Origin of the sequence: Cytobacillus kochii (assembly GCF_020171845.1) — a bacterium.
GTDB classification, from domain to species: domain Bacteria; phylum Bacillota; class Bacilli; order Bacillales; family Cytobacillaceae; genus Cytobacillus; species Cytobacillus kochii.
This window is the reverse complement of record NZ_JAIVAM010000010.1, coordinates 115,189-171,881: the sequence shown is the minus strand read 5'-3', so window position 1 is coordinate 171,881 and position 56,693 is coordinate 115,189. Positions and strand designations below refer to the sequence as shown.

Below are 56,693 nucleotides of genomic sequence, written 5' to 3'. Positions count from 1 at the left end.
ATAATACCGATCTGAACGAACAAGCGCTAAATCAAAGCGTTGATTTTCACCCATAAAACTAACAAAGCGTGTTTTTGTATCTTCTAAATCATCATATAAAAAGAATCTTTCGGTCATTTAACGTATAGACCCCTTTCTAACTATCCATGCTACATTTATCATAACAAAATCTTAGCAGACAGGAAATTGATTTTATACTCACATAAGGGAGAACTTTCTTCATTGTTATGAATGAGATACAATAGATAGGAAGTATGGGATGAGAAAGGTGAGGGACATGTATTTTGTTGATCGAGAAAAAATTGAGGAAATCCTCGTTTATTTGGAAAAACAACTATCACTATTAGGGAAACATACAGCACTTCATTCGGATATAGAGAAACTTGCGCTTGAAAGACTGAGCCATATGGTTATTGAGGCGGTCTTAGATGTAGGTAATGCAATGATTGATGGCTTTATTATGAGAGACCCAGGTAGTTATGAAGATATTATTGATATTCTGGAAGATGAAAAAGTCATTGACCATGAAATGGCTATCAGCTATAAAAAGGTTATTGCTTACCGTAAGCCATTAGTGCAAAGTTATACAGGCATTCAACATGATGAATTAAACAAGAGTTTCCAATTAGAAATAGCTCAATTAAAAAAATTCCCTACAGCTGTTAGAGACTATTTAATGAAAGAACTTGGTCCTGTATCAGCTTTTAGAAATTAGGGGGAAAGTAAATGACAAAATATAAAGGTTATTTAATTGATTTAGATGGGACGATGTACAAAGGAAAACAATTAATTCATGAAGCCGTTTCCTTTATTCAAGGGTTAAAAGAAAGAGGCATTCCCTACCTTTTTGTCACAAACAATTCATCTAGAACACCGAAACAAGTTGCTGAAAAACTTCAAAATTTTGGCATTGAGGCGACTGAAGATAAAGTATTTACAACTAGTATGGCAACGGCGAATTATATTTTTCAAAGAAGTCCCGAAGCGTCTATATTTGTGATCGGAGAAGAAGGGATTAGACAGGCATTAGAAGAAAAGGGCTTTCACTTTGCAGGTGAGCACGCCGATTATGTTGTTTCAGGAATCGATCGTGACATCAACTACGAGAAACTTGCAACAGCTTGTTTGGCTGTAAGAAATGGAGCTACCTTTATCTCTACAAACGGTGATATTGCCATTCCAACTGAAAGAGGACTTTTACCTGGCAATGGCTCATTAACCTCAGTCATTAGTGTATCGACGCAAACTATCCCAACTTTTATTGGCAAGCCAGAAGCGATCATTATGGAGCAAGCGTTAAAAGTTTTAGGCACAGATAAAGCTCATACATTGATGGTTGGAGATAACTATGATACAGATATCAAGGCAGGAATGAATGCTGGTTTAGACACATTATTGGTTCATACAGGCGTAACAACGAAGGAACTTTTAAAAGGCTACGACAAGCAACCAACCTTTGTTGTGGATACACTAAATCAGTGGGATTACTTATAAGAAATGAAGAACAGCAGTACGAAAGATGTACTTGCTGTTTTTTATATTGTTGGAATAGATGTTGACTGCGAAGACGATTATAGACAGTCATGCGAGTGAACATGAACGCTTTTTATAACAACAAATTTATCTAAAACTCTGCAGTAATATAAAGGAGGGTAAAATAAAAATAGCAGGCTCACTATAATGTGATGTCCTACTATTTTTCTTCTATCTATTCCACATGATGCGCACGGTGGGCAAGGCGACTAGAAGCCGCAGCAGCAATGGCACCAACAATATCATCTAAAAAAGTATGGCATCTTTCAGAGTTTTTATCATTTAATGGACCTAAGATACCGGGTTTTAATTTATCTACATAACCAAAATTGGTCATTCCGATTGAACCATACACATTTACAATTGATAGCGCTAAAACTTCGTCAACACCATATAATCCTTCATCTGTTTCAATAATGGATTGCAGTGGTTCCATTAATTTCTTTTCTTCTGCAAGCATATCTAATTGAATACCGGTGAGAATGGCGTTTTGTACTTCCCGTTTGGATAATACTCTTTCTACATTGTCGATACATGTTTCTATTTTCAAGTTTTGATGATATTTCTCTTGAAGAAAATACACTAACTCAGCAATATCAACAATCTCTACTCCTCGTTCTTTGAGCCATTTTCTTGCTGTTTTCTCTGTTAAAGTAATTGCTTTTTCTTCACTCATGAGTTCACCTTTTTCTATAATTTTATTCGCTTTATGCTGCTCTTTACTACTATATGATAGTAATGATAGCTTGCGAACTTTCAAACCATCATATCCCCTAAAAATAAATCAACAAGTTTTAGCTATTTTTTCATATATTTGAATAAAATGCATCTATTTAGCTTGATTAAAAGGGGGTTATGACGAATGTTAAGACGTTTACTCAAGGAAAAATATAATATTCAGGCGGAAGAAGAGTTTCGGTTTGATCATTATAATGCTTGTAAATCACAAAATGAAGTGTATATACTAGTCCCTGCTAATCATTTAAAAGAAGAGGCGCTCACTGAACTGGATCAAATTGCAGAGCATTTAAGAATGAGTGGGGATAAGAATATTGCTGGATTTAAAAAAACAACAGAAGGAAAGCCTTATACTGAGTGGGAGGAAGCGAGATATGCAGTTTTAAGTAATCAACGTTTACAGCCAAGAAAAGAAGGACATTTCGGCAGGAAGTTGGCAAAATTCCACTTTCGAGGGAGAACGGTTAATTTTGCAGTGGAACAAACAAGTCGAATCGGTCAATGGAAAACACTGTGGGAAACAAGACTCGATCAAATGGAAAAGGTATGGAATGATATGGTATTTCAATTTGATGGAGAAAGTGAATTTGACCGCCTATTTTTAGAATCATTTCCTTATTACATGGGAATGGCTGAAAATGCGATTCAATATATTGTTGATACGGAATTTGATGATGAACCGATGATGACTGATACTGGCACTGTCTGCCATGAAAGATTTTCTAATCGTACATGGGGAGAACAATATTATGTGAAAAACCCTTTTGATTGGGTATTTGACCATGCCACAAGAGATTTAGCCGAATGGACGAGAGAGAAGTACTTCAAGAATATAAAAACCTATCAACCAGATGTAAGAAAGTTTGTTGAAGAATATGAATCGATCAGTCCATTGTCAAGTTTTTCATGGCGTTTATATTATGCGAGAATGATGTTCCCACTTCATTATTTTGAATGCATCGAAAGCTATTACGGTGCACAAACAGAACAAGAACGAAATATTCTGAAGGAAAAATTAGAAAAGTATTTGCACCAATCGCCAGAATATGAACAATTCATATCGCGTTTTTTTGAAATCGTAAACCATCAGGAAGTGTCTAAACAATGGTATATTCCTATGCCTGAATGGTTGGAATCGAAATAAATAAATTTATATATGTACCCTTCATCAGGAAAAAAGTTGGAAAGTGTGGGGAAATCTGAAATAAGCACACCTTCATTCCAATAATGTAGCAATTAATTAAGATGAGTCTCACCTGAAGCTAAAGATCAACCATTTTATAAGCACGAGCCAAGTTCAAGCTGGATCGTGCTTTCTCACCAAGCAAAATCACTTCCACCAAATGAAAAATTTGCCTATAATGAAAAGAAAATGGGAAGTGGTGAGAGAATGGGTAAGAAATTGTTTATTACAAGGAAACTTCCATATGAGGTCATTGAGCCATTACAAGCAAAATACGATGTTGAGATGTGGGACAAGGAGGATGTAGTAATCCCTCGTCATGTGTTACTCGAAAAGGTGAAAGATGCAGAAGGCTTAATGACAATGTTATCAGAAAAAGTAGATGAGGAATTATTTCAACATGCCCCGAAATTAAAGGTTGTGGCCAATATGGCCGTTGGTTATGACAACATAGATATACAAGCGGCAGAGCGCGCGAATGTAACAATCACTAATACACCTGATGTCCTAACCGAATCAACAGCTGATCTGACTTTTTCATTATTATTAGCTACGGCAAGGAGAATGATTGAAGCGGCAGAATATGTGAAAAATAATCAGTGGAAAAGCTGGAGTCCACTGCTATTAGCTGGACATGACGTCCATAGAAAAAACATTGGAATTGTTGGAATGGGGAGTATTGGTGAGGTGGTTGCTAAACGTGCAAAAGGATTTGATATGCATATCCTTTATTATAATCGAACTAGGAAAAAGAGAGCGGAAGAAGAGCTTCATGCCCAGTATGTTTCATTCGAAGAACTTGTCAGTCAATCTGATTTTATCGTCTGCTTAACGCCTTTAACAAATGAAACAAGAAATCTTTTCACAAAAGAAGTCTTTCAGCAAATGAAACCTTCAGCTATTTTTGTTAATGCCTCACGTGGACCAGTAGTCAATGAAGATGACCTCTACTCTGCCTTAGTAGAGGGTGAAATTGCGGGAGCTGGATTAGATGTGTTCGCAGAAGAACCAATCTCAGGAGATCATCCTCTATTGCAATTAAAACAAGTAGTCGCATTGCCTCATATTGGAAGTGCAACAACTGAAACAAGATATAAAATGATGGAATTATGCGTACAGAACATTGACCGAGTATTTTCAGATGGGACTCCACTTACACCAGTAAAACAATAAACCATCTTTGTAAATTAACCGAGTAGGTTAAAACCCGTGGGCGTTATAGCACACGGGTTTTTGACATTTCATTTATCTTTATGCTCCTTAAAAATAATCCACAAGTACATTTATTTTTCATCATGGTGTTTTTTGAAATGTGAAAAAAAACCAATATATATGAAGAGAGTGTGTATAGATAGCAAACCTTTTAGTAATTGTTTAGAGTAACGAATAAAAACATGTGATTTTATGTTATTATTCGTTATGAATTCACTTTTACTAACATAAATATTTTTGAGGAGGGATTTCATGTTGCCAATTGAAAGAAGAGAAAAAATGATAGATTGGCTAGAGAAAGAAGGATCATTAAAAGTTTCGACAATTAGTAAGAGACTAGGCGTATCAGAAATGACGGTTTATCGAGATATAAAGCCATTATTGAAACAGGATAAAATCATTAAAACATCTAACGGGATTGCACTCATTCCAAGAAATATAACGAAAGAGAACCAATGTACTTATTGTTTGAAACCATTGCAAGCAAGATTATCAGTGCAAATCATCAGAGAGAATGATGTGATTGAGCAAACATGTTGTCCTCATTGTGGATTATTACGTTATGAAGATATTAAGGAAGATGTGACACAAATTATTTGTAGAGACTTCTTAAAAGATACGACGATGAGCGCAAAAGCAGCATTGTATTTAATTAATGCTGACCTTGATTTAAATTGCTGCCACCCTCAAGTGATTTGTTTCAATTCTTATAAACATGCCAAGCAATTCCAACAAGGGTTTGGCGGAGAAATCTTACCGTTTGAAGAAGCGATAAAAGAAATTGTGAAGCAAATGTCTGGTGGCTGTTGTCATTCGAACTAATTTTATGATTATAGAGTAGGAGAATACAAGATGAAAAAGGGATTTTATAATCGTTTTTGGAGATGGCATTTTTTTGCGGGGATTTTTATTGCTCCCTTACTTATTACATTAACTCTTTCAGGAATTGGTTATTTGTTTTTTCCAGAAGTCGAAAATCAATTATATGATGATTTATTCTTTGGAGATAGTGAAAGCAGTGAACAATTAACGATAGACGAAGGAATAGAGAAAGTTGAAAAAGACTTTCATGGCTTTGCTGTTACAAAGATTAGTATCATGGAGGAGCCATATAATACTCGTTTAACTTTAACAGATGAGGCTGGGGAACAAAAGTATGTTTTCCTTGATGAACAAAACCAAATTGTTGGGAGTCAGGATGCAGCCAATACATACTCAAATGTGATGCGTAGCATACATAGCTCCCTATTTGTAGGAGGAACACCGGTCAATTATTTAGTTGAACTAGCGGCCTGTTGGGCCATCTTTCTACTAATCAGTGGGTTGTATATGACTTTTAAAGGGAAGATCTTAACGAGAAAAGCAAATGGTTCTAAGAACTTTCGTAATAAAAAATTACATGCGCTTATAGGTGTAATCATTACCATTCCAATGGTAGTTATTATTTTCACGGGCTTACCGTGGTCTGCGGTTATGGGGAATATAATCTATACAACTGCCAGTAATAATGCACCTGAACTGGAATTAAATCCACCAACATCTGATATTAATGAGATCCCATGGGCGACAAGGCAAGAGGAAACCCCAGCATCTGATGATCCTCATGCCCATCATCACGGAGGATCAGGTCAGAGCGAACATAATGAGTTTATGATTTCAGTAGGGCAACTAATAGATGAAGTGGAAAGTGAAAATATTAGTAAACCTTATTCTATTGTTTACCCTTCTGCTGATGACGGTGTTTATATTGTTTCTAAAGGAAGTAATTCCGGTGTAACGGGTTTGGATGTGAGTCCGTCAGAAGAAATGACTACTTACTTTGACCAATATTCCGGTGAATATATCGCCGCTGTTAATTATGAGGATTATAATCTTTTACAAAAATGGTTTACATGGGGGATTCCATTACATGAAGGACATTTATTTGGCTGGCCAAATAAGGTTTTAAACTTAGTAGTTTGTCTTGCTTTTCTTTTTGTTATTTTTTGGGGTTTTAAAACATGGCTTTCGCGGAAGAAAAAAGACAAGTTTTCTGCACCACCGAAAAATTTTAAAGGGCTATCCATTGGTTTTATAATGTTAATGGTCCTTTTAGGTATACTGATGCCTTTATTTGGTATATCCCTCATTATCGTGGCACTTATTGAATGTATAGTTAGTTTTGTGAAAAAAAATAAAGAATAAGCGATGAAGACATTTTCAGTTTTTATGAAAATGTCTTTTTTTATTTTCAAGAGTCGGATGCTATAAATTTATAAGATAAAGCGTTAATAGAAAAATAGAAAAAACTACTTTCTCCTATTGTCAAAGACAAGAAACAGGTCTATAATGTCTACTATACAAATACAAATGTACTTTCTATAAGAACAATCTGAGGGGGAACGGAAATGGAAGCAATCTCGATCGGTTTATTAGGTTTGGGCACAGTAGGTTCAGGTGTAGTAAAAATCATTGAAAGAAACCAGGATAAGCTTATGCATCAAATTGGATGCCCGGTAAAGGTGAGTAAAATTCTGGTGAGAGAGTTAGATAAAAAGCGAGAGGTAGAAATAAACCCAGAGCTACTTACAGCGAACCCTGATGATATCTTAAAGAACGATAATATAGATGTAGTCATCGAAGTGATGGGTGGACTGGAGAAAACGAAGGATTATCTCCAAGAAGCAATCAATCATCATAAGCATATTGTGACAGCTAATAAGGATTTAATGGCGGTTTATGGGCCGGAATTATTACAATCTGCTTCGGAAAATCAATGTGACTTATTTTATGAAGCAAGTGTAGCTGGTGGTATTCCTATTTTAAGAGGGCTAGTAGATGGTTTAGCATCTGACCGCATTACGAAAATGATGGGCATTGTGAACGGCACGACAAACTTTATTTTGACAAAAATGAGTAAAGAGGGCAGTGCTTACGAAGAGGTTCTAAAAGAGGCACAAGCACTTGGTTATGCAGAAAGTGACCCTACTGCTGATGTAGAAGGATTAGATGCAGCTAGAAAAATGGCCATTCTATCAACATTAGGCTTCTCTATGAATATTGATTTAGATGATGTGAAGGTTAACGGGATTACGGAAATCACGGAAGAAGATTTACAATATGCGAAGCAACTCGGCTATTCAATGAAATTAATTGGGATCGCTCACCGAGAAGGCGAAAAAGTAGAAGTGAGTGTACAACCGACGATGTTAGCAGAAACCCATCCACTTGCGGGTGTGCAAGATGAATATAACGCCGTATATGTGTATGGTGAGGCAGTGGGTGAAACAATGTTTTATGGTCCAGGAGCGGGAAGCTTACCTACAGCAACAGCTGTTGTTTCAGACTTGGTTGCAGTCATGAAGAATATGAGATTAGGAGTTAATGGAAGAAGTGCGGCAGTTCCACAGTTTGAGAAGAAATTAAAAAACGATAATGAAATTTTCGCCAAATACTTCCTGCGCTTACATGTAAGTGATGAAGTCGGTGTTTTCGCTAATATCACAAATATTTTCTCGCAAAGAGGTGTGAGTTTCGAGAAGATTCTACAAGTACCTGTCAAAGAGAAAGAACTAGCTGAAATTGTAGTGGTTACACACCAAGCATCGTTAGAAGACTATGAAAATATTATGCTTCATTTAAGAGACTTAGAGGCAGTAAAAGAGATTAAAAGTTCGTATCGTGTAGAAGGAGGAGCCAAATGATGAGATGGGAAGGCTTATTACAATCATATAAAGAATTTTTACCAATAACTGAAAATACTCCGATGCTTACACTAAATGAAGGCAACACTCCTTTAATTCGGTTAGATAACCTTTCAAGAGATTGGGGAATTGATTTATATGTGAAAACAGAAGGAGCAAACCCAACAGGTTCATTTAAAGACCGCGGTATGGTTATGGCTGTAGCTAAAGCGAAAGAAGCTGGAAGTGAAGCAATTATTTGTGCATCTACAGGTAATACTTCAGCAGCAGCAGCAGCCTATGCAGCGAGATCTGGTCTAAGATGTATTGTCGTGATTCCTGAAGGAAAAATCGCTATGGGAAAATTAGCACAGGCAGTCATGTACGGGGCAGAAGTGGTTTCAATTGAAGGGAATTTTGATCAAGCTTTATCAATGGTTAGAAAAATTAGTGAAACAGAAGCCGTTACATTGGTAAACTCTGTAAACCCTTATCGTCTTGAGGGACAAAAAACAGCAGCATTTGAAATTTGTGATCAGTTAGGTGGGATGGCGCCAGATATTCTTGCCTTACCAGTTGGAAACGCGGGCAATATTAGCGCTTACTGGAAAGGGTTTAAAGAATATCATCAAGCTAAACAAACAGGCCTACCAAAAATGCATGGATTTGAAGCAGAGGGTGCAGCAGCTATTGTTCATAATCGTGTTTTTGAAAACCCTGAAACAGTTGCTACAGCTATCCGTATCGGTAATCCAGCAAGCTGGGATTTAGCTGTGAATGCAGCGAAAGAATCGCAAGGGAAAATTGATGAAGTCAGTGACGAAGAGATTCTTTGTATGTATAGAAAATTAGCTTCATCAGAGGGGATTTTTGCTGAACCGGCATCATGTGCCTCTCTTGCAGGTGTATATAAGCAATTACGTAATGGAGAAATTAAGCATCAAACAAAAGTAGTAGCAGTTTTAACTGGAAATGGATTGAAAGATCCGAATACGGCGATTGATGCGAGTCCTGTTCAACCTGTGAAATTGCCAAATGATGAGCAAGCTGTGGCAGCGCATATAAAGGGAGTTGTCCACGTATGATGGCAGGTGAAGTGCTAGTCATTGAAGTACCTGCTAGTACAGCAAATTTAGGGCCAGGGTTTGATTCCATTGGTTTGGCCCTCAATTTGTATTTGCGACTTGAGGTAACAACCCATGATCAATGGGAAGTCATTCCTCTTTCAGAAGGATTGATGACATTTCCAACAGATGAGCAGAATTACATTATTCAAGTGGCTATGCAAACAGCGAAGAAATACAATCAGGATTGCCCACCTTGTCGATTAACGGTGAGCAGTGATATCCCCATTGCTAGAGGGTTAGGTTCAAGTGCGGCAGCGATTGTGGCTGGAATCGAACTTGCTGATACATTATGTGATTTACGATTAACAAAACAACAAAAGCTCGAATGGGCAACTGAATTAGAAGGACATCCCGATAATGTCGGTGCTTCCCTACTTGGAGGATTGCTAATCGGTAGTCAAGCAGATGATGGTGTAGACGCTTTATCACTATACCACCTTCAAGTTGATTTTGTCGTTTGTATCCCAACATCTGAATTATTAACGAAGAAATCGCGCCAAGTATTGCCAACGGAACTTTCTTATAAACATGCTGTTCACGCAGGGGCAATTGGCAATGTATTTATTGCTTCACTTATTAGTGGGGATTATGAACAAGCAGGTAAAATGATGATGAAAGATCTTTATCATCAACCTTATCGTAAAGAAATTGTACCAGAGCTTGAAGGAGTAGAAAAAGTTGCAATGGCGAATGGAGCACTTGGTGTAGCACTAAGTGGCGCAGGACCGACTATATTATGCTTAGCACGTGATGGGGAAGGACAAAAACTGGCAACGCTCTTGAGTGCAGGTTTGCATGGAATGAAAGTAGTTCCATTGCAAATGGATTTAATCGGTAGTCGTATTTATAAAGAAAATAGTTCAAAAATAAAAAGCGATGTCATGTGACATCGCTTTTTTAATTAAGTAGGCATTAGAAAACTTGTTCTACTTCCACAACACCAGGAACTTCTTCTAAAAGAGCACGTTCAATACCTGCTTTAAGAGTAATTGTAGAACTTGGGCAACTACCACATGCGCCTAAAAGACGTAATTTTACAATCCCGTCTTCTACATCTACTAATTCACAATCTCCTCCATCACGAAGAAGGAACGGTCTTAATTTATCTAGTACTTCTTGGACTTGACCTGTCATTTCTGCTTGTTCTGCCATTTAAAATCGACTCCTTTCATATCTATATTATAATCAAGATAACCATAAAAATCTATGATAAGGAAACATTTACTTATGTCTCTTATTATACTATATTGTAAAATAGAATGAAGAGTGAAATTATTTTTTTTATTGAAAAAGGGGGAAGCATTTCATGGCTGACCAATTAGAGATTATTGTATATGGAGCAGATGTTCTATGTGCAAGCTGTGTGAATTTACCGTCATCTAAAGAGACATACGAATGGCTTGAAGCGGCACTGGCAAGAAAGTTTGAAAACCAAAAATTTAAAGTATCATATGTCGATATATTCAACCCACCATTAGATGAAGAAAAAAAAGCTTTCGCCTCTCGTGTAATTGAAGAAGATATGTTTTATCCCGTAGTTAAAATCAAAGATCAAATTGTTGGAGAAGGTAATCCTAGGTTGAAAGTGATTTATGCGGAGATGGAGAAATACGGATTTACAGCGGTGTAAGTGAAAAAAATGCAACCTCTGACCTCAGATGAATGAGATAGAGGTTGCATTTTTTGTTAAAAAAGCATTTATTCATACATAATCGGTGCACCTGGTCCAAGCTCTATACCAAGTAACATCCACACAATCAACATAAGTGTCCATCCGACTAAGAAGAACATTGAATAAGGAATCATTGTTGATACAAGCGTACCAATTCCCATCTTTTTATCATATTTCTGTGCAAAAGCAATAATAATGGCAAAATACGTCATCAACGGAGAAATGATATTTGTTGATGAATCTGCAATTCTATAGGCCATCTGAGTAAGTTCAGGTGAATAACCTAATTGCATCATAATTGGAACAAATACCGGAGCCATCATTGCCCACTTTGCAGAAGCACTGCCGATAAATATGTTAATAAATGCAGCAATAAGAATAAAGACGATAATTAATGGAATGCCTGTGAGGTTAATGTTTTGTAAGAATTCAGCACCATAAACCCCTAGAACTAATCCTATATTAGATTCATTAAAGTAAGCGACAAATTGTCCCGCTGTAAAAGCTAGTACAATAAACATTCCCATTGACGCCATTGTATCAGAGAGTTGATTTGCCACATCTTTGTCATTTTTAATTTCTCTAGTAACCATGCCATATACTAAACCTGGAATAAAGAAAAGAATCGCAATGATTGGTACTAAAGAACTCATGAATGGAGAGGAGATAATTGGTTGGTCACCAGTACCACGCATTGGAGCGCCTTCTGGTAAAACGAGTAATGCTGCTAAAATAACTCCTACTACAATTGAAACACTTGACCAGATTAACCCCTTCTTTTCGATAGCTGTTAACTTTTCAACTTTTTCCCTGTAGTCGCCTTTATATTCCCCAAGTCGTGGCTCAACAATTTTTTCTGTTACCCATGCTCCTATAACTGTCAATAAAAACACAGAAACAATAATGAACCAATAATTCATGGCAATGCTCATACCTTCTGCATAGACAGGATCTATAATTGCAGCACCTGCAATGGTTAGCTCCCCTAATAATGCATCTGTACCTGAAAGTAAAAGGTTTGCACTAAATCCTCCTGATACCCCGGCAAAGGCTGCAGCTAATCCTGCCAATGGATGTCTACCTACTGCTGCAAAAAGAAGTGCACCAAGTGGCGGTAATACAACATACCCTGCATCGGAAGCGACACTAGACATGATTCCTGCGAATACTAATCCTAGTGTAATAAATCTCTTAGGTACTGATAAGACAAACCCACGTAATAAGGCACTAATGAGTCCCGAGCGCTCAGCAATACCTATTCCTAACATCGTCACTAAAACGACACCCAGAGGGGCAAACCCAATAAAGTTATCTGTCATACTAGAAAATATATATTGGATACCTTCTGCACTTAAAAGGTTAGTAATTTCAACCATTTTTCCTTCTTCGCCCGGATGCTCTACACTAATTCCTAGTTGTGATAGACCAGCAGATAATAGCAAAACAATTAATGACAATATTGCGAATAAAGTGACGGGATGAGGCAATTTGTTACCAATTGTTTCAACACTATCTAATGAACGCTGCAAGTAACCTTTTCTCTTTTTCTTCATTTATATTTTCTCCCTTCCTTCTATTTAGGAAATATTTTGAATATAACCTAACTATTTTGTAAGCGCTTCTTTGCCATTATAAAGGGCAAGTCTATATAAGAAAATAGAAAGTAAAAGAGTAAGAAAACTGTTATTTTTGTAAAAATTCATATCATTATAAAAGAATTTGGTTTTTATGTAAAAAAACAACCATTATAGCAGGAGAATACTGTGGTGATACTTAATCTTGTCCTGAAGAGAATACCTATTGATAAAAGGATATTTTATGAAATGACCCTTATTGGTTGAAACTTTTGAAAGCTAAATGAGTCTAATTTTTAAAAGTGATAGAAAAAAAGTAAAAAAGGAGAAACGGAATGAAAGGTTTTATTGTCATGTTTTTGTTGCTTATGGGATTGAATTCTTTCGTTTATATGCATTTGTCCTCCGCTTCTTCTGAATATGGAGAAAGATCACAAATAGGGTATCTTCTATTAGATAAGCATATGTTAATTGGTGATGAAGATTTTCAACAGGCAGACCTTAATCTTGATGTAAATCATTTAAAAGAAAAGTACGACATTATCTACTATCTATCATATAAAGCATCTCAGCTTCCAGGGGGTATAAAGAACGGCGATAAAGTGAAAGTAAGCTATAGTGAGATATCTCAAACAAAAATTCCTCAAATCGCTGTAAAAGCTATGGAACTGTATACATCATCTTGTGAAAAAAAGAGTGAACTGGTAGGACATATTTATATAGAAGAAAAAATTTTAATAGAAGATGGAAATTTCCATGCCAAAGACATCCATTTAGATATGGATGAATTACAAGCAAAATACCAAATTGTATTATTACATATAGAGTCACCGCTTCTTCTAGAGGGGATTGTTAGTGGTGATCAAGTAGCTATCGGATATAGTCGCATGCTTGAATCTTATCCACCAAAAGCATTGGTCACCTGTATAGAAAAATTGATTTAAAAACTTATAAGTAAAATAACGATGATTTCAGAGGGAATTATGTAACTTTTGCCGAGCTATCTCCGGATAAAATTGGAATAGATGTACGCCAAAATTCAATTTGTGCAGTTATTATTGGTGAAATGGGTTGAAGGTGGACGATCAGACTACAATTGCGCCGGTCCGGATACTCGTGTTGCTGGTTTTTTTGCTACACCATCTAAAACATTAGGTATCGAGAAATCAATCATTATATCAGCTAGTGGTCAACCCACAGAACAATATTATCTATATTTCAGTAGGACGGCGGATGATTATTGGGATTTAATGGGATCAGGTACATTTAAAAGTACCTATTAATAATTGATGGAGAGTAATATATTTTTATTGCTCTCTATTTTATAAGGAGAGTCATATGTTAATAGATTTTGACTTATTATCATACTTAATAGGTTTTGGTTTTTTAGGAGCAATATTGGCTGCATTAAGGGTTAGACTTAATAAATCTAAAATGTACCTTTTTTTCTTTTCAATTTTCTTTTTTTACATTATAAATGTTGTTAAATTTACGCTTTTTCCTATAATAGTTGGAACATCATTTGCAGAGGAAATGAAAGAAACTACCACTATAGCGAGTAATATAAATCTTATACCCTTTAATTATCAATACATAGAACAAACATTATTAAACATTCTTTTGACTGTGCCATTTGGTTTTGGGTTACCTTATGTAAAGAGGAAAATGAACTTTAAAACAATCGTTGGTTGTGGTTTATTATTTACGTTATTAATAGAAACAGCTCAACTTATTATTTCTTTTATTATTGGATATGCTTATAGAATTATAGATATTAATGATGTTTTAGCCAATCTTTTTGGAGTTATAATAGGTTATATTGCATTTCTTTTATTTTCTAAAATGATACTTTGGATTATTGAAAAATACATACCTAAGAATGAGAAGTTGTCTCCATTTCTGTTGTATATTAATAAAGTTTCAAAAAACGAATCATTTAAATTTAAGGACACTGTTTAAAGTTGATCTTTTTAGGTTTTTTCTGGGATTTAACCTCTAGACAAAGAAGTGTTAGAAACATTGGAAAATACGTTGCAATAAATCATTATCCACCCTCATTTAGAGAGATAGGAACTATGGTTGGTATTGCATCTTCCTCAACTATAAGCGAAAACCTAAATAAAATGGACGAGAATGGCTATGTAAGCCGGGGGAGACCAAGAACATTAAAGGTAAATAAGATCGCCTCGTAAAATAGCTGTCTTAATTTTTGCCTCCTTCAACACTTTCTCCCCATAATTCTTCCACTGTGGTATTCGAGACACTTACATGGTGCACTTGGATATGTGCTTATACAAATTATGCCGGTGCTGTTGAAAGTTTTGAAGGAGATTGGTAGTGGGATATAAAAACCCAACAAAAACCCAACAAAAAAGTACAATCTCTTAAAAGAAATTGTACTTCTGTATTTAAAAGGATTGAAAAACCCTCTTAAATCAATAAATTATAAAACTGTAGATAATCAAGAGTTTGATTAACCGTTATGATATTTATACATCCAAAGAATGCCTGATTTAATAAGACGTGCTACTCGTCCTGTAATTGGACGTTCGGCAACTAAACCAAAGCCATGTTTTTTACCTAGTGAACCCATGATTCCTTTTAGTTTTATCACAGGAAGGGTTTCGGGTAGTTCTTCATTTTTCCAACGTTTTAAAAGGACTTGTACAATTTGTTCTGCTTGTCCTTCAGCTAGTTGCGCACTTGGTGCATGAGGAAGGCTTGCGCAGTCACCTACTACATATACATGCTCGTCATCAGGGATATTGTGATACTTGGTTAATACGACTCTACCCTGTTTGTCTTTTTCAACATCCATCGCACGTACAACATGTGTCGGCTGAATACCTGCAGTCCATACAACGACATCACTTTCAATCCGCTCATCATGATTGTATAGAGCGCCTTCTTCGACTTTAGTGATATTAGAGTTGTTAATGACTTGTACGCTTCGAGAGTTAAACCAGTTTTGTACATATTTACTTAGTCTCTCTGGGAAGGCAGATAAGATGCGATTCCCCCGATCAAACAACTTGACCGTTAAATCAGGTCTGCTTTCATTTAGTTCAGATGCTAACTCGATACCACTGAGACCAGCACCAACAATCGAAACAATGGCACCCGCTGGCAAATTATTCAGCGTTTCATATGTTTTTCGTGACTTGGCAATAGATTGAATACTGTGAGTATATACATCTGCCCCAGGAACATTATGGTATTTATCTTCACAACCAAGCCCAACAATAAGATCGTCATATGAAATGGGCTGTTGATCGTTTAAATGGACCATCTTTTCTTTTGTGTCAATTTTTGTAATATCTCCATATTGAATGTTCAAGCGAGGGTGTTCTGGAAAAGCAACACGTACATGTTGATCGGAAATCGTTCCAGCGGCAAGTGCATAGTATTCTGTTTTTAAACAATGATAAGGTACCCGGTCGACGAGAGTAATCGAAACATCATCCGGCAGTTGATTCGGTAAAAGACGAGCAAGCACTCGCATTCCGCCGTATCCTCCCCCAAGAATAACAAGATTTTTCATTTGCTGATATCCCCTTTATTTTGTCCGTTCTCATACAAGAAGATAATCTGATACAATGGAAAAAACATAAGTGTCCAAATTATCTTAAAAAAATAAATATAACCATCCATATTGCATAATCCCATAAAAAGTATAACGAAATTATCTCTAAATCACAACAGAAAACAAAAGGAAACTTATGCAGATAAGACGGAGTAAAAATATTCTGATATTTATAGTTTCTTCAAAAGAAGGAAAAGGAAGCGAATAAGGAGTTAATATTATGAGGAAGATTGTTGTAGAATTTTGTATAACAAATATGGCCAATGGTTCTCACCATGCCTTTGCAAAGTTAAAAAAAGATTATGATTTAGATGTCATTGAATATGGCTGTTTAGGATATTGTGGAAAGTGCCGGCATTTATTATTCGCTTTAGTTGACAATGACATCATTCATGGGGAAAATGCGGAGGAATTGGTTTATAACATTTATCAACATTTAGATGAAGAATAATGTTCCTTTACTCTTTTGTTGCCATATAATAAGGTATAGGTACGTTAATGAAGGCAGTAAATTTGTGAAACACTGTAAAGAAGTATATACTAAGCCTATAATATAAACTTGGAGGGATTATGATGAATCAAGTTGTTGAGATTACAGAAGCGGCAGCCCTTCACATTAAAGAAATGATGAAACAAAATGAAGAAGAGAACGCCAAATTACGTGTAGCAGTAAAGGGCGGTGGCTGTAGCGGATTATCTTACGGAATGGGCTTTGCTCAAGAAGTAGAAGAAGACGACATTCCTTTTGAATTACATGGCCTTGAAATCGTTGTAAGTAAAGAAGATGCACCGATTCTACAAGGGACAAAAATAGACTATAAAGAATCCATGATGGGTGGCGGTTTCACTATCGACAACCCAAATGCGATTGCCAATTGCGGCTGTGGATCTTCTTTTAGAACCGCAACAAAGGTTGGTACGCCAGAAGAGTGCTAGGCGGTATAGTCGATTTTGATGCCGGGATATTATCTCGGTAATCTAAACGATAACTGATGCGCAGGGTTGCCGATTGCCTCGGTAAATCCGCACATATGCATTAGTTGACGACGTGGAAACAACCCTTGTTTGGGCGATTTAGGATTAATAATAACGACCTTTCTTAGCGATGAAAAAAATCGTTAGGGGAGGTCGTTTTTGTTTTGGCGTTAAAGAAACGAAATCGCATCAATAAACTTTCGCAAGATACGAAGAATTTTCCGCAATTAACTTTCGAGCAAGCAATAGATATAGTTGTTTCTGGCAAGCGTGCGGAAGGTGTGCGCGATAGGACAGTACGAGATTATACGAAAATGTGGGGGTATTTTATCGATTGGCTGAATGACAATTATGAGGTCAAAAATGTCGATGAGCTAAATGCCGAGGTATTCCGCAACTACATAAACTTCATGAAATACGATAAACGGAAGTACGACGGCCATAAGTACATTGACGCAAATAAACAAGAAATCGGCTTATCTGATACTACTATTAATATCAATTTGCGTACATTACGGGCGATATTTAATTATCTTCAACGCGAGGAGCTAATCGAAGTTAATCCGATTGAAAGAATTAAGCTGATTCGGCAGGACATTGACTTGACGAACTGTTTAACGAATGAAGAAGTGAAAGAAATATTGCGTCAACCTAATATGCGCGACTATGTGGGTTATAGAGACGCCGTAGCGATAAACTTGCTATTAGATTCGGGTTTACGCGCAAATGAATTGATAGACCTAAGAGCTGGCGATATCGACTTTAAAACGCGATTCATTGCGCTAACAGGTGATAGAAATAAGAACCGTAAGCCTCGCTTAGTACCGATATCAACGCATGTTGTAAAGATGCTATTGCAATTAATCAATGAGAACGTAGCCCATTTCAAGACTGATCGCGTATTCTTATCATGCTACGGCGAGCCATTAGGTCAGAACCAATTTAATAAAAGGCTGAAATATTACGCAGAGAAGGCAGGCATTACTGATAAAAAGGTAACCGCACACGTCTATCGCCATACTTGGGCGAAAAATATGATACTTAACGGATGTGACGCGTTTACTTTACAGAAAATTGGAGGCTGGGCTGATATACGTACAATGCGACGTTATATACAGATGGATACAGAAGAAATGCGTCGTAGTCACGATGATTATTCGCCAATCAATCGCTTAAAAAGAAGATTTTGAACAAAAAAAAAATAGCGCAGGTTGCTACCAACAACCTAACGCCCTGAATTATAAACGATAAATTAAGTATATCGAAAAAAAGCGTTATAGTCAACGCTTATTCAAGTATGCTTAAAAACAGGGTTTGCGCGGAAGGGAAACCCGATGAAACGGAAGAAATCAATAGATATCATTGCTTCGGAAGCTGCATTCGAAACGCTCGCAACCTTCGAAACACTCGAACAGCTTAATCAGAGCGTTCGTAAATACAAAGAAAACTACGAGTTAAATAAAACAGAAATTGCCGTTCTAGATATATTGCATCGATTTAGCGCAAAATATAAAGGCGTTAGTTTCCTATGCAAAAATAAAATCGGTGAGTTGATCAGTAAATCTAGGCGTACAATTATCCGCGTGTGTAAACGTTTAGAAACTCTAGGCATTATACGTCAGCACGAAATGAAGCGTTCAAAAGACATGCAACAAACGTCAAATGCTATCGTTATACAGCCGATTGTCACACAAGAAGAACGAGAAAATGTCACACCATTAAAACAAAACCCTTCTAAAACAAATAATCAAAATACTAAAGTACGTACACCGGCGCCTATAAAGCCATCTTGGATTCCGTCTGCCTTTTACGAATACTTAGCTTATCATTTTGATAGTATACGAGATATTGAGTCTTATTGGAGAATTGTTCATGCGATTACGTATCGTATGTCTAACTTAACAACCGAGGACAAAATCGAGATAGGTATTGAATCGTTTAATGCGCTTAAGTCAAAGCGTCGTAAATTAAATAAGCCTATCGCGTATTTTGTTGGGGCTGTTAAGCGTAAAGCTAGACAACAGTATGTTATTAATTTGTCCGATGAGGGGTTTGTTGTCTCCTAGATGTTTGGGGGATTAATTTTAGAGTTAATCCTTTCAATGACCTTCCCTAACTCTCTGTTTATTTGACGACCAGAAAAGCGCAATACAGTCCACCCATTGTTGCGTAAGAATTTGTCTTTTTTACGGTCATGTGCTTTTTGTGCGGGTGATGAATGGTAGGCTTTTCCGTCACACTCAATTGCGATTTTATAATTAGGTAGAGTTAAATCGATTCTATACCTTCCGCATTTCACTTGAGTATTTACAATAAATCCGTGATCAATTAGTGCCTCAAATAGCCGACCCTCAATGTGGCTTTCGCATTTGATTCTTTCTTGTTGTATCTCATTTAACACCTGAGCGGGCGGTTTAAAAAAGATAAACGCTAATAATCCTATTGCAAGCAGTCCGAAAAATACAATGTATTCAATCATTATAGGTCCTCCAAAAAGGTATCATAATAAGTATTGGCGAATGTATTAGGCGAGGTGAGCCCTATGCCGATACACAATCGATTAAAAGAATTACGCCACGATCATCGAATGAATCAAACAGAATTTGCAGCGTATCTCGAAATTAGTCACGGCCAGTATAATCGTTACGAACGAAACAGTACGCAACCTTCGTTAGAAGTAGCCTTAAAAATAAGCAAAAAGTTAGGTTGTACTGTGAACGATATATTTCTAATTGTAGACAAGCCGTCTGCTACTTAGTCATAAATTATGTAGGGACACGCAATATTACCGCAGTTATTGCATAAGATTCAACATAGCAAAGCTACTTCAGTTTATTCCTTTCAATTGTTCATCTAATGCGAAATTAACAACTTGTTAAAAGGAGAGGATAACAATGTTATTTAGTGGAGGATTATTAATAGCTGCCGGCACGACATTATTAGTTGCGACAGCTGACAGTGCGCTCGAGTCATATGGCTATGGATGGCTTGGCACATTTTTGCGAATAGCACTACCCGTTGCCGGCTTGATTGCAGGCGTCTATTTTATCGAGCATAATGCTTTAATCGGATGGTTGCGATGAGCTGGCGCGCTAAGTTGTCCGTTCGCTACAGGCTCGTTAAAACGTTCAAGGTCGGTGGCTTTTTTCTCGGAGAAATCCATCGTCCGATTCTTCCTAAAATCCACGACATTAAACTTACTACCGATTCCACTATCGCAACTTTTACGATTCCTAACGGACTTGACCCTAAAATGCTAACGAAACATTCCTACGTTTTTAATCAATATTTTGGCGAATACGTTAAGCTAGACGGTGAATACAAGCGTTTTACTCTAACTATTAGTCATCGCAAGTTGCCTTCGAAACTTGATTATATCCTTCCGGATTTATCGCGATATGATGTGCCGATACTTTGCGGTCAAGATGAGACAGGGCGTATGTTGGCATATGATGCCGTCAATGAGCCGAACTGTTTAATTGCTGGTGAACCCGGTGCAGGCAAGTCAACACAGTTACGTTCTATCTTAACTACTCTTATTCAGACTAAAACGCCCGAAGAATTGCATATCTATCTAGGCGATCTAAAAATGAGCGAATTCTTTTTATTCCGTGGAGTTAAACATGTAAAGTCAGTATGTGTTTATTCAGAGCATTTGTCGAGCATGCTGGCGTATCTGCATAAAGAATTGAAACGTCGTGGTGAACTACTTAACGATGCAGGCGTTACGCATATTAACAAGTTGGCAAAGCGACCGCCGTATATACTTGTCGCGATAGATGAACTCGTGATGATAGTGGAAGATAAGCAAATGAGCAAGCAGATTGTTCAATTGGTTGCGTTAGGTCGTGCGCTAGGTATTTACATTATTTTATCGTTACAGCGTCCGTCACATGACGTCCTTGATACCAAGATAAGAGGATTACTAACCGTAAGAATGGGGTTTAGAACAACGGATTTATCTAATTCACGTATTATTGGAACGCCAGGAAGCGAGAAGATAAGCAAGGTAACGCCTGGACGATTCCTATGCAAACGCGACGAAATAACAGAGCTGCAAGCGCCATATTTATCGGAGGAAGCTGCGGAGAAGATATTATCGATATATAAAACGGATGAGTGGGTCGATCGGTTTGCGGATAAAGGTTCGGATGTCCGGACAATTGAACAATTAACGGAAGAAGAGGTGTTTAACGATGTTAACAATGAGAGATAAGGAGATTATAGCGAATATAAATAAATTTCGTGTGATGGACCGCGATAGCGTATCGGAATTGCATTTCGCAAACCTCAAACAGCCGGTAACTGCGGCTAATGCAGTGCTTTTAAGACTTCTTCGAGATGGACATATTCAGCGGTCAACTTCCTTTGTCCCTTACGTCTACTTTAGCGCAGATAATCGAGTCAAAAAGAACAGCGCTAAGATAGGTCATTGGTTAGCGATACTTGATGTCTATAAGCAAATGAGGAGGCATGGCGCTGTTCAATCGTTTACAGTCGAACCGAAACTAGGGGCAAAGGGTGAGGTAGAGCCGGACATTTACGCAACCTTCCGTAAGACGTCTTTTTATATTGAAGTGCAACGTACCCAATATTCCGAGAAGGTAATGAATGCAAAATTAAAACGTTATATAGAACTATATAGTTCGCATCCCTTTCGACATCTAATAATTATTACGGATATTCAATATAAAATCCCGAAGGATATACCTTTCCGCGTATTTCAAGCAAGCAGTTTTGATGATTTTATGTCCTTATTTAACGCTAAGACATCAATAAGCATCAGTGGTAGTGATGGTATTAAAGTAGTGGTTCGCTAAGGTTTCCTGCTGCTCTGCTAAATCTAATTCTAGTCTTAATAAGTGTGTTTATAATTTCATCACCAGCACAAATAACTGTCAGTCGACCTTTCTTTGCATAAATCTTGATTTGGCCTGTAATTCCTTCTTTATAAATGTAATACCATACCCGTCTTTCAACATAAATGTAAATCAAGCCCACTTGACAACCCTCCTATTGAAATCTAGTAATTATATATTTCTACACCTAGTAAATTAGTCCTTTTTATCTAAAATTTTTTGATTTGATTAATAGTAAATAATTCAAGATAAATAAAAATCAACTCTTTAAGTGGGTATTTTTGTAACTTTAAATAGAACGTTTGTTCGTTTATAATTAGTTAAAGCGAAAAATTGGGGGCGACTAACTTTATGATACGCGATAGAGGCCTGCAAAAATGGCACGGATTCTTTATGCCGGAGCATGTAACAGAACTAAATAAGATTCCTGATGAAATGAACAAATGTGAAAAACCACTAATCGACGAATATCAACGGGTAGAGTTTGACGAAAGAATAGCTTATGCCATGGAGTTTAATATGCCGGTCCGCCTTACATTGTGGATCGGCGGTCATCTCAAAGACACGATCGGGCGTGTACATTATTGTGATGTAGTTAAGCAACAATTGCGCATAGAAACACTGATGCATGATTTTGTACGCGTAAATTTATCGGACGTGATTGGCGTTGAGATTATGGATTAACTTTGTTCAAGAACGTAAACAGAGACGATTTACGAAACGAATATTTTTGTGAGATTAACGATAAAAACGCAATTTAAAGACGAAAAACAAAAACGCTTAATACCTTGCGGCTGTAGGGCTGATGCCCTTTTTACTCGTTGAAACAAAGTGTTATGATTATGGAAAATGAAAAAGGGTGTTGAGTATGGCGAGAGGTCAATTTGCTAATAAGCGAAGAATGAATTTTAGGAAACGGAGAGTGAGTGAAAAAGTAAATCTGGAAGAATTAATAATTAAATTTATAGAAGCAAAAGAATTCGAAAATCGATCAATTAAGACAATCAAAACATATAAACAAACATTACATCACTTTTATCTGTGGTTTGAAGAACACGGTAATCAGCGAGTAGAAGAGGCAGTGATTAAGGAGTATCTTATTTTTATGAAGAGTAAAAAGGAAAAGTGGGATGATCATGAACACTTAGCATCTACGGGAATTGGGAAAGGGCTATCAATCAGGACTATTAATAATATTATTCGAAATATGAGGGTGTTTTTTAACTGGACCTACAATAATAGATTAATAAGCTCCAATCCAATGTCTAACGTAAAGAATCTTAAAGAGGAAAATGACACATTTGAGGTTTTCACTGATAGCGATATAGAAAGGTTACTTAAAGAGCCGAATATCCGCATGTTTACTGGTTTTAGGAACTATGTGATGATGCTGGTTCTGATTGACACCGGTGTCCGCATCAGCGAATTGGTAAATATTAAGGTTCAAGACGTGGATTTTAAGCTTAGCCAAATTGTTTTACCGGGGAGGATAACAAAAAATCGATCTCTCAGAGTCTTGCCGATAAGTAAGAAAACGCAAAATGAGTTAGAAAACCTGTTAGATTATATAAACATTAGTGAAGAAGATTACTTATTCCTTAATCAATATGGAGAACAGTTCCATGCCGATAGCTTTGCGAAAACGCTAAGAGACTATGGTAAGAAAGCGGGTATTACCGTTGCAAGATGTAGTCCGCATACCTTCAGGCATTACTTTGCGGTAAAATACTTGCGATCGGGTGGCGATGCGTTTAGTTTAATGCGAATACTTGGGCACTCCGACATGACGATGACTAATAGATACGTGAGATACGCTGATAATGAAATAAATGAAATCCACAAAAGAGCGTCACCAGTTGAAAATATATTCAGAACTAGTAATGTAAATAAAAAAATTAGTAGAAAAAAGTTATTTTAATTACAACAAGTTATTTACATTTAATAAAGAGGAAAAAGCAAATGATTTGCGTAAACACTTATAAAAATAGCCTCCGATTATTTATTTCGGGGGCTTTTCTTCGTTCTTTATTTCTAACAAATCACTAATATCACAATTTAAAGCAGTACATAACTTCTCTAATGTTTCGAACTTTATGCCGTCTGTTTCCTCGTTATATAACTTCGTAATTCCATTTCTGTGTAATCCGGTCATTGATGCGACGTCGGATATCTTTAACTTTTGCTCTCCCATTATTCGCGATAAGTGAATTTTAATCACTCAATCACCTCCCCAATATACATATTATAAATTAATTTAACTTTTTTAACAATATAGTGTTGACAATTAACACTGTAGTGTATATATTTGAATTACAAGTTAAACACTATAGTGTGCAAAACAAACACCACAAATAATAAAATGTTGATTATGGAGGTTATTGGAATGGGCGTATTATTCGCTTATTTATGGTTCGCATGGGCTGGAATTGTATCTGCAGCATTTATCGGATGGGTGGTGAGTGACAATGATTAGGCGTGATGATGTAACTTTCATTGATTCATTTAGTGAACTGGCAATTCAAAATGTCGCCATCATTAGCGAAAGGATCACGGCGGAGAATGAAGGTGCTGGGTCCGTCAGCTTTACAGTAGCAAAGGAATCTATAGAGCAAGAGGTAAACGTCGACAGTGCTCGTGTCTTTGAGTGTTATTTTGGGCGCGACCTAACTGACGGTGAGCTAGAGTGGTTATCTACAGCTAGCTTTATAGAAGTGGTAGAACGATATGCAAAAACAATTGGGGGGGACGTATAATGAAAATCAAACGTAAAACTGTGCGTTTTATTGACTCGGTTGACCCGGAATTTGGCGAACCAGTTATCGAGCCGGAAACTTGTCTATTCGCTGAGGATATAACGGCAGAATATAAAGGTTATGATGAATTAACATTCCGAGTAATGCTTCAACCACTTGCGGAAACTGACTACGATTTGGACCTATGGAAATGTCGAATTTTTAGATGTGGCATTGAAGGCGATCTGAGCGATGAGGATTTAAACTGGCTGCTTAACGCTAAGTTTGTGGATGTTATTCGGAGATATGCACGATGAACAAGCGTGTTGATATCGAGTTTCTTTCCGATAGGTGGACACCCGAGGGTTTTGAATATCGCGAAAAAGGTATCCTTTTTGAAAACGGAAAAGTGTTAGCTGTTGATGATATTGGCGGTATCAACATCTATGAATTAGTGGAATTAAAAGGCGACAAATTGGCGGTTGTCGAGGAAAGCAAAGCGATAGATTATGATCGCGATTTACTTATTAGTTTGATAATTAATGACGGAGGGGATTTACGATGAAGAAAGTTATAGTACAATATGTTTATGGTGGGAAGGTAGATAAAAGGGACAATGAGGCTGGCATCTTATTTCCCAACGGTAAAGTTTTCGTTGCAGGCAACAGCGAAATCGGACTTTATAATGCAATAATTTCGGACAAGCAAGGCGTGGTCACGGTTGACCTGGATAACGGCGGCGAAGAGTATATGCGTCATGACCCAGAAGTGCTTATCGATTTACTGGCAGAAATTTAAATAAAACAACGTTCGTGCGGTTTAGGAGGCCGCATGAGCAGACGGGAGCAGGCTCTCAATGGAGCGGTGATAGTGGCAGATATCGTCGTTGTGTTCTGATTCTCCTTCGTCATAGGGGCTCGACTTTTATAGTCGGGCTTTTTTTGTCGTTGGTCCACAAACAAGTGAAAATGGTCTATTAGTAAAGTGAGAGTTGTTCGGAAATTATATTCCGTATGTATCTCCTTATGAAAGCGAAAAAGTTTTGCGGTTTTTATGTCAGAAATTAAACGATGCTGCATCTTATCTAATAAGAGGTATTATTTACGCAAACAAATCTACACAACGCGATATATAACTTACGCAAATAGGGAGGAATTAAAATGAACGAAATAAAAGGTGGTGGGACTGCGGGGCTATCAGCATTTGACTACACAGAGGTCGATGAAGATACTGCTGAATTTCTACAACAAAAAGAAGAGAATATGAAGGAAATTATATTAGACGCCGGTCAACGACTTGGGAAAGAGTTGAGGGAAGCTCAGGAAAAGCTAGCAGGTAATAATCAATATAACGGAATATTCGAGAAGTGGTACCGGTCTATGGGGTACCGAAAAACCTCCGTATACAATTACATTAATAGTTTTTTGCTAGTTCAACGATTGAACGACCAAACAGAGATAGAAAACTTTCAGAACGCATCAAAAGGATTACAATATGAAATCGCTAAACCTTCCGCAGAATCAACTCCAGCTAAAGCACAAGCTAAAGCGGAGGTGCTTGCGGGGGACATCGATAAACTTAAACGCTACAAAGAACGTGTTAGTGAACTTGAGCGACAAACGGAAGAGGCTAAGGAAGCCCGTAAACAAGCCGAAGCACAAAGAGATGTGGCGTTTAGGGAATCGGACATTCTACGCGACACGCTAGAGTCAATGGACGCGGTGAAGCCGGAGGTCAGGACGGAATATCCTGATTTTTTTGCGTAAAAGTGCGCGGGTTTGGATTTCTGTTTGTACCTACTTATGAATGTCGGAAATAAAAAAACATCCACTTTGCGGATGCTATCCGTTATTTAAAATGAAAGACGAAAAAAGTTTACGGTTTTATGTCAGAAATTATCGTGAATTGCATTATATCAATTAAGGATGCGCGGAAAGAAAAGTTAGCGCGTCTTACTAATTAAGGGAGGAATTTTTGCGCGAAAGTAAAAACTCGCGGGTATTATTACATGAGGAGTGCGCGAAAACCTAATCTCACGCTTATTATTTAGTGAAGGTGCAAATAGTTCGCAGTTTTTATGTTAGAAATTCGAGCTAAAATCGTTATTTAAAGTAAGGAGGAAAGTATTATAAAATTTATTGCGCGAAATTAGGTGTTATAAATGTATCTTTGCTTATACAGGAAAAATGTCCGAAAGTTTAAACGCAGGCGTCATATGGGTGAGGGAAAAACGTCCGAAATCCAAAAAGTCGCTAAGAGTTGGGCGGGATAGAATACGAAAATATTTTGGAATCAGCGGCTTTTATCAAAAAAAATATGAGTAAAAAGCTGTTAGATCACAGTTTATCAGTCGACATGAAAAATTACACTGCGCGGATTTACGTGTTAATGCCTATTATCTTGTATAAGGTTTATAAACTTTAGCAAGAAGTAACGTCCGAAAACCTAATCTCACGCTTATTATTAATTGGGAGGATTTTATTAAAGGTGGTGAAAATATTGAATTAGCTCGTCCGGATTTATAGATAACGGCATTATATTCTTATATAAGGATAAACGCGGTAAGAAAAGTAACCAAATAAGGAAAATTTAGAGAGGAAGATAAAAATGGTAAAACGATATTATGAAGTTGTAAATGTGAAAACAGAGGAAGCGGTTGATTTTCTAATATTAGACAAGTTGCAGTGTCCAGAAAGGGTAGCGATTATCATGGAACTTGGCGAAGACTACGAATTGCGTCGAGTTACTAAAGAGACTAACCTCGTTGAGAAGCTAGACTATTGGTTTAATTATTACCGAAATGAAAATGTCGACGTTGAGCATATTGGTGCTGTCGGCGTCGATAGTGGCATGTTAATGATTTCTGACCCTTCCTATGTGAAGGAGGCGGTAAACGATAAGTGTGAACAAATCTATGAGGCTACTAAGGAGAAGGGAACTGCTCAAATATTAAATGGTTATTCACTGGGACTTAACACGGCATACGGTGACGGTATTTATAATGTGTACGCTAAAAAAGACGAGCATGGAAGAATATTGAAAGTTGAAATCACGTTTGCGTAAGGGAGGCTACATTGTGGATGGTGAAACACTTCGTATAATTAGAACTTCAAATAAACTTACTATACGGGAATTTGCGTCAAAGCTTTGTGTAAGTCATTCGTTAATATCACGAATTGAAGGAGGTGATCGGCGTGTAACGAAGAGGATGAAAAATAAGGTGATGTATACGTTTAATATGACGGAAGAAAAACTTGTAGCGATTAATCTATTAATCAATGAAATTAAAATTTAAGGGGGAGTTATTTTGAAACAAGTTCAAAAACTATTTAATTATAAGGAAAACCCGATTCGTACAGTAGTTTCTGAGGGGAATATTTGGTTTATAGCGAAGGATGTTTGTGACGTCTTAGCCATAGGAAATACATCAATGGCTCTCCGTAGACTAGACGAAGACGAAAAGGGGGTCAATACTATTGAGACCCTTGGCGGGGTACAATCAATGACCACTATAAATGAAGCGGGTCTCTACTCATTAATTCTTTCAAGTAGAAAACCGGAAGCAAAACAATTTAGGCGTTGGGTAACACATGAAGTCCTACCATCAATACGTAAGCATGGGGCGTACATGACGGAAGATGTCCTCGATAATGCGATCGGTAATCCGGATTTCATGATCGGCCTTCTTGAGAACTTGAAGGAAGAGCGCAAGGCAAGGGAGCTACTAGAGCATAAAGTTTCGGAGGACCTTCCAAAGGTAACTTATTACGACACGATTTTATCTTCAAACAATGCGGTTAACATATCTCAAATTGCCGAGGATTACGGTTTGAGTGGTGCAGCATTAAATAAGATGCTCCATGAAGAGGGCGTTCAATATAGACGTGGGGAACAGTGGTTACTATATAGAGATTATAAAAACAAAGGATATACAAAATCAAAAACAATCTCCATAGGAAACGGGAGTGCAAAACACCATACTCAATGGACGCAGAAAGGAAGAGTATTTATCCACCAATTTCTAAATGAGAGAGGAATCCAGCCACTATATGACTGTTTATAAAAAGAAAAATGCCTGATGCGCCAACATCAAGCTTGTTTTTTAAAGCCCTGTTAACGGTGGACTATTTTATATTTATCCAATTTAATTATACACCAGTTCCCTGTTATAAGGCAAGCCGAAGATTAATCGATAGGGGGAATATCGTGAATAATAAACAGAAATTATTTGAAGAAGTACTTTTTGAACTTAAAAATAGTAGCACAGAACATACTCTCGTGCCAAAGCACCCTAAATTGAAAAAAACGATTTTTAGTCTAGTTTTAGCTTTATCTCGTAGGGATAGTTTCGAAGAAAAGGAGCTACTAAACTCAGCTGTCTCAATAGCTTGGGAGGCGTTAGATAGTTTTGTATTAACTGATGATGCGGACTGGAACGAGGTTATAGAAGGAGTTGATAGGTTAAATCTAAACCGTATTGTCAAAGCGATAGTTACCAAAATTGAACACGCACTTCCCGCCGTTGCCAACCCGAATACCCGCCGAATGTATGATCCGGAAACTGGTGGGAAGGTGTTTGTAAGTGTTAATTTTGATTCACTAGACCGCCCATTATACGACAAAACAGGTGAATTTACCGGTTTGTTAGGCGATGACGTGTCCGAATCTTTTTTTTCTCAAGATAATAGTTACGTTAAGAATCCGTTTATTGAGTGGTTTCGCGAGAATAGAAGTGAGTTTTTAACAGATAGACAGAATGATTTTATAGACGGCTTATCAACCGGATTGTTGAAAAAAGACTCCGATTATATAGATGTGAATGACTTCGAGGAATTTGCGGGAATGAAGGCGCATGACCTTGATAGGATGAAGAAACGAATTAAAAAAAGGACACTTGACGCGTGGGAAAAATATAGACAGAAAAGACCGGAGTCAACAAGACGAGGTGCGTTTATTGCCGAACAAATAGCTCAGTGGAGCGAGTTTCTTGCATTGGCAGATTCGGACAAACATCTAGAGAATCAAAACTTATTACTTTCTAATTGGATTTTAAGGCATCAATTTGCAGTAGATTTCATTTATGATGCGTTGGAACATGACGAGGAGCTGACTAAAGGCTTTGTGGCTTTCTTAAAAGGTGAAAGAATTGATATACCCGCATTTGTACTATACGAGATTTATGTTTTGGTAGTTGCGGAAGTTGTGCATTTAAAAAGAAGTCTGAGCGCAGCCGGCAACAATATCACGCGAGACTTTACAAATCATGAAAGAAGAAAAATTAACGCAGAAAGGATTAAGAAATATAAGGAATTTACAAGAGTGCAGCCGTGTTTTTCTTATAACGCAAATGGGGAGCTTGAAAAAATGTACACACCGGACCTTAAGGAATATAAGATACTTGATCTAGACGCATATGGGAATTTAATTAATAAGAATGATTTTTAATTGTGTTTTATGAAATTTAACAGATTTATTCATTGTCAATTATATAATAAACAAAAACAATAGTCAAATGAGAAAAATACCTAATATATGGCGTATTTATAAGTGAGGGGAGCGTTAAAACAGGTATATTTTGACCCGAGTTTAATAACGTTCTCCACTTATATTTCGCGTTTATTTAGAAAGGGGAGAGGCATATATGGCTGAATGGACGAAAGAAAGTTTACGAAAAAAGTTATTCGAATTATTATCCGAAGGTGAGAGAATCAACCCGCAAAGTGTTAGTGAGATTGAGGGATTTTATAGTTCCGCCAAAAAACTTCACGGATCATACGAGGCCTTTTTAATTGAGAACGGTTTGGATCCCAAGGCTTACTTTCATCGAAAGCGACATCTGAATACAATTAAAAGCACAGCAGGACTACTATTTGAAGAAATTCTCGCTGATTTATTAGTAGAGCTAGGACTTGACGTTATTCAAGAAACAAAAAATGGATTCCGTCCAGACTTTATTGTAAGAGCGCCATCTAGCGAGAAGTGGGTAGATGCAAAGTTAACGGAAATGACTGCCTTGCAATCTCCGTCCGTAAATAAATATGTAGATCATTGCGATAAACTGGTCCTTATATACCTTATTGGTGAGGATAAGGATTACAACATTACTAAAAAAGTACGCGTTGTAAACGTAAATAGATTCCTAGAAAGATTAACTGATGAAGAGTCTAAGAAAGTTTATATTAAGCGGTTTAAATTAATTACAAAAATAGCCGAAGCTGCAGACAAAGAAAGAAGGGACTTTGCTGACATAGACGATTATTCGGAGGTAATTTGAATGGAGAACAGATTCTTTTACTGCTACTCACCGCCATTGTACCGTTTTCTTAAACAGGCGGGCATCAAATATGTGTGTACCGGCTTAAACGAGTCGAGTATGCGCCAATTCTGGCAATTTGAGCGAAACGATAAATTAAACGAATTATTAACGGAGTATGCCGGCAACAAGCCAGGCTGATCTCCGTCGTTATTTAGAAGGGGGATAATTTGAATGGAACGGGATTTCTACAGTCACGTTTACGAGGGAGGCTTTGTGAAGTATCCGAATGAATTAGCGCTATATCCGATTACTAGCCACGCGAAAAAATGCGACAGCGAGCCTTGGATGGGCGATAAAACATACGCCGACTATAAGGTGACGCCTACGACATTAGACGTGTATAGAGCACTTTACCAACATCGGAACACGAACGAGAATCATAAACATTACGGCAAAACGTGGGTGTCGCAACGTCATTTGCAAGTCGAGCTGGCTATGTCGGATAAGACCTTGCGTAGTCATATCGAGGTACTAGAAGACGTTGGCCTGATCGATGTTAAACGATTTTACCGACATAATCGCCCGTTCCATGTTTATACGTTTCCAGCACCGTTAAGTATAGCGGAATTCAAGTGCCATTTTCCGTTAGCTTGTGCCGAATATGAGCGTAAAATGATGGCGCTGGACAAGATTCGCGAGGAAGAGAGTGTCATTGAGGAGGACTTCGATTGGTGACCGTAAATATTACGGTTAGGTGACCGTAAAAATTCCAGTCAGCTGACCGTAAATATTACGTAGTACTAAGAACTAAGTTACTAAGAACTAATGTACTAATACTTATAAATACTTGCGCCTAAACGAAAGAGCATGTTTAGACGCCGAGATATAAATATATAAGTTCTTTGCGCGAAGAAAGAGCGAAGCGATAAGGATATATGAAGAACGAAAGCCGTGACCGTAAAAATTCCGGTTACCACCTTCGCAATGCTACCGTCCGTAATTCCGCATATTATATGAAGAAACTCGTCATAAAGTTGCGCAAAAGGTAGCGTTAAGTTTTCTGTACCAGGCGACGCGTTCACGACGGAGAGCTCTTCAAAACTCGAGGGCTGCTCAAACTATTCATTTCATAGTCATAACTTAATAGTATTGACCACGTTTTGGCGATGTGATATTATCAGTATAATAAGCGTAATCAAAACTAATGGTCAAAAGTGAGGTCGTGTTTATGAAGTATGGATATGCTCGGGTGTCGACGGTGAGCCAAGGGTTAGAATCGCAATTACAATCGCTAAAATCAGAAGGATGCGAAGTGATATACTCGGAAAAGTTTACGGGAACAAAAACGGATCGCCCAGAATTCCAAAAGCTACTGCAAATCTTAGTCGAGGGCGATACGCTAGTTGTAACGAAGCTAGATCGTCTAGCACGTAATACTCGCGAAGGAATAGACATTATCGAGGACTTATTCGTAAAGGGCGTAAAGGTGCACGTCCTCAATGTAGGGCTATTAGAGAATACGACAATGGGACGATTCTTTTTACAAACACTGCTCGCCGTAGCCGAAATGGAACGCAATATAATTATAGAACGTACGCAAGAAGGTAAGGCTATCGCTAAGCAGCGCGATGACTTTCGCGAAGGTAGGCCGCGCAAGTTTAGCAAAAAACAAATAGAACACGCGTTAGATTTACTAGACACGTATTCATATACGGAAGTAGAACGCATGACAGGAGTCAGCAAATCGACATTAACGCGAAGAAATAGAGAAAGAAAAGGCAGCCAATAACGGCTGTCTATTTTTATGGGCCGGGGAGGGGTAACCGTATATCTGGCGCCCTGGTTCCGAATCATTTGTTACAAAATTTTAAACTCGAGGGTCAGCCAGACGGACTGGCAGTTGCCCTACTCGGAAAGGAGACGAAATAAATGACGAATCAAAGATTTAATTTCGACGAGTCTCGCTTGAAACGCGGACAAAAAGAAGCGGCGGCTTTGTTGGTCGAATACGACTTCTCGCCGAAAGATGAACGTAAAACTAAACAGGAGATTGCGGACTTAATCGGACTGAGCCGCAAGCAACTCTATATTTGGGAATCATCAGACGAAAACTTTATCGCATATAAAAACTACGTTGCCGCGAAGTATACCGACTCACACTTGCCGGCAGTTTATGCGCAACTAATCAAAGGAATATCAAACGGATCAATGAAGGGCATCGAGCTATTCCTTAAGCGTATCGGCGACCTCAACGATAAGAGCGAAGTTACGATTAATAATGGTGCGAACGAGCTACCGTTTGAGGAACGCAGAAAGCAATTGCTTGAGCGCTTAAAAGACGAAGATTAATAAGGAGGTGCGTTGTTATCGCATATATAGACGGACAGTGGCTCGACAGACCTGCGCGACAACAGCGCATTGACGAGCTTAAAGAAGAGAATGAAATATTACTTAAAATTATAAAAGGGCCTAACGGAACGGATTTCGATATTGATAAGCACGAAGCTAATAGACGTCTATTAACGAAGCTAGGACGCATCCATAAAGCGGAACATGATTTGCTTTACTTTACCTACGAATATTTCAGCGATGAAATGAATCCCGATAATGAAACGAACCTAATTCCTAAAGGTCAAGTTTACTCGGGCGCTGCAGATTTTCACAGGACTCTTTGCTCGCTATTAGACGACATCACCGCAGGCAATCAAACTTCTAATGTCGCTTGGTCAGTCGGAAGGCGTCACGCTAAGACGGCATACTTATCGAACTCTTTTCTATGTCATCAAACGGTATTTAGACATCAAAAATACATCATCGAAGTCTCCGAAACTACAGACGTAGCCGGGGACTTTATTAAATTTACGCAACAAAACTTAAAGTTTAACGAAAAGCTTCGCGAAGATTTCGGTCCTTTATTGCACCCCAAGCCGTCAATGAACGAAGTGGATAACAAATACGAGTTTATAACCTCGAGCGGGACGAAAGTAGAAGCGAAGGGTATGGGTACGCAGATGAGGGGACTTCGCCATCTTACCGAACGACCTGGACTATTCCTTCTCGATGATCTCGAATCAAATGCGAATACTAACACACCTGAACTTCGTCAGAAGAATCTCCACTGGTTCCGTTCTGAAATGTTAGAGGCGTTAGGCTTTGGCGGAATCGCTGTCTATATGGGAACTATCCTCGGATATGATTCACTACTTAATCACGTAATAAATAAACGCAAGGACTTCACTTCTAAAAAGTTTCCAGCCATTTTATCTTGGTCAGAGCGCGAAGATTTATGGGAGCAGTGGCGTGAAATATATAACGCAGATGAGGTTGAGTCAAAAGAAAAAGCAGACGCATTCTACGAAACCAACAAGGAAGAGATGCTTAGAGGAACAGCGGTATTATGGCCACAATTGTACTCGTATAAATACTTTATGGAAAAGCGCGAATCAATGGGAGTTAAGGCCTTTAATCAGGAGTATCTAGGAAACCCCGTTGACGAGGAATCGCAAGTATTTAAAATGGAAGAGCTTAAATTTTTTACTGACGCTGATTTAACCGGAAAGAAGCTCGATTACTTTTGCGGAGTTGACTTTGCGATGGGTAAAGAAAAGGGCGATTATTCAGCGATAGTCACTTTAGCGCGAAATCGTGAAACGGGAGTGTGCTATGTAGTAGACGCATTTATAGAACGCGTTCATCCCGACATACTTCTTAAAACAACGGTTGAAAAAGCGCTTGAATACGAATACACCGCGATAGCAGTAGAAGCCCAGCAGGCGCAAGAATGGTTCGCTGATAAGCTCGTTGAGGCATTGCAAGCGGAAGGCTATCCAGGAATGACGCGTCTTAAGCACGTAAAACAACGTACTCGGAAAGCGTTGCGGATTGAGTCGCTGCTGCCTGACTTACAAAACGGAAAGCTACGGTTTAAAAGAAACCAACGTTTACTATTAGAAATGTTCGAAATGTACCCGAATCACAACCATGATGACGGACCTGACGCATGCCAAATGGCTTTTTCAATCGCTGGGTCTAGTCGTAAAAGAAAAGCCGGAAATGCCGGCTCATATCGATATTAATACGAAAGGAGGCGGACGCCATAGTAATGATTGACAGAAACTTAATGAATCCGTTCGTTTTTCAATCGCCTGCCGAGCTAATGATTGGAAGCGCAGAGTTCCAACGGATTGCAGACGAGATCAAGCTATACAAGCGCTATGAAGGCTCGCTTAACGTATGGAGCGACTATGTTAAACCGTCTGAATTAGACTATACGCCAACGAATCTATCAATGAATTATCCACGAAAGCTTGTCGATACCATAGCGGCATGGCAATTCGAGAAGGAGCCGAAAGTCACTGTTCCGCCAGATGTGCTTGACGACCCTTCGATTATGATGTCGCCTACTTACTCGCCTAGCGAGAAACAGAAAGATGAGAACAGTCGCGCCAAAGCAAAAGAGCGATTACTTCAGTGGGTATGGGACGATAACCGGATGCATGAAAAGTTATTAGCGGCTGCTAAAGATCGCGCAATCTCTAAGACGGGCGTATACGCGCGCTTGCATTACGATAAGAGGCGTGGAGAGATACGTATACTTTGGCACCCAAGTTACGAGGTAATTCCGGTTTATAACGAATGGGATACAGACCAGCTTGATGAAGTACATTTTACCGCATTCTTAGACGAGGACTCTACGAAGCTATGGAAGTTGTCATATTACCTCGTATGGATAGGCGGAGAGGATGACGGTTACTACGATTGTGAGATAGAAGAAACGGTCAGCGACGAGAATGCAGTCATTGCGGAGCAACGCGTTGAACGGACTTCGATGGGACTGGATTTTATTCCGGTCGTTCACATTCCTACGGAGAAGCTTTCCGGAGATTTGCACGGCTTTAGCGAGTTGGAAAAAATGATCGAAGTAGCCGACGAGATTGATCGGAAGCTTAGCGATTATTCTGATGCTCTACGATTCGAAATGTTCGCGATTACCTTGCTGACCGATGTTGAAGAGGACCCGAAGAATCCCTTAAAAGTGAGTCCTAGTGCAAAGTGGAACTTAGGGGATAGCGATAAAGATTCGGGAACGCCGGAAGCTAAGAAGCTCGAAAGCGGATTTAAATTTAAGGAAGCTATCGAAGGCTATCTCGATCGCATGTACGAAGCATTGCACGAAATTAGCGAAGTACCAATCGTCAATACTGCCGACATGAAAACCGGAGGAATTAACGATATGGCTCTTAAGCTATTATTCTCGTCAATTATATCGAAAACGCAACGGTCATGGATTATATGGCAATCGCGTTTACAGACGTTGAACGAGTATGTTTTACGCTACATGAAAGCGCGCCAAGACCATCCGAGATTTAAATACGATACGGAATGGCTGGCACAAGTTGACGAGTATTATTACAGCAAGATTGTTTTCGGATTACCTTTACCGCAGGATCAGGCGGCGCTAGTAACGCAACTTGGCGAAGAAGTAGCATCGCAAATAGAGTCAATTAAAGGCGCGATTACTCGAAGCGGAAAAGAGAATGCAGAAGCAAAGCTTATGGAAATTATCGCAGAGCGCAATCTAATGCGACAAACGCAAGACCCTTATGCAGAAACAAGCGAATAATAGCGTACTGCCCGAACGTTAAGGCGTAAAACTAAACGGTTGTTATTATTCGTAATCTATGAGCGACGGCTCTAAAACGGTTATGGAGGTACGCAATGAATGAATTATTTTTACCGTTAAATTTACAATTATTTTCCGAAGATAAGCCTGAACAAGACGGACAAACAACGGCTGATGAGCCGGCAAACAATACTGAAACATCGTCCGAGAAAACTTTTACGCAAGCTGATATCGACAAGATCATAGCAGATAGGCTAGAACGCGAAAAGAAGAAACAAGCGGAGACGGCCGAGAAGTTGAAGAAACTTGAAGAGTATGAGAAAGCGGAAGAAGAACGTAGAAAAGCGGAAATGTCCGAAGCTGAACGCTTAAAAGCCGACAAGGAAGAAGCTGCTAAGAAAGCGGAAGAGGCGGAGGAAAAGGCTAAGCAGGCGCAAGAGAAGGCAAATCAACGAATTATTAATACGGAAATAAAATCTATCGCTCGTTCACTTAATGCGAATGACCTAAACGATGTGTTAGCGCTATTAGATAAGTCTACACTCGAAGTGGACGAAGAGGGGAACGTAAGTGGCGTTGATGTAGCAGTACAAGCGCTGAAAGAAGCAAAGCCGTGGATGTTTAAGCAAGCTATTGGAGCAGACGCAGCAGGCGGATCGAATCCTGCAAAGAATCCTAGTATAAACGAGATTACTGCGAAAGAGAAAGAGTTAGAAGAAGCGCGGGAAAAGGCGTTAAAGGATAGTCGCTTTATGGGCACTGTGACGAAAATTTATAACGAGTTAATTGCTCTAAAACAACGAAAGTAATTCAGTCGCCAATAAGCGGCTTTTTTAATTACAAAAAAAACAATTCAAAGGGGATATGAAAAATGAATGTAGCAACTACTTATGATTTCCAACAACAAGTTCGTCAAATGCAAGCGAACGTAGATTTAATCTTAACTAAAGCGCCAGTTCTTTTCGGTTTAATCGGTACAGGAGATGCATTGACTCAATCTAAATTTGAATGGCAAAACGATTATTTAAATAGCGTTACTGGGGAAGCAAATGCAGCAGCGGCTGTTGACGCGACTACTATCGAATTAAAAGAAGGTGACGGGGCAAAGTTCACAATTAACGCACTTGTGCAAAACGAATTAGAAGTATTAAAAGTAACTGCGGTTAATGGTGACTCAATCACTGTTCAACGTGGGTACGACGCAACTGAGCCAGAAGCAATCGAAGCAAATGCTGAATTAAAAGTTATTGCTCGCCCACGCCCTGAAGGTGAAGAAGCGTACCGCCATAACGAAATTAATGACAGAGTATTATCCTATAACTATTCACAAATCTTCTCTCGTTTTGCGAAAGTATCTCGTACACAACAACAAGTTAACACATACGGCGTATCGAACGAACTAGATTACCAAGTTAACTTACGTTTACAAGAAATGATTCGCGAAGTTAATAACACTTTGATTTACGGCCGTAAGTATGCGGGTGCTGGCGAATCTAACCCACGTACAACTGGCGGTTTATTTGCATTCGCGCAAGAGCAAGGTTCTGCGAAGTTTGATATGGGTGGCGAAGAAATTAACGCGAAGAAATTAAATGACGCTATTGAGGAGACTTTCAAGCGTGGTGGACGTGTTGACACTATCGTATGTGCGCCGAACGTTGCTCGTCAAATTACGAAGTTAGCTAGTGATACAATCCGTACAACTCGCGGCGAAGGTACTGTCGGACACCAAATCATGTCATTCATGAGTGATTTACCTGGCGGTACAGTTTCAAGCGTTGTAGTTGACCAGAATATGCCGAAAGACCGTGCTTTAATGGTAGATATTAATAACATCAAAGCCCGTTACCTACAAGGATTTTACGATCAAGATGCAACTAATCCTGGTGCTGATAATTTTGCGCGCGTTATCCGAGGTGAACTAGGATTCGAAATCAAGAACGCAAAAGAATCTATCGCAGTATTAACAGGAATCTCTAAAACTATCGCATAATTAAGGGCGCCATGCAGGTGTCTTTTCTTTAAGGAGTTGAAGCTAGTGAAAGTAGCGAAGTTTAAAGCTATCCCAAACTATGAATATAATCGAGACGGAGTTTACGCTTTATTTAACGGAGAAGGTGTACTTGTTACGAATGATGAAAAGGTAATTGCAGCGCTAGAAAAGTCAAAGCCTTTTGTACAGTCGCTAGATAAGAAAGTAGAAGAGGCAGAAGAAAAAGAAGCGCCAGTTAAACCGAAAACTAAGCCTAAAACTAAAGCAAAATAACGGAGGTGATGCCAATGGCGGTGTCAGAACGATTAGCTACGCGTTTAAATAATGTTCCGGGCGTCACTTCGGCTGATATTGTCGATTGGGTTGCCGAAGCTGTTGCTGAATCAGGGATAACGGAAGAAGAAAACGAAAATGCAGTTTTATATCTTGCGCTCTCTATAGGGTACGAAGTAATTGCGTCAAATGCTGCACACTACTTTAAGTATACAGACGGAGAGGAATCGGTTGATAAATCGAATGTCTACGATAACTATATGCAACTAGCGAAAGAGTCTCGAAAACAATATCGAAAATATAAGCGAGGAAATGGAGCTAGCCAATCGCATGTAGGAAGGGCAGACTGCCGATGAATAACCAGGATAAACTCGACGCACAGCTAGAAAAGCTCGCCATGCAATACGGCAAACTTAACGATAAGCAAGTCGCATACGCCATTAAAGAAATCGGACGCATTCGGGGCGACTTAGCGGACTTGCTTGCGGAGTTTGCTGATAAAGACGGCATTATTAAGAAACAGCGGTTATCGCGTTTGCTACGGGAGCTTAATGGCATTGAGAAGTTATTGCGCGAATATGGAACGACTTCAATTGAGGAAATAATTCGCGAAACAGCCGAAAAAGGAACGGCAGGATTTAGCGGCGCTATTGTTGGCGTAGTTGGTACAGGCGCAATTGCCAAGGCGGAGCTTGAGCGCATTAACACGAACGTATTTAATTACGTAGTCAAGCGCTATGGAGACGACGGATTGATTTTATCCGACCGCATTTGGCGACTAAGCGGTGACATGCGCGATGAGCTGTCGAAGGTACTACGTGCGGACATTATTCGCGGTGAATCCGTCAGCGCTATGATCGCTCACATTCGCGAAGTACATGAAAATGAAACTTGGAAGATTAAGCGTTTAGTCGTAACGGAAGGCAATACGGCTTATCGAGTTGCGTCGGCACAAAGCGCGAAAAATAGCGATGTAGTCGAATGGGTTAAGATTACGGACAACGGACACAGGCACCGTCATCACAGTTCGCATCGATGCTATCAATTAGCGCGACAAGACCGCTATGGGCAAGGTGCCGGCATATTTAAGCCGACTGATAGCGGAATATACATGCCGCATCCGGGCTGCTCGAGCTACTTAACGTATGTGCTTGACGAGCGTTATTTGTAGAAAGGAGTTGAACGCGTTGCTCACTCCGGAAGATATAGAATTTATGAAAGAAACGCGAAAAGAAATAGTAAGTCATCGGGAGCATCCGGTGACTCTTTTTTATGTGCTAGAAGGCGAGACTGATCCGATTACGGGCGAGCCAATTGGCGGTGGTCATGGCGAGATTTATACAAACGCAGTTGTAACGGAAATCGCATCGCAATCACAAGTAGACCGATATCTATCTAACGGTATTGAAGTAGAAAAAGGCGATATATGGTTTTCGGTTAATATCGACAGCGTTATCGCAGAATATCCTCATTTAAACATCGTCAATTACGAAGGACGGAACTATACGATTTTAGCGAAAGATAAAAAGGGCATAGGCGAAAGAAATCGCGTCGAAATGGTCGGGAGGTTAGAGACATGAGTAGGCAGCCATTTAACATTTCGGTTAGCGGTTTGAACGAGGTACTAAGTCAGTTGGATGACGCTGAAATTGCTCGCGACATTGGACGTATTACGGAAACTTACGCGAGGAAGATAGCAAATGAGTCCGCAGCTAATGCGCCAGTTGATACCGGCAGACTCAAGAACTCACTTGCGTCAAGTCCGAAAAAGGAATCCGAAACGTCTTGGACGATAGGTTCTGATTTGCCTTATGCGTTACGACAAGAGTACGAACATCGGACGAAGAAAGGCTTTACGCGAAAAGCAGTATGGGATAACAGAACGCCATTTCGCGAAAAAATAGCAGAGCGATTAAGCGAAGGGCGGTGAGTAGTTGCAGTTTAATTTAACGCATTCACTACGTACACACTTAGAAGCATCGACCGGCATTAAAACGGTTTGGCTTTATGATGGTGTTAAATTGCCAGCAGAACGCCCGTTGTTAACGGTTGAGCAGATGCAGAATAACAACGAAAACATTTCGAAGTCTAGGCGCTTTGAAACGACCTATCGATGGCAAGTCGGTTTATATACGACATCTATACGAGAAAGGTCGCTACTTCAAGACGCGGTTAAAGGCTCGCTAATCAAAGACAAAATTGAATTACTTAACGCAACTACGCCTGGCGAAAAGCTGGGCTATTTTTATGCGCTCGTTACGGGAGAGGTTCCGATTACACCTGAAGATATAAGCGACAAATCTAGTTATCATCGCGTTTACTTCGACGTTGAAGTGATCGCAACAATATAAGGGGGACGAATAAATGGGGATTGAATTTCGCGGCGAGGAATTTGTATTCGCGATAACAATGGAAGATGAGACAACTGGCGATACGTTGGTAAAGCCTTTTAACCAAACAAGCGGATCGTCTAATATGTCGACAGACTCCATTGATCTAAACACGAAGGACAAAACGGGAAGTGACTACGGAAACTCTACGCAAGAAATTTCCTTGGAGGGAATTTTGACAGAAGGTGATCCGTTTATTGATTACATTAAAAAAGCTATTAGACAGAAGAAATTCGTTGAAATCTATGAGATTAATACCCGCACCAAGAAAGCGGAAATAGGAAATTACATGATTTCATCTTTTGAGCGTTCCTTCGGAAATGCTGAATTTGCGACATACACATTATCCGGAATGTTAAACGGAGAGGTCACAGAAGAGACATTAACAGAAGTGCCAGTTGGCGCAGAATAAGGCGGGCTATTTGCTCGTCTTTTTACTTATGAAAATAAACCGAAAAAGGGGTTTTATATATGACATTATTTACTATCGGCGAAAAGGAACATGAGCTGAAAATTACTTACAAATCAGTTAAGCACTTAGAAGGACTCTTCGAAGGTGGGTCGTTAGGGTTTATCGAGGCGGCAATGAGCGGCTCTTTGACTACATTTTCACATGTGATTCATGCAGCACTTTTCCATACCGGAGAAAACTATTCACTTGCGCAAGTAGATGCTGCCATTGAAACAGCGTTTGATTCCGGATTAGTCGACTTAACTTATATTTACAACACGATAAACGAGGTGGTACTCGATAGTTTTTTCTTCGCGAAGGTAGTCAGGAACTTGAAGGCCAAGAATCCGGAAGCATTCAAACAAATGAACGAGATTTTAACTACGAACGGATCATCAGAAACGGATGGCGGTTCTTCCGACTAACACCCGATGCAGTCTTAAATTTAACGCCTAAAGAGTATGACTTGATGTTAATTGCTGAGCAAGAGTCTCGTTATGACGAATATGAGCGTCAAGCTAGTATCGCGATTATGAACGAAGCTGCGCACCGTGCAAAACGACCGAAGGCTTCTGATCTGTTCAAGCGTCCTGAAGAAGGCGTAAAAGAGGAGACGTTAAAGAAAAAGGCAAAAAAAGCGGAAGAAACGGTGGAATGGTTATCGCAGTTCGACTTTTCAAAGAAAGGAGGAAACTAGATGCTTAGTGGTTTAACGGTTCGTATTGGAGCTGATATTACGGCTTTGCGGACAGCTCTCCGAACAGCCTCAACAGGCGTTAGGGATTTCGCCAGAACAAACGAACAGGCAATGCAAACGGTCGGAATGGTTGGTGCTGCTGTAACGGGGCTGGGCGTGGTAGCAGCGGCGGGATTTGGCGCAGCAGTAAAAACGGCAATGGATTTCGAGTCCGCAATTAGCCGTGTCGGTGCGCTATCCGGAGCTAGTGCTGAGCAGATGCAACTATTAACGGCTGAAGCTGAAAGGCTTGGGGCAACAACAAGCTTTAGCGCTACACAGGCGGCAGAAGGCATGCAATTTTTAGCAATGGCTGGCTATGAGACCAATGATATTTTAGCCGCAATGCCTGGACTTTTAGATACAGCGGCAGCAGGACAAATTGATCTCGGAAGAACTGCTGACATCGTCTCAAACATATTAACAGGGTTCGGCATTAGGGCTGAAGATACTGGTCGAGTTGCAGACGTATTGACGGAAGCATTTACTAGCTCAAATACAACGTTAGAAATGCTTGGTCAAACTATGAAATACGTAGCACCTGTCGCCAAATCATCAGGTCAATCACTTGAAGGGATGGCTGCGGCTGCGGGTATTCTCGGAAATGCCGGTATACAAGCAGACCAAGCAGGAACAAGTTTGCGTATGATGCTAATTCGATTAGCTAAACCGCCCAAGATGGCGAAAGACGCACTGGACCAGCTCGGCATTAGCGTAAGTGACTCACAAGGCAATATGAAGGATTTATCGCAAATTATCGGCGAAATGGCTGAGGCAACAAAAGGTATGACCGAAGCAGACCGATTGGCGGCTGTCGCGAAAATATCCGGCGTTGAGGCATCAGCAGCCATGTTGGCATTGATGGACGCGGGGCAAAGCACTATCGAAGATTTTACTAAGCAACTTGAAAATAGCGGAGGAGCTGCGCAAGAGATTGCGACAAAACAACTCGACAACCTTAAAGGGCAGTTGATTATTCTTAAGTCCGCATTAGAGGGAGCGGCGATATCAATAGGAAATGCGTTATTGCCCGCATTAAAACTTATTGTTGCTGCTGTAACACAGTTAGTTGAATGGTTTAACGGATTGAACGAGACTACAAAGACGATTATTGCCGTTGTTGCTGCTTTAGGAACAGTACTTACTCTTATAACGGGCGGGATGTTACTACTCATCGGCTTTTTACCTACTTTAATAATGGGTTTTACTGCTTTAGGTACAGTGCTGCCAGCTATAGGGGGCGCTCTTTCTACAGTACTTGGTCCGATTCTACTTGTCGTAGCTGCTATTACGGCGATAGGAACAGCGCTAGTCCTCGCGTATAACAATTGCGAGTGGTTCCGCGAAATGGTTAACGAAGTTTGGGAAGGTATTAAATCAATATTTAGTGCAGCCTTAACGTTCATTAAGGACGAAGTAGTTATACCAATTGTCGGCGCTATAGTAGACTTTTTCAGTGAAAAGTTAGGGGAAATAAAAGCCTTTTGGGACGAAAATGGTTCGACAATTTCGCAACTAGTTAAGGGGCATTTTTTAGTAATACAGACGATTATACAGACGGTTATGGGGAGTATTAAAACTATATTTATGACGGTTTGGCCAGCGTTAAAAGCTATAGTGCAAGTCGTTTGGGGCGCTATACAAGCCGTAATAAGTACAGTGATAGACGTAATCCTGGGTATTATCCGAACAACAATGCGCTTGCTCGAAGGGGATTGGGAAGGCGCTTGGGAATCTATTAAAGAAACGGCTCAAAGTATATGGGAAAATATCGTTAGCATTTTCGAGGACATAGACTTGTTCCAAATTGGTAAAGACATGATGCAAGGATTAATTGACGGGATCGGCGAAATGGGGAAAAGTATTGGCAGTAAAGTTGAGGAGATAGCGAGGTCTATACCGTCCGGCATTAAAGAATTTCTACAGATTAAATCGCCTTCACGCGTTCTTAAAAGGTTAGGCGTATATGCCGGCGAGGGGTTAGCGATAGGTATCGACTCTATGAAGCGGCAAGTAGCTCAGTCAGCATCAACGCTCGCAAACGCAGCTATTCCGGCGATTAATTCATCTTATAACACACCGAGCATGGCAGGAGCGGGCATGATGGCGAGCTTTAACAACGAGCCGGCAATAACAACGCAACAATTTAACTTAGAGCGCATGTTTGATGGCGCTAATATCACGCTTGCCAACGGGTATGATACCGAGCAATTTATGCGCGATTCTTGGCGGGTTGCACAAGACGAAAAGAGACGAAGGGGGCAAAGGTAGTGGAATCAAGCGTATGGATAGATGATAACGAATTGCAAGCGCTAGGCTTAACGGTCATACTCGATTCAAGCGAACCGATGTTGCCTTCGTTTCGCACAAATACGATGACAGTGCCGGGCAGACATGGCGCATATGATTTTGGCGCCTATATGGACGTAAGGCAGTTCGAGTTAAACTGCGCATTTAAGCGACAGTCATATACGGACTTAAAGGCGCAAATTCGCCAGTTTGTTAAATTGTTTGTCGATGACTACGGGCGACCTAAGACGGTCAAGTTGCGCTTTGGCGATGAGCCGGATAAATATTATGACGTAAAAGTGGGCGGAGGCGTGCCGGTTGAACGACTGGCTAACCTCGGATTTTTTACGTTGCCGTTAATCGCGCATGATCCAATGGCAAAGTTTATCGTGCCTAGCAACGATATCGTTTGGGGCAGTGACTTGCCTATAATTAGCGACGTTATTTGGGAAACCGGACTAAGCGGAAGAAGGATAGCAGAGGCAACTACATTCACGGTCGTGAACAATGGGACTTCCGTTATTCCTTTCTCTTTTCGCATAGAAGGTCGAGGGATTAATTTATCAGTTTCAGCAAACGGTCGCAAATTCACGTTAGGAACGATGACAGGGCAGACAATTGAAGTTATCGGCGAGCAATACTTAGTTCTCGTTAATGGAAATTCTGATTTAACAAAAACGGACGGACAATTCATCGAGTTATTGCCGGGCGTCAATTATATACGCATAGATGGTGTTGGCTTGGACGTAACTATGAGCGAAAGTCTAACTTATAAATACGTATAAGTCTTACGCAAAGGAGGAAATAAATTGTCAGAAGTGAAAAAGATATTACCTACGGAAACGTTGCGCCAGACTTACCCGAAGCTAAACGCAGCAATTGACAATAGCAACGCTGCTATCATCAAGTCTAATTACGCGACAACGAAATCGGATGGCGCGATTCAACGAGCAAGCAACGCTGAAACGATCGCAACTAGCGTGCAAAGCCAACTAGACAATATCGTCATAGAAAGCGGTACGAGCGATGCTGAAACGTTGCAGGCGCGAACAGGTACGTATGGAAATGTAGCGCCGAACTTAAAGACACGCGTAGACGAACTGGAGCATTTTATTAACGTGAAAAGTTACGGAGCTGTGGGCGATTATACTAACGACGATACGGCAGCGATACAGGCTGTTCTAGATATCGCAGAAACGCACGGTCAGGTTAGCGTATATGTGCCGGCGGGGATTTATAAAGTGACGGCAAAACTAATCGTTCATGGTAATACGCATATTCGTATGTCGCCGAACGCGGTAATCAAACGGTCGCACAACGCGTCAATTCTTCAGAACGGGCGCAATGGCGCAACGTTTTATGGATACGAAGGAAATGGAAACATCGTCATAGAGGGCGGCGTATTTGACGGGAATTTAATCGATTATAACTTCGAGTGTAGCGGCTTTAGCGTTTCGCATGCGCAAAATATCATTCTACGCGATGTGACTTTCAAAGATTTATACGCGGGGCATGCACTTGATTTAGCAGGCGTTAAAGACGTACTAGTCGACAATTGTAAATTTATTGGCTATCGCGATAGAGCAGATCAGAGTCGTAACTATGCGGAGGCTATTCAGATTGATATCGCAACTACTGGAAGCTTTCCTGCGTTTGGTGCGCCGGATGGTACTGCGACAAATAACGTAACTGTACGCAATTGCTATTTCGGTCCGAGTGGGACGGAGAATACGACGAGCTGGCCGGTCGGCGTGGGGCAACATATGGCGGTGCATGATATATGGCCGTCTGATATTACGGTTGTTAATAATACGTTCGAAGAGTGTCCGTTTAGGGCGTTACGGATTTTCAAGTTTAAAAACGTATTTGTAGAAAGTAACACTTTCCGCAACTGCTTCGGATCGATAAACGTTTCGATTCCCTCACCGAATAGTGAATTCACTAAGAATATAAATGGTGTTCAAATGGGAGTATCACAAGAGAGCAGTACGGTTATTATACGAGGGAATATAATCGAGGGAACTATTGGCGATGTAGCTCATATTTCAATCAATGGCGTGTCGGGAGTTTACACTGAAAATGTAAAAATAGTTGATAATACGCTAAAGGATTTGAATGTCTCTGGCGGAATTATATATTTAAATTATACCGATTCAATAGATATTAAGGGTAATAAATTCTATAACTCAACCCGTGCTCTTTGGGTTAGGAACTCATTAAATGTAAATTTTGATTCAAATACTTGTGGGATAATGCAACTTGAAATGATTTATGCGCAATTAGTTAATAACCTTTCCGTAGTGAATAATACGGTAAAAGAAACAGGTCGTGCTGGTATTAACTATGAAGGGGTTGTTGGAGGAGTAATACAATCCAATCTAATAGGAGCATCAAGTACAGAAAGTCTTAACGAGCGAAGTGGGATTTTTATAGGAAGTAGTAGTAAAAGTATAAAAATTGCAGAAAACATCATTCCTGCAATCGCGAATATGTATGGCATTCAAGTAACAAGTACGTGCGAAAATATTCAAATAGGAAATAATGATGTATCAGGATTAACTGGTGCAGTTTCTATACCTAGCGTGAGTGGATACGTTGGGTTTTCTTTTGTTTCGCCTAATGGAACTAAATATAAAGCTAGTGTCGATAATAGTGGTTCATTGCAAGTGAGTCAATTATAACAAGATATATTCCATCAATTCTTTTTACAGTATATAATGTATCACCACTACTTTATATATAATAATAAAAGAAGGATATCCTCTTTTTTTGTCGAATGAACGTGACAAAAGAAGGGGGTATTTTATATGGAAGATTTATTTAATGAAATTGAAAGAGGTTTAAATGCAAAAGTTTATCATTTATCTTTAGGAATGGCTTTATGCATTCCTGATATTTGTGCAGCTTTACAATCAGAAGATGGTCAAACAAGTGGAAGGAAATACAAGGACTGGTACAGTGAGTATGTTGGTGACAAAATTTCTATGACAGCGGACGACTGTTATTACTTCAGGTGTTCATTCTTGCATCAAGGAAGCACAAGACATAAAAATTCTCGATATGACAGAGTTATATTTATTGAGCCTAATCCAAGGGTGGTAATGCATAATAATATAATAGACAATGTTTTAAATATAGATATAGAGATCTTTTGTCAAGAAATAATAAACGCTGCTTGTACATGGTTAGAACATATTAAAGATGATAATACTTTCAGGAATAACCACCAACATTCATTTAGAAGGTACCCTAATGGGCTAGAGCCATTCATAGTTGGTGTTCCAGTTTATGGTTAATTAATAACTCGCAGGAGGTGATAACTTTTGACCATTAGAGAGCTTATTAACCAATTACAATTATTAGATCAAAATGCAGAAGTATTCATTTCTTGCGAAGCTGGTTGTGTTTCGGACAATGAGATAACTATTATAGAGAAAGATACTAGAGTATATTTAGAGATTGAATAGAATTTTCACAAACTGCGCAGCATTAGGCGCCCATCATCGGGCGTCTTTTTCTATGAATTAAAGAACGATTATATTCGCGGACTAAATACGAAGTTAAAAGGAGGCGTTCGCCACGATTAAAATACTGAATCGTTCGCGCCAACCTATCGCAATACTCGAAAATGCATATAGCGTATCGTACAAGAAGCGTCTCAACGAAATTTGGGGCGCTTCTTTTATTTTACCGTTAGATGATCCGAAGAATGCCGAATGCCAGCCGTTAAACTATGTCGAGATAATCGACGACCTAACCGGCGAGTATATCGGTCTTTTTCGTATTGTGCCGTCGCAGACCACGAAGTCAGAGTCGAATTACTCCATCAAGTACGAATGCGACCACGTTATCGCGACACTCTTGGACGACGTGCTATTCGAGTATCATCAGACGATAAATTGGACGACGAAGCAAAATATCGAATATATACTTGCGCGACAGACGACGAAGCATTGGCGCCTTGGACGCTGCGACTTTACGCGATATTTTCATTATAAATGGGAGGACGAGAACGGATTGCTCGGTCCTCTTTTTTCTATTGCGCAACCTTTCGACGAACAGTACGAATGGACGTGGGATACTACGTCTTATCCTTGGACGCTCAATCTCGTGCGACCTTCTAACGCGACAACTTGCGAAGTACGTTTCGGCAAAAATCAGCGCGAGATACAGCGCGACATTGATCCGACGGGCATACTCAATCGTATTTATCCGAAAGGCTACGGCGAGGGCGTCAATCAACTTACTATTCGCGAAGCTAACAACGGACGTCCTTACTTGGAGAACGCAGCATCTATCGCGAAATATGGACTGATTCCTTACGTTTGGGTTGACCGTCGATTCGAGGATATTGACTCGTTAAAAGCATCAGCCCAGGCGTTGCTTGATGAGCGGAGCGTGCCGAAAGTTAGCTATCGGATTAGCGCCGTAGACTTGTCGAGCTTGACGGGCATGGATGTCGATAAGCTACGCGTTGGTCGTATAGTACGCATAGTCGATCCGGACCTCGGCACTTTTGAAGCGCGAATCGTCGGCGAGAGCAAGCCGGACATGGTCGGAAGCCCTGGAGACATTCAGCTAGAAATCGCAAACAAGACGGAGAATCTCGGCACGACGCAAGCGGACTTAGAGCGCCGTCAAGAGATTAACGAAGTTTACGCGCAAGGAGCAACGAATATAGACTCACATGATTATAATGACAACGCGGATCCAAATAATCCGGCTACCATACGGTTTTACTTGCCGGAGGAAATGGTACGTGTGAATAAGCTTGAATTGACTTTTGAAACATCGGAATTTAGGACGTATGGAAAAGCTACTGAAGGCGGAGGCGCTACGTCAACGACTACGAAAGGTGGCGGAGGGACAACGGCCACGAGTTCGAGCGGTGGGGGGACAACTGCGACAAGCACGAGCGGTGGTGGAGTAAGTACATCGACGGCAAGTGGCGGTGGTAGCTCACAAACGTCAAGCTCTGGCGGAGGAACGCAGACAACAACTAGTACGCGAAACTTTGCGCAACTTAACTTAGTGAGTGGTGTTCCGCAAAACGCTATAGGTTCGGAGAACTATGGAAACCATATGCATGAGGTGCAGATACCGGGGGAGAGGTTTAATCACTCGCATGATGTTTCAGTTCCCTCCCACACACACAACGTCTCGATACCGTCTCACACACATGATTTTAACGTTCCTAACCACCGTCATGACGTCAGTATTCCAAACCATACGCATAGCGTAACAATTCCGGATCATACGCACGACTTCACGCTCCCTAATCATACGCATGAAATACAGCACGGAATTTACAAGCTAAACAGTACACCTTCTCGCGTAACGATTAAAGTTGACGGCAATACAGTTCAGCATACATCAACTAGCGGACAGAATATCGACTTAATTCCCCATCTTGGAACGGATTCAAGCGGCAAGGTAAATCGAGGTTGGCATACTATTGAGATTACGCCTAATAGCCTAGGTCGCATAACTGCACAAATAACAACTCAGTTCTTTATTCAATCACGCGGAGGTGGAAATTATTAGTGAAATAATAGGTAGAATATGCTAGGATTAAAATAAAAAGGTGATGGATGATGCGGAAACTAACTACGCTGGTACTACTTTTATTGTTAACTGCTTGCGCAAATGAATCAACTGAAGAAGTGAAAGAAGAAGCTAAAAGCGATAAGGAAACAGTCGAAGTAACTGCCGATGTAGCTGCCGCAGAAGTTAAGGACGAGAAATTGCCGTGGGAAAAGTACGATACGCAGGAGATTTATGATTTAGTAAACGACGGTAAGGAAGTATTTACACTGGATAATGCGGTTGCTTTAGAGAATGAATTTTTTCGACTCTACGACTCTGGTGAACTAACGTCGGATTGGGGCAAGTATTTACACGTATTCGGCGCTGAATTACAGCCTAATCATACTGATCTAGACGAGTATCTAAAGACAATAATGAACGTTGGCGTTAATGTTATGAATGAAAATTACGATGAAGCCAATAGATTAATGGAACATGCAAAAGTATTAAGAGAGGGCGCCAACTAAGGCGTCTTTTTTCATGCGAAGGGGGATTCTATGGTTCAGTTAAAAGTCTCAACTTATAGTCTCGGAGAATACGAGTTTGAAACCGATGCTTATGACGAAAATATTATTAATCAACAATTAAATGATTCCGAAGTAAATACGATCTTAATTGGTCGTAATATATTTTCGCGTATAGAGATAAAGGGTATTACTATCATTTCAAATGAGGGTATTGATGAAGGCGCCAACTAAGGCGTCTTTTTTCATGCGTAAAAATAGGAGGCGATATAATTGGCGATAAGATGGAAAACAACGGATTCACATGACGCAATTAGATATACGGCACTCGACGCGCACAAGCAACCGGTCAACTTAATCGGAGCTACGGCGCGCTTTTTAATGGGCAAGCGAGGCGACACTGATTCCGTAATTATTAACGAGCCGGCGCAAGTAGTCGATGAAATGGCGGGCAAGCTCGCGTACGAATTGACGGAAATAGCGACGCTCGAAGCCGGCACGTTTAACGCGGAATTTCACGTTGAATGGCCGGACGGCAGTCGCAAAGTATTTCCAAGCGAAGGCTACTTAGCGGTTACGGTTGCGCCGAGCTTAGACGTGAGCAAGGTGGGCGAAGTAGAAGAGCGCATCGTTATGCGCGTATCACAAATCGAAGAGTTCAAAGATGAAATTGTCGCGGAGGTTGACGGCTTTAGGGCGACCGTTGGGCAAGCGGAGGATGCTGCGGTAGAGGCGGAAGTACAGGCGGATTATGCAAAGGCGCAAGGGGACCGCGCTAAGACGGAGGCGGACCGTTTAGAGGGTACTGATGTCAGTGTACTAGATAATAAAGTTAATGATGTTGACAGTCGGCTTACCGCACAGTTGGCAGATTTTGAGCAACAAGTGTCCAGCATTGGAGAATTAAAAGTAAACGGAGTATATGACACATTAACAGCCCTACAAACAGCACTACCTACAGGTAAAAACGGTGTATTTATTGTTGTCGACGATGGAAATTGGTACTTCTGGAATGAGACTGTCTGGACTTCTGGTGGAGTATTCCAAAGTACGCAATGGTTTAAGGCAACGACAACACAAAATGAACCTTGGGAGGTTGTGTAAAATGGCAAACGAAATGATAAGGATGGCTGGTCGTGGGGATGACGGAACTGCCAAAGCTTTAAAAACAGATAACGATGGTAATCTTGGTGTGAAACTGACGGGAAGTACTGTTGCAAAAGATGAAAACGGAAATCCAGTGGCACAAGCGGTAGATTTGCAATTTAATTCACTAACTGATGAAGAAGCAATACCAGTTAAAAGCAAATCCCTTAAAGAGCTCGTATTTGAAAACATTACTGTCCCGGCTGGAGGTTCTGCGCAATTAACATTAACGGAAGGTTCTTCCATAGACTTAACAGATGCAAAAGAATTTACTATGGGCGTCATCACTGCTAATAGTCATCAATATAGAATAAATGCACAAAAATTAGATGGAAATTCTGATCACTATGATGCATCAACAAGTGATAGGGATACTATCTTTGCAGAGGCTGTAAGAAGTAGAGCGTTGAGTGGAGTATTCAGAGTTAAAGCACCGAGATATAAATTTTTCTTATCTAACACTTCTTCGGCAGAGCAAACTTATTCCATTCGAATTAACAAACTTTTGTGATGAGGGATAAATTATGGTGTTGAGTAGTGTAAAACCAGCAAAGTCAATTAACCAAGCTAAGGAAGTCAAAGTAGAAAGTGCTTTTCCAATAATGATTAGTAACCCTAAGTTTGAAGATTATAATGGTCAGGCTATGGTTACCTTGAGTTACGATGATGGTCTAAATGATAACTATGAATTGGCGCTTCCTATTCATGAGAAATACAGTATTCCAGCAACTTTTAATATTATTGGGCAGAGAGTGATTATAAAGTCATTTCACAAAGATTTTTTCAATCCGTTTAAGGTGAAAGATGCAGAAAGAAGAGGGGTGGAGATTGCTGCACATTCCTACTATCACGACATTGGTTTAATTGATAAAACTGATGAAGAAGTACACTTTGAATTTGGTGAGACTAAGAAGGTTTTGAGTATGTGGTGCATAGGAAGTCCAGAAACTTATGCGGTTCAATTCTCTAAATATGATGACAGGGTAAGAAGCATCGGAATGCAGTATTATAAGGGTATAAGAGTACATGGAAACGCTCAGAATAATACTCCCCCAAATGACAGGTACTGGATTAATTCAGCAATAGCCGTAACGAATACGACCACATTCTCAGATGTTAAAGAAAAGATTGATGAGGCTATTGAGAATAGACAGTGGTGTGTCATTATGTTGCATGGTATTGATCCAAAGAAGGACGGTTTGTACGAAATCACCCCTTCGTTGTTGGAAGAGATTTTGCAATACATCAATACTCAAGGAAGAGAAAAGATTTTACCTGTATGTACTAGAGATGCGCTGAAGTTCACATTAGGGAATCAATATTAGATTTTATTAAGAAAATGAAATTTTACGGTTCTACAGCTGAACAGTAGGAACAAACTGCGCAGCATTAGGCGCCCATCATCGGGCGTCTTTTTCGCGTGCCTTAAAGGAGGTGAAACGCAATATGGCGGAACCGAGCGGACACGAGCTTAACGAGAAAATCGCAGACATACGCGAATGGCTCGTGCGGATTGATACGAAGATGGATAACTTAAACGATATCAAACGTCTTGCGGAAAGAGCGGACGAGAAAGCCGACTCAGCAGAAGATAAGGCGGACTTCGCGATTAAACTGGCGGAAGAGGTTCGCGATGACATTCGCGACATGAAGGCGAACACGAAGTGGGTATGGGGAACGTTGCTGACGGTCGCGGGACTTTTAATAACGGTATTCATTGCGCTAATCAAATAAAATAACGAAGGGAAGCGGTAATATGGTAAAAGTATTTATTGACGCAGGACATGGCGGTAACGATCCAGGAGCGGTCGGCAATGGCTTGCGCGAAAAGGACTTGACGCTGACAATCGCTAAGCGTGTCGGTGCTATTCTCGCGAACGATTATAAAGGCGCGACTATTAAGTACAGCAGAACGGGCGACCAATCACTGTCGCTTAAGCAACGGACGGACGCGGCGAACGCTTGGGGCGCAGACTTATTTGTCTCCGTTCATATTAACGCAGGCGGTGGCACGGGCTACGAGGACTACGTCTATACGACAGTTGGCGCGGGTACGCAGAAGTTTCAGGACGCCATTCATAGCGAAATTATGAAACGAATTGATGGCGTTCGCGACCGAGGCAAGAAGCGCGCTAACTATCACGTTCTACGCGAATCACGCATGCCGGCAGTATTAACGGAATCCTTGTTCATCGATAAAGCAGCGGACGCGGCAAAGCTAAAGCAAGCGTCATTTATCGAAGCAGTTGCGCAGGGGCATGCAGCAGGCATCGCGAAGGCTTTCAAGCTAGCGAAGAAACAGACGGCAAGCAAGCCGAAGCCAGCGCCAAGCAAAGGCAGCTTATTCAAGGTTCAAATTGGCGCGTTTAGTAAGAAGGCTAATGCGGATGCTCTCGTCAAGCAAGCGAAGGCTAAAGGATTTGACGCGTTTGCATCGAAGGATGGCGCGCTATATAAAGTACAGCTCGGCGCGTTCAGCAAGAAAGATAATGCGGACGACTTGGCGGCGAAAGCGAAGAAAGCGGGCTATGCGCCTTATATTGCGAAGGAGGCTAAATAATGAATAGAATTTCGGCAGGCACGGTCAGCAGATTCGTGCTTTTACTTTTGGCGCTAATTAACGCGGGCTTAGAAATGGCGGGCTTAAGCGTGATTCCGGTCGACGAAGCGGGCGTGAGCGAGTTTATTTCGCTTGCATTCCTCGGCGGGACTGCGCTTTGGAGCTACTGGAAAAATAACGACGTGACGAAGAAAGCGCGAGAAGAATAGACGAAAATAAAACGCCCTGACCTAAACGGTTGGGGATCAATCTTTTATATACGAAACTCCTAAGTCTTGATAGAATTAGTCATCTTTTACTATATATATGGTATAATTATGCAAAAGGAGGGGTAGAATGGTTAAATTACACTCAATATATGTAAATGGGTATAAATGCTTCATTGAAGGAGATTTTGTAGGAATTGAAGAGATTAAGCCCTTCAATATTTTAATAGGTAGAAATAATTCGGGAAAATCGAGTTTATTAGATATTTTATCTTACGCAACTAATAAGAACACCTTCAATAAAAATAAGAAAGATTTTAATGAAATAGTTATTGGTTATAAGTTAACTAATAAAGAGATTGAAGCTTGTTTTGATCTAAATATAGGGGGCGGTGACATTAGAGGAAACCATAGAGAATTTGGAATGAGGTTTATCGGGGAGATATTCCACTTTAAATTAACCCCTAAAACTGATTTCTCAAATAGAATTTCGGTAAATGGAGAGTTCACTAAATTTAAAAACGGGAAGTTTGATGTATCTCATAAGGCTCACTGGGATAAGTTGGCGAATCATATTATAGGAAAAATAACAATAACAGTTCTAAGACTTGGAGCTGAACGTAACATAGTTCCTGAGGAAGAAGACAAGCAAAAAGATTTATTAATGAATGGTGAAGGAGCAACGAATATTGTTAATAAATTTATTAACCTTAGTACTTTAGATAGTAAAATTGTAGAAAGAGATCTATTAAATTATTTAAATGAAATTATTTATCCAGATGCAATATTTACAGACATTGTTGTCCAACAAGTTGAGTATGAAAAGGATTTATATATGTGGGAAATATTCTTAGAAGAGGAGCATAAAGGAAGAATATCTCTGTCAAAATCAGGAAGTGGTTTAAAAACAATTATCTTAGTGCTAATACAGCTTCTTTTATTACCAATACTTTATAAAAAAGATTCTAAAGAAATTTATTACATATTAGAAGAATTGGAGAATAACTTGCATCCTTTACTTCAAAGAAATTTATTTAACTTTATATATGAATGGGCAATTAATCACGGAACAACCATTTTCCTTACAACACATTCCCATATACCAATTAACATGTTTAGCGGTAATCCGAATACTAGCTTGATTCATTTAAGGAACGTAGATAACAAAATTATACCAAAAACTACATTGGATTATAAAGATAGTAACAATATATTAAAGGATCTAGATATCAAAGCGAGCGATTTGCTACAGTCTAACGGCATTATTTGGGTTGAGGGGCCAACTGATAGAATGTACATAAATAAATGGTTAGAAGTATTTGGAAAAGGAAAGTTCACTGAGGGTAATCAATATCAAATTGTATACTATGGGGGGAAGTTGCTTTCGCATTACTCAGTTACTGAAGCGGATGAGGAAAATGAGTTAATAAATTTGTTATTAGCTAATAGGAATTGTGCAATTGTTATTGATAGTGATAAAAGGTCTCAAGGAAGTAAAATTAATGATACAAAAAAGAGAATCAGAAAAGAATTTGAAGAGGCAGATTCTCTAGTTTGGATAACAAAAGGAAAGGAAATAGAAAATTATATCCCTCAGAAGGTTATACATAACTATTATAATAAGGAAGTTAAAGAAGACTTTACTAGGTATATGAACATAAAAGATTATTTGGATTTAATTAAAAAAGGTGAAGGGACAAAATATGAGAGGAGTAAAGTGGCTTTTGCGAGAGGAATTATACCTTTGCTTAACGAAAATGATCTTAACAATCATTTGGATTTATCGGATAAAATTAACGCTCTGATAAAAGTAATAGACAGTTGGAACACTTGATATAACATGAATTTTTTGAGGAGTCGTACATAACTG

The 56,693-nt window shown here is 39.6% G+C and carries 73 protein-coding genes (1 of these 73 running past the window's edge); 65 read left to right on the top strand and 8 right to left on the bottom strand.

The window, feature by feature from the left end; all coding sequences use genetic code 11:
• Nucleotides 1-117: the 5' portion of a DUF3055 domain-containing protein gene (locus LCM23_RS17355; protein ID WP_095372016.1), read on the bottom strand. 150 nt of this gene lie to the left of the window's left edge; the window shows 117 of its 267 coding nt (coding positions 1-117); it begins with the start codon at nt 115-117; its stop codon lies beyond the left edge, outside the window.
• Nucleotides 118-277: 160 nt separating this feature from the next.
• Here LCM23_RS17355 and LCM23_RS17350 point away from each other — a divergent pair, with 160 nt between their 5' ends.
• Nucleotides 278-715 carry a DUF86 domain-containing protein gene (locus tag LCM23_RS17350; protein ID WP_224938119.1) on the top strand — a complete coding sequence of 146 codons (438 nt, stop codon included), beginning with the start codon at nt 278-280 and terminating at the stop codon, nt 713-715.
• A gap of 11 nt (nt 716-726) precedes the next feature.
• A complete protein-coding gene (locus LCM23_RS17345; protein ID WP_224938074.1) occupies nt 727-1,494 on the top strand; it encodes a TIGR01457 family HAD-type hydrolase in 768 nt (255 codons plus the stop codon).
• A gap of 214 nt (nt 1,495-1,708) precedes the next feature.
• Here the strand turns inward: LCM23_RS17345 and LCM23_RS17340 are convergent, their stop codons facing one another.
• A complete protein-coding gene (locus LCM23_RS17340; protein WP_095373610.1) occupies nt 1,709-2,209 on the bottom strand; it encodes a phosphatidylglycerophosphatase A family protein in 501 nt (166 codons plus the stop codon).
• A 186-nt stretch (nt 2,210-2,395) separates the two neighbouring features.
• Here LCM23_RS17340 and yutH point away from each other — a divergent pair, with 186 nt between their 5' ends.
• The 7 genes from yutH (at nt 2,396) to thrB (ending at nt 10,342) form a co-directional block, all read left to right on the top strand.
• Nucleotides 2,396-3,415 carry a spore coat putative kinase YutH gene (gene yutH / locus LCM23_RS17335; protein WP_224938073.1) on the top strand — a complete coding sequence of 340 codons (1,020 nt, stop codon included), beginning with the start codon at nt 2,396-2,398 and terminating at the stop codon, nt 3,413-3,415.
• 246 nt (nt 3,416-3,661) lie between these two features.
• Nucleotides 3,662-4,627, top strand: a complete 966-nt coding sequence (locus tag LCM23_RS17330; protein WP_224938072.1) for a 2-hydroxyacid dehydrogenase — start codon at nt 3,662-3,664, stop codon at nt 4,625-4,627.
• 291 nt (nt 4,628-4,918) lie between these two features.
• Entirely contained in the window at nt 4,919-5,488 is a 570-nt protein-coding gene (locus LCM23_RS17325) for a DeoR family transcriptional regulator (RefSeq protein WP_095372019.1), read from the top strand.
• A gap of 30 nt (nt 5,489-5,518) precedes the next feature.
• Nucleotides 5,519-6,850 (top strand): PepSY-associated TM helix domain-containing protein, encoded by a 1,332-nt coding sequence (locus LCM23_RS17320; protein ID WP_224938071.1) that lies wholly within the window; start codon nt 5,519-5,521, stop codon nt 6,848-6,850.
• A 203-nt stretch (nt 6,851-7,053) separates the two neighbouring features.
• Nucleotides 7,054-8,349 (top strand): homoserine dehydrogenase, encoded by a 1,296-nt coding sequence (locus LCM23_RS17315; RefSeq protein WP_224938070.1) that lies wholly within the window; start codon nt 7,054-7,056, stop codon nt 8,347-8,349.
• Nucleotides 8,349-9,413: a threonine synthase gene (gene thrC / locus LCM23_RS17310; protein ID WP_224938118.1), complete on the top strand. Its 1,065-nt coding sequence runs from the start codon at nt 8,349-8,351 to the stop codon at nt 9,411-9,413. Before LCM23_RS17315 ends, thrC begins: the two co-directional genes overlap by 1 nt.
• Nucleotides 9,410-10,342: a homoserine kinase gene (thrB, locus tag LCM23_RS17305; protein WP_224938069.1), complete on the top strand. Its 933-nt coding sequence runs from the start codon at nt 9,410-9,412 to the stop codon at nt 10,340-10,342. Before thrC ends, thrB begins: the two co-directional genes overlap by 4 nt.
• 25 nt (nt 10,343-10,367) lie before the next feature.
• Here the strand turns inward: thrB and LCM23_RS17300 are convergent, their stop codons facing one another.
• Nucleotides 10,368-10,607 (bottom strand): NifU family protein, encoded by a 240-nt coding sequence (locus tag LCM23_RS17300; protein WP_095372024.1) that lies wholly within the window; start codon nt 10,605-10,607, stop codon nt 10,368-10,370.
• Between the two features lie 154 nt (nt 10,608-10,761).
• Between LCM23_RS17300 and LCM23_RS17295 the strand changes: the two genes are divergently transcribed.
• Nucleotides 10,762-11,085 (top strand): YuzD family protein, encoded by a 324-nt coding sequence (locus tag LCM23_RS17295; RefSeq protein WP_095372025.1) that lies wholly within the window; start codon nt 10,762-10,764, stop codon nt 11,083-11,085.
• Nucleotides 11,086-11,153: 68 nt separating this feature from the next.
• On the opposite strand, the gene LCM23_RS17290 is transcribed toward LCM23_RS17295, so the two are convergent.
• Nucleotides 11,154-12,680 carry an AbgT family transporter gene (locus tag LCM23_RS17290; protein ID WP_224938068.1) on the bottom strand — a complete coding sequence of 509 codons (1,527 nt, stop codon included), beginning with the start codon at nt 12,678-12,680 and terminating at the stop codon, nt 11,154-11,156.
• A 356-nt stretch (nt 12,681-13,036) separates the two neighbouring features.
• Here LCM23_RS17290 and LCM23_RS17285 point away from each other — a divergent pair, with 356 nt between their 5' ends.
• The 4 genes from LCM23_RS17285 (at nt 13,037) to LCM23_RS26220 (ending at nt 14,893) form a co-directional block, all read left to right on the top strand.
• The gene (locus LCM23_RS17285; RefSeq protein ID WP_224938067.1) at nt 13,037-13,645 is read left to right on the top strand and encodes a hypothetical protein; all 609 of its coding nucleotides are present in this window, start codon (nt 13,037-13,039) and stop codon (nt 13,643-13,645) included.
• Nucleotides 13,646-13,762: 117 nt separating this feature from the next.
• Complete coding sequence (locus LCM23_RS17280; protein ID WP_224938066.1) at nt 13,763-13,984, top strand: hypothetical protein; 222 nt, start codon at nt 13,763-13,765, stop codon at nt 13,982-13,984.
• Between the two features lie 55 nt (nt 13,985-14,039).
• Nucleotides 14,040-14,660: a VanZ family protein gene (locus LCM23_RS17275; protein WP_224938065.1), complete on the top strand. Its 621-nt coding sequence runs from the start codon at nt 14,040-14,042 to the stop codon at nt 14,658-14,660.
• A 2-nt stretch (nt 14,661-14,662) separates the two neighbouring features.
• Entirely contained in the window at nt 14,663-14,893 is a 231-nt protein-coding gene (locus tag LCM23_RS26220) for a LexA family protein (RefSeq protein WP_224938064.1), read from the top strand.
• A gap of 281 nt (nt 14,894-15,174) precedes the next feature.
• Here LCM23_RS26220 and LCM23_RS17265 read toward each other — a convergent pair whose 3' ends face one another.
• On the bottom strand, nt 15,175-16,242 hold the full coding sequence (locus LCM23_RS17265; protein ID WP_095372031.1) for an NAD(P)/FAD-dependent oxidoreductase: 1,068 nt from the start codon (nt 16,240-16,242) through the stop codon (nt 15,175-15,177).
• A 262-nt stretch (nt 16,243-16,504) separates the two neighbouring features.
• On the opposite strand from LCM23_RS17265, the gene LCM23_RS17260 reads away from it, so the two are divergent.
• From LCM23_RS17260 to LCM23_RS17245, 4 genes are all read left to right on the top strand, one after another.
• Nucleotides 16,505-16,735 (top strand): DUF1450 domain-containing protein, encoded by a 231-nt coding sequence (locus LCM23_RS17260; protein WP_224938063.1) that lies wholly within the window; start codon nt 16,505-16,507, stop codon nt 16,733-16,735.
• Nucleotides 16,736-16,857: 122 nt separating this feature from the next.
• On the top strand, nt 16,858-17,220 hold the full coding sequence (locus tag LCM23_RS17255; protein WP_191817221.1) for a HesB/IscA family protein: 363 nt from the start codon (nt 16,858-16,860) through the stop codon (nt 17,218-17,220).
• Nucleotides 17,221-17,423: 203 nt separating this feature from the next.
• Nucleotides 17,424-18,449 carry a tyrosine-type recombinase/integrase gene (locus LCM23_RS17250; RefSeq protein ID WP_224938062.1) on the top strand — a complete coding sequence of 342 codons (1,026 nt, stop codon included), beginning with the start codon at nt 17,424-17,426 and terminating at the stop codon, nt 18,447-18,449.
• Between the two features lie 144 nt (nt 18,450-18,593).
• Entirely contained in the window at nt 18,594-19,325 is a 732-nt protein-coding gene (locus LCM23_RS17245; RefSeq protein ID WP_224938061.1) for a helix-turn-helix domain-containing protein, read from the top strand.
• On the opposite strand, the gene LCM23_RS17240 is transcribed toward LCM23_RS17245, so the two are convergent.
• A complete protein-coding gene (locus LCM23_RS17240; protein ID WP_224938060.1) occupies nt 19,322-19,738 on the bottom strand; it encodes an endonuclease domain-containing protein in 417 nt (138 codons plus the stop codon). The genes LCM23_RS17245 and LCM23_RS17240 overlap by 4 nt on opposite strands.
• A gap of 63 nt (nt 19,739-19,801) precedes the next feature.
• Here LCM23_RS17240 and LCM23_RS17235 point away from each other — a divergent pair, with 63 nt between their 5' ends.
• The 4 genes from LCM23_RS17235 to LCM23_RS17220 all read left to right on the top strand — a co-directional run bounded on the left by LCM23_RS17235 (nt 19,802) and on the right by LCM23_RS17220 (nt 22,079).
• Nucleotides 19,802-20,017 carry a helix-turn-helix transcriptional regulator gene (locus tag LCM23_RS17235; protein ID WP_224938059.1) on the top strand — a complete coding sequence of 72 codons (216 nt, stop codon included), beginning with the start codon at nt 19,802-19,804 and terminating at the stop codon, nt 20,015-20,017.
• Between the two features lie 136 nt (nt 20,018-20,153).
• Entirely contained in the window at nt 20,154-20,342 is a 189-nt protein-coding gene (locus LCM23_RS17230; RefSeq protein ID WP_224938058.1) for a hypothetical protein, read from the top strand.
• A 170-nt stretch (nt 20,343-20,512) separates the two neighbouring features.
• Nucleotides 20,513-21,475 carry an FtsK/SpoIIIE domain-containing protein gene (locus LCM23_RS17225; protein ID WP_224938117.1) on the top strand — a complete coding sequence of 321 codons (963 nt, stop codon included), beginning with the start codon at nt 20,513-20,515 and terminating at the stop codon, nt 21,473-21,475.
• Nucleotides 21,456-22,079, top strand: a complete 624-nt coding sequence (locus LCM23_RS17220; protein WP_224938057.1) for a replication-relaxation family protein — start codon at nt 21,456-21,458, stop codon at nt 22,077-22,079. The genes LCM23_RS17225 and LCM23_RS17220 overlap by 20 nt, the downstream gene beginning before the upstream one ends.
• On the opposite strand, the gene LCM23_RS17215 is transcribed toward LCM23_RS17220, so the two are convergent.
• Entirely contained in the window at nt 22,060-22,260 is a 201-nt protein-coding gene (locus LCM23_RS17215; protein WP_224938056.1) for a hypothetical protein, read from the bottom strand. The two genes, LCM23_RS17220 and LCM23_RS17215, sit on opposite strands and share 20 nt — an antisense overlap.
• Before the next feature lie 209 nt (nt 22,261-22,469).
• On the opposite strand from LCM23_RS17215, the gene LCM23_RS17210 reads away from it, so the two are divergent.
• Together LCM23_RS17210 and LCM23_RS17205 are read left to right on the top strand one after the other, a co-directional pair.
• Nucleotides 22,470-22,802: a YolD-like family protein gene (locus tag LCM23_RS17210; protein WP_224938055.1), complete on the top strand. Its 333-nt coding sequence runs from the start codon at nt 22,470-22,472 to the stop codon at nt 22,800-22,802.
• A 184-nt stretch (nt 22,803-22,986) separates the two neighbouring features.
• Nucleotides 22,987-24,036: a tyrosine-type recombinase/integrase gene (locus tag LCM23_RS17205; RefSeq protein ID WP_224938054.1), complete on the top strand. Its 1,050-nt coding sequence runs from the start codon at nt 22,987-22,989 to the stop codon at nt 24,034-24,036.
• An 81-nt stretch (nt 24,037-24,117) separates the two neighbouring features.
• On the opposite strand, the gene LCM23_RS17200 is transcribed toward LCM23_RS17205, so the two are convergent.
• The gene (locus LCM23_RS17200) at nt 24,118-24,336 is read right to left on the bottom strand and encodes a helix-turn-helix domain-containing protein (protein WP_224938053.1); all 219 of its coding nucleotides are present in this window, start codon (nt 24,334-24,336) and stop codon (nt 24,118-24,120) included.
• Nucleotides 24,337-24,583: 247 nt separating this feature from the next.
• On the opposite strand from LCM23_RS17200, the gene LCM23_RS17195 reads away from it, so the two are divergent.
• From LCM23_RS17195 to LCM23_RS16990, 41 genes are all read left to right on the top strand, one after another.
• Complete coding sequence (locus LCM23_RS17195) at nt 24,584-24,871, top strand: hypothetical protein (RefSeq protein WP_224938052.1); 288 nt, start codon at nt 24,584-24,586, stop codon at nt 24,869-24,871.
• The gene (locus LCM23_RS17190) at nt 24,871-25,167 is read left to right on the top strand and encodes a hypothetical protein (protein WP_224938051.1); all 297 of its coding nucleotides are present in this window, start codon (nt 24,871-24,873) and stop codon (nt 25,165-25,167) included. The genes LCM23_RS17195 and LCM23_RS17190 overlap by 1 nt, the downstream gene beginning before the upstream one ends.
• Nucleotides 25,164-25,415, top strand: a complete 252-nt coding sequence (locus LCM23_RS17185; RefSeq protein WP_224938050.1) for a hypothetical protein — start codon at nt 25,164-25,166, stop codon at nt 25,413-25,415. The genes LCM23_RS17190 and LCM23_RS17185 overlap by 4 nt, the downstream gene beginning before the upstream one ends.
• Nucleotides 25,412-25,648, top strand: a complete 237-nt coding sequence (locus LCM23_RS17180; RefSeq protein WP_224938049.1) for a hypothetical protein — start codon at nt 25,412-25,414, stop codon at nt 25,646-25,648. The genes LCM23_RS17185 and LCM23_RS17180 overlap by 4 nt, the downstream gene beginning before the upstream one ends.
• 362 nt (nt 25,649-26,010) lie before the next feature.
• A complete protein-coding gene (locus LCM23_RS17175) occupies nt 26,011-26,616 on the top strand; it encodes a hypothetical protein (RefSeq protein WP_224938048.1) in 606 nt (201 codons plus the stop codon).
• 841 nt (nt 26,617-27,457) lie between these two features.
• Nucleotides 27,458-27,913, top strand: a complete 456-nt coding sequence (locus LCM23_RS17170; RefSeq protein ID WP_224938047.1) for a hypothetical protein — start codon at nt 27,458-27,460, stop codon at nt 27,911-27,913.
• 13 nt (nt 27,914-27,926) lie between these two features.
• Nucleotides 27,927-28,145 carry a helix-turn-helix domain-containing protein gene (locus LCM23_RS17165; RefSeq protein ID WP_224938046.1) on the top strand — a complete coding sequence of 73 codons (219 nt, stop codon included), beginning with the start codon at nt 27,927-27,929 and terminating at the stop codon, nt 28,143-28,145.
• 12 nt (nt 28,146-28,157) lie between these two features.
• Nucleotides 28,158-28,913 (top strand): phage antirepressor KilAC domain-containing protein, encoded by a 756-nt coding sequence (locus LCM23_RS17160; RefSeq protein ID WP_224938045.1) that lies wholly within the window; start codon nt 28,158-28,160, stop codon nt 28,911-28,913.
• 143 nt (nt 28,914-29,056) lie between these two features.
• Nucleotides 29,057-30,295, top strand: coding sequence for a hypothetical protein (locus LCM23_RS17155; protein WP_224938044.1), 1,239 nt, complete (start codon nt 29,057-29,059; stop codon nt 30,293-30,295).
• Between the two features lie 196 nt (nt 30,296-30,491).
• Entirely contained in the window at nt 30,492-31,124 is a 633-nt protein-coding gene (locus LCM23_RS17150) for a hypothetical protein (protein WP_224938043.1), read from the top strand.
• Between the two features lie 213 nt (nt 31,125-31,337).
• On the top strand, nt 31,338-31,841 hold the full coding sequence (locus LCM23_RS17145) for a helix-turn-helix domain-containing protein (RefSeq protein ID WP_224938042.1): 504 nt from the start codon (nt 31,338-31,340) through the stop codon (nt 31,839-31,841).
• Between the two features lie 493 nt (nt 31,842-32,334).
• Entirely contained in the window at nt 32,335-32,895 is a 561-nt protein-coding gene (locus LCM23_RS17140; RefSeq protein ID WP_224938041.1) for a recombinase family protein, read from the top strand.
• Nucleotides 32,896-33,035: 140 nt separating this feature from the next.
• Complete coding sequence (locus tag LCM23_RS17135) at nt 33,036-33,455, top strand: phBC6A51 family helix-turn-helix protein (protein ID WP_224938040.1); 420 nt, start codon at nt 33,036-33,038, stop codon at nt 33,453-33,455.
• A 209-nt stretch (nt 33,456-33,664) separates the two neighbouring features.
• Nucleotides 33,665-35,182 (top strand): phage terminase large subunit, encoded by a 1,518-nt coding sequence (gene terL / locus LCM23_RS17130; protein WP_224938039.1) that lies wholly within the window; start codon nt 33,665-33,667, stop codon nt 35,180-35,182.
• Between the two features lie 26 nt (nt 35,183-35,208).
• The gene (locus tag LCM23_RS17125; RefSeq protein WP_224938038.1) at nt 35,209-36,729 is read left to right on the top strand and encodes a phage portal protein; all 1,521 of its coding nucleotides are present in this window, start codon (nt 35,209-35,211) and stop codon (nt 36,727-36,729) included.
• Between the two features lie 95 nt (nt 36,730-36,824).
• Nucleotides 36,825-37,538, top strand: coding sequence for a phage scaffolding protein (locus tag LCM23_RS17120; protein ID WP_224938037.1), 714 nt, complete (start codon nt 36,825-36,827; stop codon nt 37,536-37,538).
• Nucleotides 37,539-37,600: 62 nt separating this feature from the next.
• Nucleotides 37,601-38,722: an SU10 major capsid protein gene (locus LCM23_RS17115; protein WP_224938036.1), complete on the top strand. Its 1,122-nt coding sequence runs from the start codon at nt 37,601-37,603 to the stop codon at nt 38,720-38,722.
• A 45-nt stretch (nt 38,723-38,767) separates the two neighbouring features.
• Nucleotides 38,768-38,995 (top strand): hypothetical protein, encoded by a 228-nt coding sequence (locus LCM23_RS17110; RefSeq protein ID WP_224938035.1) that lies wholly within the window; start codon nt 38,768-38,770, stop codon nt 38,993-38,995.
• Nucleotides 38,996-39,009: 14 nt separating this feature from the next.
• Nucleotides 39,010-39,351, top strand: a complete 342-nt coding sequence (locus tag LCM23_RS17105) for a hypothetical protein (RefSeq protein ID WP_224938034.1) — start codon at nt 39,010-39,012, stop codon at nt 39,349-39,351.
• The gene (locus LCM23_RS17100; protein ID WP_224938033.1) at nt 39,348-40,166 is read left to right on the top strand and encodes a structural protein; all 819 of its coding nucleotides are present in this window, start codon (nt 39,348-39,350) and stop codon (nt 40,164-40,166) included. Before LCM23_RS17105 ends, LCM23_RS17100 begins: the two co-directional genes overlap by 4 nt.
• A 16-nt stretch (nt 40,167-40,182) precedes the next feature.
• On the top strand, nt 40,183-40,575 hold the full coding sequence (locus LCM23_RS17095; RefSeq protein WP_224938032.1) for a hypothetical protein: 393 nt from the start codon (nt 40,183-40,185) through the stop codon (nt 40,573-40,575).
• Complete coding sequence (locus LCM23_RS17090) at nt 40,572-40,925, top strand: HK97 gp10 family phage protein (protein ID WP_224938031.1); 354 nt, start codon at nt 40,572-40,574, stop codon at nt 40,923-40,925. The genes LCM23_RS17095 and LCM23_RS17090 overlap by 4 nt, the downstream gene beginning before the upstream one ends.
• A 4-nt stretch (nt 40,926-40,929) precedes the next feature.
• Nucleotides 40,930-41,346, top strand: a complete 417-nt coding sequence (locus LCM23_RS17085; protein WP_224938030.1) for a hypothetical protein — start codon at nt 40,930-40,932, stop codon at nt 41,344-41,346.
• A 13-nt stretch (nt 41,347-41,359) separates the two neighbouring features.
• A complete protein-coding gene (locus tag LCM23_RS17080) occupies nt 41,360-41,797 on the top strand; it encodes a phage major tail protein, TP901-1 family (protein ID WP_224938029.1) in 438 nt (145 codons plus the stop codon).
• A 59-nt stretch (nt 41,798-41,856) separates the two neighbouring features.
• Nucleotides 41,857-42,261, top strand: coding sequence for a tail assembly chaperone (locus tag LCM23_RS17075; RefSeq protein WP_224938028.1), 405 nt, complete (start codon nt 41,857-41,859; stop codon nt 42,259-42,261).
• A gap of 44 nt (nt 42,262-42,305) precedes the next feature.
• Nucleotides 42,306-42,533, top strand: a complete 228-nt coding sequence (locus LCM23_RS17070) for a hypothetical protein (RefSeq protein WP_224938027.1) — start codon at nt 42,306-42,308, stop codon at nt 42,531-42,533.
• A gap of 156 nt (nt 42,534-42,689) precedes the next feature.
• Nucleotides 42,690-44,843 (top strand): phage tail tape measure protein, encoded by a 2,154-nt coding sequence (locus LCM23_RS17065; RefSeq protein WP_224938026.1) that lies wholly within the window; start codon nt 42,690-42,692, stop codon nt 44,841-44,843.
• On the top strand, nt 44,843-45,646 hold the full coding sequence (locus LCM23_RS17060; protein ID WP_224938025.1) for a phage tail domain-containing protein: 804 nt from the start codon (nt 44,843-44,845) through the stop codon (nt 45,644-45,646). Before LCM23_RS17065 ends, LCM23_RS17060 begins: the two co-directional genes overlap by 1 nt.
• Before the next feature lie 33 nt (nt 45,647-45,679).
• A complete protein-coding gene (locus LCM23_RS17055; protein ID WP_224938116.1) occupies nt 45,680-47,542 on the top strand; it encodes a right-handed parallel beta-helix repeat-containing protein in 1,863 nt (620 codons plus the stop codon).
• A 126-nt stretch (nt 47,543-47,668) separates the two neighbouring features.
• On the top strand, nt 47,669-48,157 hold the full coding sequence (locus LCM23_RS17050) for a hypothetical protein (RefSeq protein WP_224938024.1): 489 nt from the start codon (nt 47,669-47,671) through the stop codon (nt 48,155-48,157).
• Nucleotides 48,158-48,184: 27 nt separating this feature from the next.
• Nucleotides 48,185-48,328 (top strand): hypothetical protein, encoded by a 144-nt coding sequence (locus LCM23_RS17045; RefSeq protein WP_224938023.1) that lies wholly within the window; start codon nt 48,185-48,187, stop codon nt 48,326-48,328.
• A gap of 115 nt (nt 48,329-48,443) precedes the next feature.
• Nucleotides 48,444-50,405 (top strand): phage tail spike protein, encoded by a 1,962-nt coding sequence (locus LCM23_RS17040; RefSeq protein WP_318247541.1) that lies wholly within the window; start codon nt 48,444-48,446, stop codon nt 50,403-50,405.
• An 83-nt stretch (nt 50,406-50,488) separates the two neighbouring features.
• Nucleotides 50,489-50,914, top strand: coding sequence for a hypothetical protein (locus tag LCM23_RS17035; protein ID WP_224938022.1), 426 nt, complete (start codon nt 50,489-50,491; stop codon nt 50,912-50,914).
• A 30-nt stretch (nt 50,915-50,944) separates the two neighbouring features.
• A complete protein-coding gene (locus tag LCM23_RS17030) occupies nt 50,945-51,145 on the top strand; it encodes a hypothetical protein (protein WP_224938021.1) in 201 nt (66 codons plus the stop codon).
• 39 nt (nt 51,146-51,184) lie between these two features.
• The gene (locus LCM23_RS26215; RefSeq protein WP_404826620.1) at nt 51,185-52,015 is read left to right on the top strand and encodes a BppU family phage baseplate upper protein; all 831 of its coding nucleotides are present in this window, start codon (nt 51,185-51,187) and stop codon (nt 52,013-52,015) included.
• A 1-nt stretch (nt 52,016) separates the two neighbouring features.
• Nucleotides 52,017-52,568 carry a hypothetical protein gene (locus tag LCM23_RS17015; RefSeq protein ID WP_224938020.1) on the top strand — a complete coding sequence of 184 codons (552 nt, stop codon included), beginning with the start codon at nt 52,017-52,019 and terminating at the stop codon, nt 52,566-52,568.
• 13 nt (nt 52,569-52,581) lie between these two features.
• Nucleotides 52,582-53,382 carry a polysaccharide deacetylase family protein gene (locus LCM23_RS17010; protein ID WP_224938019.1) on the top strand — a complete coding sequence of 267 codons (801 nt, stop codon included), beginning with the start codon at nt 52,582-52,584 and terminating at the stop codon, nt 53,380-53,382.
• A gap of 121 nt (nt 53,383-53,503) precedes the next feature.
• Entirely contained in the window at nt 53,504-53,791 is a 288-nt protein-coding gene (locus tag LCM23_RS17005; RefSeq protein ID WP_224938018.1) for a hemolysin XhlA family protein, read from the top strand.
• A 22-nt stretch (nt 53,792-53,813) separates the two neighbouring features.
• The gene (locus tag LCM23_RS17000; protein ID WP_224938017.1) at nt 53,814-54,617 is read left to right on the top strand and encodes an N-acetylmuramoyl-L-alanine amidase; all 804 of its coding nucleotides are present in this window, start codon (nt 53,814-53,816) and stop codon (nt 54,615-54,617) included.
• Nucleotides 54,617-54,826 carry a phage holin gene (locus LCM23_RS16995; RefSeq protein ID WP_224938016.1) on the top strand — a complete coding sequence of 70 codons (210 nt, stop codon included), beginning with the start codon at nt 54,617-54,619 and terminating at the stop codon, nt 54,824-54,826. The genes LCM23_RS17000 and LCM23_RS16995 overlap by 1 nt, the downstream gene beginning before the upstream one ends.
• 127 nt (nt 54,827-54,953) lie before the next feature.
• Complete coding sequence (locus tag LCM23_RS16990; protein ID WP_224938015.1) at nt 54,954-56,657, top strand: ATP-dependent nuclease; 1,704 nt, start codon at nt 54,954-54,956, stop codon at nt 56,655-56,657.
• Nucleotides 56,658-56,693 lie beyond the last annotated feature (36 nt).

Coding starts and splice junctions, on each gene's coding strand:
- yutH (WP_224938073.1), top strand. CDS start 2,396: ATGTTAAGACGTTTACTCAAGGAAAAATATAATATTCAGGCGGAAGAA.
- LCM23_RS17000 (WP_224938017.1), top strand. CDS start 53,814: ATGGTAAAAGTATTTATTGACGCAGGACATGGCGGTAACGATCCAGGA.
- LCM23_RS17300 (WP_095372024.1), bottom strand. CDS start 10,607: ATGGCAGAACAAGCAGAAATGACAGGTCAAGTCCAAGAAGTACTAGAT.
- LCM23_RS17265 (WP_095372031.1), bottom strand. CDS start 16,242: ATGAAAAATCTTGTTATTCTTGGGGGAGGATACGGCGGAATGCGAGTG.
- LCM23_RS17150 (WP_224938043.1), top strand. CDS start 30,492: ATGGCTGAATGGACGAAAGAAAGTTTACGAAAAAAGTTATTCGAATTA.
- LCM23_RS17340 (WP_095373610.1), bottom strand. CDS start 2,209: ATGAGTGAAGAAAAAGCAATTACTTTAACAGAGAAAACAGCAAGAAAA.
- LCM23_RS17010 (WP_224938019.1), top strand. CDS start 52,582: ATGGTGTTGAGTAGTGTAAAACCAGCAAAGTCAATTAACCAAGCTAAG.
- LCM23_RS17330 (WP_224938072.1), top strand. CDS start 3,662: ATGGGTAAGAAATTGTTTATTACAAGGAAACTTCCATATGAGGTCATT.
- LCM23_RS17185 (WP_224938050.1), top strand. CDS start 25,164: ATGAACAAGCGTGTTGATATCGAGTTTCTTTCCGATAGGTGGACACCC.
- LCM23_RS16990 (WP_224938015.1), top strand. CDS start 54,954: ATGGTTAAATTACACTCAATATATGTAAATGGGTATAAATGCTTCATT.
- LCM23_RS17345 (WP_224938074.1), top strand. CDS start 727: ATGACAAAATATAAAGGTTATTTAATTGATTTAGATGGGACGATGTAC.
- thrC (WP_224938118.1), top strand. CDS start 8,349: ATGAGATGGGAAGGCTTATTACAATCATATAAAGAATTTTTACCAATA.
- LCM23_RS17145 (WP_224938042.1), top strand. CDS start 31,338: ATGGAACGGGATTTCTACAGTCACGTTTACGAGGGAGGCTTTGTGAAG.
- thrB (WP_224938069.1), top strand. CDS start 9,410: ATGATGGCAGGTGAAGTGCTAGTCATTGAAGTACCTGCTAGTACAGCA.
- LCM23_RS17090 (WP_224938031.1), top strand. CDS start 40,572: ATGAGTAGGCAGCCATTTAACATTTCGGTTAGCGGTTTGAACGAGGTA.
- LCM23_RS17075 (WP_224938028.1), top strand. CDS start 41,857: ATGACATTATTTACTATCGGCGAAAAGGAACATGAGCTGAAAATTACT.
- LCM23_RS17195 (WP_224938052.1), top strand. CDS start 24,584: ATGATTAGGCGTGATGATGTAACTTTCATTGATTCATTTAGTGAACTG.
- LCM23_RS17005 (WP_224938018.1), top strand. CDS start 53,504: ATGGCGGAACCGAGCGGACACGAGCTTAACGAGAAAATCGCAGACATA.
- LCM23_RS17180 (WP_224938049.1), top strand. CDS start 25,412: ATGAAGAAAGTTATAGTACAATATGTTTATGGTGGGAAGGTAGATAAA.
- LCM23_RS17220 (WP_224938057.1), top strand. CDS start 21,456: ATGTTAACAATGAGAGATAAGGAGATTATAGCGAATATAAATAAATTT.
- LCM23_RS17015 (WP_224938020.1), top strand. CDS start 52,017: ATGGCAAACGAAATGATAAGGATGGCTGGTCGTGGGGATGACGGAACT.
- LCM23_RS17205 (WP_224938054.1), top strand. CDS start 22,987: ATGGCGAGAGGTCAATTTGCTAATAAGCGAAGAATGAATTTTAGGAAA.
- LCM23_RS17350 (WP_224938119.1), top strand. CDS start 278: ATGTATTTTGTTGATCGAGAAAAAATTGAGGAAATCCTCGTTTATTTG.
- LCM23_RS17245 (WP_224938061.1), top strand. CDS start 18,594: ATGAAACGGAAGAAATCAATAGATATCATTGCTTCGGAAGCTGCATTC.
- LCM23_RS17105 (WP_224938034.1), top strand. CDS start 39,010: ATGGCGGTGTCAGAACGATTAGCTACGCGTTTAAATAATGTTCCGGGC.
- LCM23_RS17290 (WP_224938068.1), bottom strand. CDS start 12,680: ATGAAGAAAAAGAGAAAAGGTTACTTGCAGCGTTCATTAGATAGTGTT.
- LCM23_RS17240 (WP_224938060.1), bottom strand. CDS start 19,738: ATGATTGAATACATTGTATTTTTCGGACTGCTTGCAATAGGATTATTA.
- LCM23_RS17140 (WP_224938041.1), top strand. CDS start 32,335: ATGAAGTATGGATATGCTCGGGTGTCGACGGTGAGCCAAGGGTTAGAA.
- LCM23_RS17325 (WP_095372019.1), top strand. CDS start 4,919: ATGTTGCCAATTGAAAGAAGAGAAAAAATGATAGATTGGCTAGAGAAA.
- LCM23_RS17080 (WP_224938029.1), top strand. CDS start 41,360: ATGGGGATTGAATTTCGCGGCGAGGAATTTGTATTCGCGATAACAATG.
- LCM23_RS17115 (WP_224938036.1), top strand. CDS start 37,601: ATGAATGTAGCAACTACTTATGATTTCCAACAACAAGTTCGTCAAATG.
- LCM23_RS17190 (WP_224938051.1), top strand. CDS start 24,871: ATGAAAATCAAACGTAAAACTGTGCGTTTTATTGACTCGGTTGACCCG.
- LCM23_RS17285 (WP_224938067.1), top strand. CDS start 13,037: ATGAAAGGTTTTATTGTCATGTTTTTGTTGCTTATGGGATTGAATTCT.
- LCM23_RS17100 (WP_224938033.1), top strand. CDS start 39,348: ATGAATAACCAGGATAAACTCGACGCACAGCTAGAAAAGCTCGCCATG.
- LCM23_RS17275 (WP_224938065.1), top strand. CDS start 14,040: ATGTTAATAGATTTTGACTTATTATCATACTTAATAGGTTTTGGTTTT.
- LCM23_RS17320 (WP_224938071.1), top strand. CDS start 5,519: ATGAAAAAGGGATTTTATAATCGTTTTTGGAGATGGCATTTTTTTGCG.
- LCM23_RS17255 (WP_191817221.1), top strand. CDS start 16,858: ATGAATCAAGTTGTTGAGATTACAGAAGCGGCAGCCCTTCACATTAAA.
- LCM23_RS17030 (WP_224938021.1), top strand. CDS start 50,945: ATGGTTCAGTTAAAAGTCTCAACTTATAGTCTCGGAGAATACGAGTTT.
- LCM23_RS17210 (WP_224938055.1), top strand. CDS start 22,470: ATGATACGCGATAGAGGCCTGCAAAAATGGCACGGATTCTTTATGCCG.
- LCM23_RS17295 (WP_095372025.1), top strand. CDS start 10,762: ATGGCTGACCAATTAGAGATTATTGTATATGGAGCAGATGTTCTATGT.
- LCM23_RS17135 (WP_224938040.1), top strand. CDS start 33,036: ATGACGAATCAAAGATTTAATTTCGACGAGTCTCGCTTGAAACGCGGA.
- LCM23_RS16995 (WP_224938016.1), top strand. CDS start 54,617: ATGAATAGAATTTCGGCAGGCACGGTCAGCAGATTCGTGCTTTTACTT.
- LCM23_RS17170 (WP_224938047.1), top strand. CDS start 27,458: ATGGTAAAACGATATTATGAAGTTGTAAATGTGAAAACAGAGGAAGCG.
- LCM23_RS17125 (WP_224938038.1), top strand. CDS start 35,209: ATGATTGACAGAAACTTAATGAATCCGTTCGTTTTTCAATCGCCTGCC.
- LCM23_RS17315 (WP_224938070.1), top strand. CDS start 7,054: ATGGAAGCAATCTCGATCGGTTTATTAGGTTTGGGCACAGTAGGTTCA.
- LCM23_RS17050 (WP_224938024.1), top strand. CDS start 47,669: ATGGAAGATTTATTTAATGAAATTGAAAGAGGTTTAAATGCAAAAGTT.
- LCM23_RS17120 (WP_224938037.1), top strand. CDS start 36,825: ATGAATGAATTATTTTTACCGTTAAATTTACAATTATTTTCCGAAGAT.
- LCM23_RS17225 (WP_224938117.1), top strand. CDS start 20,513: ATGCTAACGAAACATTCCTACGTTTTTAATCAATATTTTGGCGAATAC.
- LCM23_RS17175 (WP_224938048.1), top strand. CDS start 26,011: ATGAACGAAATAAAAGGTGGTGGGACTGCGGGGCTATCAGCATTTGAC.
- LCM23_RS17070 (WP_224938027.1), top strand. CDS start 42,306: ATGTTAATTGCTGAGCAAGAGTCTCGTTATGACGAATATGAGCGTCAA.
- LCM23_RS17260 (WP_224938063.1), top strand. CDS start 16,505: ATGAGGAAGATTGTTGTAGAATTTTGTATAACAAATATGGCCAATGGT.
- LCM23_RS17230 (WP_224938058.1), top strand. CDS start 20,154: ATGTTATTTAGTGGAGGATTATTAATAGCTGCCGGCACGACATTATTA.
- LCM23_RS17235 (WP_224938059.1), top strand. CDS start 19,802: ATGCCGATACACAATCGATTAAAAGAATTACGCCACGATCATCGAATG.